The organism is Natrinema sp. H-ect1, assembly GCF_041821105.1.
Taxonomy (GTDB): Archaea; Halobacteriota; Halobacteria; order Halobacteriales; family Natrialbaceae; genus Natrinema; species Natrinema thermotolerans.
Genome location: NZ_JBGUBA010000005.1, coordinates 163,252 through 204,409, shown reverse-complemented (window position 1 = coordinate 204,409; position 41,158 = coordinate 163,252). Strand labels below are relative to the sequence as shown.

The 41,158-nt window shown below is 66.0% G+C and carries 42 protein-coding genes and 1 pseudogene (1 of these 43 cut by a window edge); 20 read left to right on the top strand and 23 right to left on the bottom strand.

Annotated elements, in window-relative coordinates; genetic code table 11:
* A partial coding sequence (locus ACERIM_RS13425; protein WP_373633085.1) for a formyltransferase family protein occupies positions 1 to 1,613 on the bottom strand: 1,613 nt, incomplete at its 3' end.
* Positions 1,614 to 1,790: 177 nt separating this feature from the next.
* On the opposite strand from ACERIM_RS13425, the gene purB reads away from it, so the two are divergent.
* The 4 genes from purB to ACERIM_RS13405 all read left to right on the top strand — a co-directional run bounded on the left by purB (position 1,791) and on the right by ACERIM_RS13405 (position 4,440).
* The gene (gene purB / locus ACERIM_RS13420; RefSeq protein WP_373633084.1) at positions 1,791 to 3,176 is read left to right on the top strand and encodes an adenylosuccinate lyase; all 1,386 of its coding nucleotides are present in this window, start codon (positions 1,791 to 1,793) and stop codon (positions 3,174 to 3,176) included.
* A 79-nt stretch (positions 3,177 to 3,255) separates the two neighbouring features.
* Positions 3,256 to 3,678, top strand: coding sequence for an EamA family transporter (locus tag ACERIM_RS13415; RefSeq protein WP_373633082.1), 423 nt, complete (start codon positions 3,256 to 3,258; stop codon positions 3,676 to 3,678).
* Complete coding sequence (locus ACERIM_RS13410; RefSeq protein WP_006181407.1) at positions 3,678 to 4,094, top strand: EamA family transporter; 417 nt, start codon at positions 3,678 to 3,680, stop codon at positions 4,092 to 4,094. The genes ACERIM_RS13415 and ACERIM_RS13410 overlap by 1 nt, the downstream gene beginning before the upstream one ends.
* Before the next feature lie 82 nt (positions 4,095 to 4,176).
* Positions 4,177 to 4,440, top strand: coding sequence for a hypothetical protein (locus tag ACERIM_RS13405; RefSeq protein ID WP_006650144.1), 264 nt, complete (start codon positions 4,177 to 4,179; stop codon positions 4,438 to 4,440).
* Positions 4,441 to 4,469: 29 nt separating this feature from the next.
* Here the strand turns inward: ACERIM_RS13405 and ACERIM_RS13400 are convergent, their stop codons facing one another.
* The 8 genes from ACERIM_RS13400 to dapA form a co-directional block, all read right to left on the bottom strand.
* Complete coding sequence (locus ACERIM_RS13400) at positions 4,470 to 5,639, bottom strand: M20 family metallopeptidase (protein ID WP_373633079.1); 1,170 nt, start codon at positions 5,637 to 5,639, stop codon at positions 4,470 to 4,472.
* 13 nt (positions 5,640 to 5,652) lie between these two features.
* Complete coding sequence (gene dapF, locus ACERIM_RS13395; RefSeq protein ID WP_006650142.1) at positions 5,653 to 6,483, bottom strand: diaminopimelate epimerase; 831 nt, start codon at positions 6,481 to 6,483, stop codon at positions 5,653 to 5,655.
* 97 nt (positions 6,484 to 6,580) lie between these two features.
* The gene (locus ACERIM_RS13390) at positions 6,581 to 8,077 is read right to left on the bottom strand and encodes an alanine racemase (RefSeq protein ID WP_373633076.1); all 1,497 of its coding nucleotides are present in this window, start codon (positions 8,075 to 8,077) and stop codon (positions 6,581 to 6,583) included.
* Between the two features lie 46 nt (positions 8,078 to 8,123).
* Positions 8,124 to 8,504, bottom strand: coding sequence for a PIN domain-containing protein (locus ACERIM_RS13385; protein ID WP_006650140.1), 381 nt, complete (start codon positions 8,502 to 8,504; stop codon positions 8,124 to 8,126).
* A gap of 6 nt (positions 8,505 to 8,510) precedes the next feature.
* A complete protein-coding gene (locus ACERIM_RS13380; protein ID WP_006650139.1) occupies positions 8,511 to 8,762 on the bottom strand; it encodes an AbrB/MazE/SpoVT family DNA-binding domain-containing protein in 252 nt (83 codons plus the stop codon).
* 110 nt (positions 8,763 to 8,872) lie between these two features.
* Positions 8,873 to 9,709, bottom strand: a complete 837-nt coding sequence (locus tag ACERIM_RS13375) for a 2,3,4,5-tetrahydropyridine-2,6-dicarboxylate N-succinyltransferase (protein ID WP_373633074.1) — start codon at positions 9,707 to 9,709, stop codon at positions 8,873 to 8,875.
* Positions 9,706 to 10,470, bottom strand: coding sequence for a 4-hydroxy-tetrahydrodipicolinate reductase (gene dapB / locus ACERIM_RS13370; RefSeq protein WP_373633072.1), 765 nt, complete (start codon positions 10,468 to 10,470; stop codon positions 9,706 to 9,708). Before dapB ends, ACERIM_RS13375 begins: the two co-directional genes overlap by 4 nt.
* Positions 10,467 to 11,390 carry a 4-hydroxy-tetrahydrodipicolinate synthase gene (dapA, locus tag ACERIM_RS13365; RefSeq protein WP_006650136.1) on the bottom strand — a complete coding sequence of 308 codons (924 nt, stop codon included), beginning with the start codon at positions 11,388 to 11,390 and terminating at the stop codon, positions 10,467 to 10,469. The genes dapB and dapA overlap by 4 nt, the downstream gene beginning before the upstream one ends.
* Before the next feature lie 341 nt (positions 11,391 to 11,731).
* On the opposite strand from dapA, the gene ACERIM_RS13360 reads away from it, so the two are divergent.
* A complete protein-coding gene (locus tag ACERIM_RS13360; protein ID WP_373633069.1) occupies positions 11,732 to 12,556 on the top strand; it encodes a M48 family metallopeptidase in 825 nt (274 codons plus the stop codon).
* Between the two features lie 69 nt (positions 12,557 to 12,625).
* Complete coding sequence (locus ACERIM_RS13355) at positions 12,626 to 13,123, top strand: NYN domain-containing protein (RefSeq protein WP_373633067.1); 498 nt, start codon at positions 12,626 to 12,628, stop codon at positions 13,121 to 13,123.
* A 38-nt stretch (positions 13,124 to 13,161) separates the two neighbouring features.
* On the opposite strand, the gene ACERIM_RS13350 is transcribed toward ACERIM_RS13355, so the two are convergent.
* Positions 13,162 to 13,338: a hypothetical protein gene (locus ACERIM_RS13350; RefSeq protein WP_006181419.1), complete on the bottom strand. Its 177-nt coding sequence runs from the start codon at positions 13,336 to 13,338 to the stop codon at positions 13,162 to 13,164.
* Positions 13,339 to 13,536: 198 nt separating this feature from the next.
* Here ACERIM_RS13350 and ACERIM_RS13345 point away from each other — a divergent pair, with 198 nt between their 5' ends.
* Positions 13,537 to 14,025, top strand: a complete 489-nt coding sequence (locus tag ACERIM_RS13345; protein WP_006650134.1) for a PUA domain-containing protein — start codon at positions 13,537 to 13,539, stop codon at positions 14,023 to 14,025.
* A 36-nt stretch (positions 14,026 to 14,061) separates the two neighbouring features.
* Here ACERIM_RS13345 and ACERIM_RS13340 read toward each other — a convergent pair whose 3' ends face one another.
* On the bottom strand, positions 14,062 to 14,676 hold the full coding sequence (locus tag ACERIM_RS13340) for an HD family hydrolase (RefSeq protein WP_373633064.1): 615 nt from the start codon (positions 14,674 to 14,676) through the stop codon (positions 14,062 to 14,064).
* 97 nt (positions 14,677 to 14,773) lie between these two features.
* Here ACERIM_RS13340 and ACERIM_RS13335 point away from each other — a divergent pair, with 97 nt between their 5' ends.
* The 3 genes from ACERIM_RS13335 to ACERIM_RS13325 all read left to right on the top strand — a co-directional run bounded on the left by ACERIM_RS13335 (position 14,774) and on the right by ACERIM_RS13325 (position 16,923).
* Positions 14,774 to 15,631 carry an SDR family oxidoreductase gene (locus tag ACERIM_RS13335; RefSeq protein ID WP_373633063.1) on the top strand — a complete coding sequence of 286 codons (858 nt, stop codon included), beginning with the start codon at positions 14,774 to 14,776 and terminating at the stop codon, positions 15,629 to 15,631.
* Positions 15,632 to 15,760: 129 nt separating this feature from the next.
* Complete coding sequence (locus tag ACERIM_RS13330; RefSeq protein ID WP_006650131.1) at positions 15,761 to 16,141, top strand: nascent polypeptide-associated complex protein; 381 nt, start codon at positions 15,761 to 15,763, stop codon at positions 16,139 to 16,141.
* Entirely contained in the window at positions 16,138 to 16,923 is a 786-nt protein-coding gene (locus ACERIM_RS13325; RefSeq protein WP_373633061.1) for a methyltransferase domain-containing protein, read from the top strand. Before ACERIM_RS13330 ends, ACERIM_RS13325 begins: the two co-directional genes overlap by 4 nt.
* 288 nt (positions 16,924 to 17,211) lie before the next feature.
* Here ACERIM_RS13325 and ACERIM_RS13320 read toward each other — a convergent pair whose 3' ends face one another.
* Together ACERIM_RS13320 and ACERIM_RS13315 are read right to left on the bottom strand one after the other, a co-directional pair.
* Entirely contained in the window at positions 17,212 to 17,520 is a 309-nt protein-coding gene (locus ACERIM_RS13320) for a transcription factor S (RefSeq protein WP_006650129.1), read from the bottom strand.
* 81 nt (positions 17,521 to 17,601) lie between these two features.
* Entirely contained in the window at positions 17,602 to 17,856 is a 255-nt protein-coding gene (locus ACERIM_RS13315; RefSeq protein WP_373633059.1) for a hypothetical protein, read from the bottom strand.
* Positions 17,857 to 17,969: 113 nt separating this feature from the next.
* On the opposite strand from ACERIM_RS13315, the gene ACERIM_RS13310 reads away from it, so the two are divergent.
* The 3 genes from ACERIM_RS13310 (at position 17,970) to ACERIM_RS13300 (ending at position 21,085) form a co-directional block, all read left to right on the top strand.
* Entirely contained in the window at positions 17,970 to 19,259 is a 1,290-nt protein-coding gene (locus tag ACERIM_RS13310) for an MFS transporter (protein WP_373633056.1), read from the top strand.
* Between the two features lie 87 nt (positions 19,260 to 19,346).
* Positions 19,347 to 20,510: an epoxide hydrolase family protein gene (locus tag ACERIM_RS13305; protein ID WP_373633055.1), complete on the top strand. Its 1,164-nt coding sequence runs from the start codon at positions 19,347 to 19,349 to the stop codon at positions 20,508 to 20,510.
* Positions 20,511 to 20,581: 71 nt separating this feature from the next.
* Entirely contained in the window at positions 20,582 to 21,085 is a 504-nt protein-coding gene (locus ACERIM_RS13300; RefSeq protein WP_006650126.1) for a DUF5797 family protein, read from the top strand.
* A gap of 270 nt (positions 21,086 to 21,355) precedes the next feature.
* Here the strand turns inward: ACERIM_RS13300 and ACERIM_RS13295 are convergent, their stop codons facing one another.
* Together ACERIM_RS13295 and ACERIM_RS13290 are read right to left on the bottom strand one after the other, a co-directional pair.
* A complete protein-coding gene (locus ACERIM_RS13295) occupies positions 21,356 to 22,405 on the bottom strand; it encodes a DUF5787 family protein (RefSeq protein WP_373633053.1) in 1,050 nt (349 codons plus the stop codon).
* Between the two features lie 148 nt (positions 22,406 to 22,553).
* Positions 22,554 to 22,994: a bis(5'-nucleosyl)-tetraphosphatase gene (locus tag ACERIM_RS13290; RefSeq protein WP_006181432.1), complete on the bottom strand. Its 441-nt coding sequence runs from the start codon at positions 22,992 to 22,994 to the stop codon at positions 22,554 to 22,556.
* Positions 22,995 to 23,174: 180 nt separating this feature from the next.
* On the opposite strand from ACERIM_RS13290, the gene ACERIM_RS13285 reads away from it, so the two are divergent.
* From ACERIM_RS13285 to ACERIM_RS13275, 3 genes are all read left to right on the top strand, one after another.
* Positions 23,175 to 23,510, top strand: coding sequence for an uS10/mL48 family ribosomal protein (locus tag ACERIM_RS13285; RefSeq protein WP_006181433.1), 336 nt, complete (start codon positions 23,175 to 23,177; stop codon positions 23,508 to 23,510).
* An 81-nt stretch (positions 23,511 to 23,591) separates the two neighbouring features.
* Positions 23,592 to 24,869 (top strand): amidohydrolase, encoded by a 1,278-nt coding sequence (locus ACERIM_RS13280; RefSeq protein ID WP_373633050.1) that lies wholly within the window; start codon positions 23,592 to 23,594, stop codon positions 24,867 to 24,869.
* Between the two features lie 129 nt (positions 24,870 to 24,998).
* A complete protein-coding gene (locus ACERIM_RS13275) occupies positions 24,999 to 26,225 on the top strand; it encodes a M48 family metallopeptidase (RefSeq protein ID WP_373633048.1) in 1,227 nt (408 codons plus the stop codon).
* A 13-nt stretch (positions 26,226 to 26,238) separates the two neighbouring features.
* Here ACERIM_RS13275 and ACERIM_RS13270 read toward each other — a convergent pair whose 3' ends face one another.
* From ACERIM_RS13270 to ACERIM_RS13260, 3 genes are all read right to left on the bottom strand, one after another.
* On the bottom strand, positions 26,239 to 27,033 hold the full coding sequence (locus ACERIM_RS13270) for a DUF4397 domain-containing protein (protein WP_373633046.1): 795 nt from the start codon (positions 27,031 to 27,033) through the stop codon (positions 26,239 to 26,241).
* Between the two features lie 429 nt (positions 27,034 to 27,462).
* Entirely contained in the window at positions 27,463 to 28,866 is a 1,404-nt protein-coding gene (locus tag ACERIM_RS13265) for a geranylgeranyl reductase family protein (RefSeq protein ID WP_373633044.1), read from the bottom strand.
* Positions 28,867 to 28,956: 90 nt separating this feature from the next.
* Positions 28,957 to 30,708 (bottom strand): alpha/beta fold hydrolase, encoded by a 1,752-nt coding sequence (locus tag ACERIM_RS13260; RefSeq protein ID WP_373633043.1) that lies wholly within the window; start codon positions 30,706 to 30,708, stop codon positions 28,957 to 28,959.
* Positions 30,709 to 30,903: 195 nt separating this feature from the next.
* Here ACERIM_RS13260 and ACERIM_RS13255 point away from each other — a divergent pair, with 195 nt between their 5' ends.
* Positions 30,904 to 31,236, top strand: coding sequence for a 2Fe-2S iron-sulfur cluster-binding protein (locus tag ACERIM_RS13255; protein WP_049964979.1), 333 nt, complete (start codon positions 30,904 to 30,906; stop codon positions 31,234 to 31,236).
* 4 nt (positions 31,237 to 31,240) lie between these two features.
* On the opposite strand, the gene ACERIM_RS13250 is transcribed toward ACERIM_RS13255, so the two are convergent.
* Positions 31,241 to 32,422 carry an MBL fold metallo-hydrolase gene (locus tag ACERIM_RS13250; RefSeq protein WP_373633041.1) on the bottom strand — a complete coding sequence of 394 codons (1,182 nt, stop codon included), beginning with the start codon at positions 32,420 to 32,422 and terminating at the stop codon, positions 31,241 to 31,243.
* Positions 32,423 to 32,508: 86 nt separating this feature from the next.
* Here ACERIM_RS13250 and ACERIM_RS13245 point away from each other — a divergent pair, with 86 nt between their 5' ends.
* Positions 32,509 to 33,144: a rubrerythrin family protein gene (locus ACERIM_RS13245; RefSeq protein WP_373633039.1), complete on the top strand. Its 636-nt coding sequence runs from the start codon at positions 32,509 to 32,511 to the stop codon at positions 33,142 to 33,144.
* 198 nt (positions 33,145 to 33,342) lie between these two features.
* Entirely contained in the window at positions 33,343 to 33,747 is a 405-nt protein-coding gene (locus ACERIM_RS13240) for a hypothetical protein (RefSeq protein ID WP_136396861.1), read from the top strand.
* A gap of 96 nt (positions 33,748 to 33,843) precedes the next feature.
* Here ACERIM_RS13240 and ACERIM_RS13235 read toward each other — a convergent pair.
* From ACERIM_RS13235 to ACERIM_RS13220, 4 genes and pseudogenes are all read right to left on the bottom strand, one after another.
* A pseudogene (locus tag ACERIM_RS13235) lies at positions 33,844 to 34,473 on the bottom strand (DDE-type integrase/transposase/recombinase).
* Positions 34,474 to 34,545: 72 nt separating this feature from the next.
* Positions 34,546 to 35,508 carry a hypothetical protein gene (locus tag ACERIM_RS13230; protein ID WP_373633037.1) on the bottom strand — a complete coding sequence of 321 codons (963 nt, stop codon included), beginning with the start codon at positions 35,506 to 35,508 and terminating at the stop codon, positions 34,546 to 34,548.
* Between the two features lie 450 nt (positions 35,509 to 35,958).
* Positions 35,959 to 37,125 (bottom strand): cell division protein FtsZ, encoded by a 1,167-nt coding sequence (gene ftsZ, locus ACERIM_RS13225; RefSeq protein WP_373633035.1) that lies wholly within the window; start codon positions 37,123 to 37,125, stop codon positions 35,959 to 35,961.
* Positions 37,126 to 37,283: 158 nt separating this feature from the next.
* Entirely contained in the window at positions 37,284 to 38,672 is a 1,389-nt protein-coding gene (locus ACERIM_RS13220) for a D-aminoacyl-tRNA deacylase (RefSeq protein WP_373633033.1), read from the bottom strand.
* A 154-nt stretch (positions 38,673 to 38,826) separates the two neighbouring features.
* Between ACERIM_RS13220 and ACERIM_RS13215 the strand changes: the two genes are divergently transcribed.
* Positions 38,827 to 41,158 carry the 5' portion of a PAS domain S-box protein gene (locus tag ACERIM_RS13215; RefSeq protein ID WP_373633031.1) on the top strand. The gene runs 107 nt beyond the window's last position, so only the first 2,332 of its 2,439 coding nucleotides appear in the window; it begins with the start codon at positions 38,827 to 38,829; its stop codon lies off the right edge, out of view.

Sequence of the window (41,158 nt, the reverse complement as noted above, 5' to 3'; positions counted from 1 at the left end):
CCCGTAAACGCCATCGCCATCCCGTGTTCGTCCGCGGCCTCGATCACGTCCTCGTCGTTGACCGAGCCGCCGGGCTGAATCACCGCCTCGATGCCCGCCTCGGCGGCCTCTTCGATGCCGTCCGGGAACGGGAAGAACGCGTCCGAGGCCATCACCGCGCCCTCGGCGTCCTTGCCCTCGGCGTGTTCGTCGGCCTTCATCGCCGCCAGCCGGACCGCGTCGACGCGGGAGACCTGCCCCATGCCGATCCCGACCGTCTCCGTGCCGTCGGCGAAGAGGATGCCGTTGGACTTGACGTGTTTCAGGGTCTGCCACGCGAAGACCATCGTCTCGAGTTCCTCGTCCGTGGGCTCGCGCTCGGTGACGACCTCGAGGTCGTCGACCGAGATCGACTGGAGGTCGCGTTCCTGGACCAGTCGACCGCCGACCAGCGGCTTCTCGGTGAAGCGCTCGGTCCGCTCGCCCAGTTCGCCCACGTCCAGCACGCGCAGGTTGTCCTTCTCGAAGAGGACCTCGAGGGCGTCGTCGGTGTAACCGGGCGCGACGACGACTTCCTTGAACGAGTCGATGATCTGTTCCGCGGTGGCGGCGTCACACTCCCGATTGAGCGCGACGATGCCACCGAAGGCGCTCATCGGGTCCGTCGAGAGGGCCTTCTCGTACGCGTCAGAGAGCGAGTCGGCGGTCGCACAGCCCGCCGGGTTGGTGTGTTTGATGACCGCTGCTGCGGGCTCGTCGAACTCCTTGATGAGGTTCAGGGCGCCGTCGGCGTCGTTGTAGTTGTTGTACGAGAGCCCCTTCGCACCCTCGTTCAACTGGTCGGCGTGGACGACGCTGGCCTCGTCGGTGGTGTAGTCGGTGTAGACTGCCGCATCCTGATGGGGGTTTTCCCCGTAGCGGAGCGTGTCCGCGCGGTCGTCCGAGACGACGCGCCGACTCGGCAAGCCATCGTGATCGGCGTCGTCGACGCCGGCCACGTCAGCATCGACGGTGACCTCGCCCGCCTCGAGGTCGACGTCTACTGCACCTTCGGCAAACCACTTGACCGCCCGCGGGTAGGCGCGGAACTCGCCCTCGTAGAGGACTCGCTCTTTGAGGTCGGCCTCGTCGTCGCCCTCGTAGACCGGGATCGGCTCCTGCGTGACGATCGGACCGGCGTCGACATCGTCCTCGACGACCGCGCCGTCCTCGTCGGTCGCGTCCGTGACGACGTGGACCGTACAGCCCGTGACGGAGACGCCCGCCTCGAGCGCGTCGCCCCAGGCGTCCATGCCGGGGAACGACGGCAACAGGGCGGGGTGAACGTTCAGCGTGGTGGGTGCTTCCTCGAGGAACGTCTCCGAGAGGATCCGCATGTAGCCGTCCAGACAGACGAGGTCGAACTCGTAGTCCGAGAGAGCCTCGAGGACCGCCTCCTCGTGATCGCGGCGGTCCATGTCGTCCTCGAGCGGGACGACTTCGGTCGGGATCCCGCGCTCGGCCGCGCCCTCCAGCACCGGTGCGTCCGGATCGGTCGCGAGGATCACGGCGAACGCGGCCCCGCCCGGCGCTCGGTCGGCGATGTTCAACAGGTTGCGCCCTCGGTTGCCGGCCATCCCGGCGATTCGCGTCATGGTCGGATGCCCGCCCGCGAGGGGCAAAGCCGTTGCGGTCTCGATCCTCAGAATATGCACGACCGTGTATTATTCCGGTAGTATTTCCGAGTCGGGCGCTCGAGATATGCACGCTCGTGGCCCTGTGTGGGTCGCGGTTTCGATACGCTTTTGCACCGCGCTGGAAAGAGTCGCACAATGACCGATACCGACGCCCTGTACGCCGTCTCGCCGCTGGACGGTCGGTACGACGGACGGACCGCACCACTGTCGCCGTACGCGAGCGAGGCCGCCTTGATGCGGGCCCGCGTTCGCGTCGAGGTCGAGTACCTGATCGCGCTCGCCGACCTCGAGGCGACGCCGCTGGAACTCGGCCTCGAGGAACGCGAGGAGCTACGAGGACTCTACAAGCACTTCGCCGAGGAGGACGCCGAACTGATCAAGAAACTCGAGACCGAGGGCCACGCCGGCTTCGAGGCGACCAACCACGACGTCAAGGCCGTCGAGTACTTCGTGCGCCACCGACTGCCCGAGGGCAGCGACGCTTCAGCGTGGATCCACTTCGGGCTGACCAGCGAGGACGTGAACAACCTCGCCCATCGGCTGCTCGTCCGCGACGCCGTCGACGAGGTCCTGCTACCCGAACTGTACGACGTCCGCGACACGCTCGCGGAGATGGCCCGGGAGTATCGGGGCCTCCCGATGCTGGCCCGGACCCACGGCCAGCCAGCGACGCCGACGACCTTCGGCAAGGAGATGGCCGTCTACGCCTCGCGGCTGGGTCGTGCGACCGGCCGGATCCGGCAAGCGACCGACGACCTGCGCGGCAAACTCGGCGGCGCGTCGGGTACCTACGCGGCCCACGTCGCCGCCTATCCCGACGTCGACTGGCAGGACTTCGCCGAGGCGTTCGTCACGGAACTGGGCCTCGAGTTCGAACCGCTCACGACGCAGGTCAACCCCTGTGACGATCTGGCGGCGCTGTTCGACGCGTTCCGCGGGGCCAACGACGTCCTGCTCGATCTCGATCTGGACATGTGGCTCTACGTCTCCGATCGCTACCTCGGACAGGAGGCCGTCGAGGGCGAGACCGGCTCCTCGACGATGCCCCACAAGGTCAACCCGATCGACTTCGAGAACAGCGAGGGGAACCTCTCGAAAGCGAACTCGGATCTGACCTTCCTCGCGGACTACGTCACCACCTCCCGGCTCCAGCGGGACCTCTCGGACTCGACGGTCAAGCGAAACATCGGCGGGGCCTTCGCCCACTGCCTGATCGCCTACGGGAAGACCGGATCGGGGCTCTCGAAGGTCGTTCCCAACGAGCAGGTCATGCGCGACGACCTCGAGGCCACCCCCGAGATCATCGGCGAGGCCGTCCAGACGGTCCTCCGGCGCGAGGGTCAGGAAGACGCCTACGAGCGCGTCAAGGCCGTCACCCGGGGCAAGGACGTCACCCTCGAGGACTTCCGCGAGATGTTCGACGACCTCGAGGTCGATGAGAGCGTCCGCGAGGAACTGCACGCGCTGACGCCGGCCGGGTACACGGGCATGGCGAGCGAGTTGGTCGACGGCCTCGAGTGAGACGCCCCTCCCGGGCTGGGGCTCCGGTACGCCGTTCCGAGACCGTGACTGTATAGGTCCCCCTCGAGGGACCGTCGGTATGGAGTATCTGCTCTGGGTGATCGTCGCCCTCGTGGCGTACGGGTTGATGGCACCGCTGACGAGTTTCGTGACGAGGGAGGTTCCGCCCGCGGTCGCGCTCTTTCTCTCGACGACGATCTTTCTCTGTTTGACGGCGGTCGTCCTCCTGGTGTCCGGGACGGGCCAGCCGGCCGACGTGACGACGCCCTCGGCGGGGATCGTCTACGTCGCCGGCCTCTTCCTCTCGACGGGGATCCTCGCGTACTATCAGGCCTTAGAGCAGGGGCCGGTCAGCGTCGTCGTGCCGATCTACGGCCTCTTTATCGTCGGGAGTTCGATAGTCGGCATCGCCGTGCTGGGCGAGGAGCTGACCGCGACGCGGGCGGCCGGGATCGCCGTCGCGACGGCGGCGATTTACCTCGCCGCGGGGGGTGAGGAATAATGCGCCGATACCTCGAGCTATCGGTCCTCGCCTGTCTGGCCTACAGTCTGGTCGCGCCGCTGCTCTCGATCGCGATGACCGATCTGCCGAGTTCCCTCGCCGTGTTCCTCTCGAACTCGGTGATGTTCGTCACCGTCGGCCTCGTCGTCCGCTATCGTGGCCACCCCGTGCGGCCGTATCTGCACCACCCCCGCACCCCGTACATCCTCGCGATGGGCGTGTTGCTGACGATCGGATTGCTGACCTACTACCGGGCGCTCGCGCTCGGCCCGGTGAGCATCGTTGTCCCGATCTACGGCCTGTTCATCGTGGTCAGTTCCCTGATCGGGATCGTCGCCTTCGACGAGACCGTCACACCGCGTAAACTCGCCGCCATCGCACTGAGCGTGGTCGCGATCGCGCTGATGTCGGTCTGACGCCGGGGCCGAGACACCGTCCTGACGGACGAACAGTTCACCGAGAAAACAGTTATTGTGCGTGCCGGGCCAATTGACACACATGCGAACCGCACTCCGCTATCACGCGTCCATGGCCATTATCGGCGGCACGCTCGGTTTCATGGGATTGTCGACGCTCGCGTCGGGCACCACCTCCATTCCGGCCGTTTTGCTCTCGATCGGCGGCGTCGGGATGGTACTGGCGACGGCCTACCAGGTCACGATCGCCGACGATCCCTCGATCCCCGACGACCGGGTGGTAACCGTCGTGACGGTCGGTGCGATCCTCACCGTTCTCGGGGGACTCCTCACGTTGCTGTCCTGACGCCGCGCAGAGAATCGAATCGTACCGCCCTATTCGACCAGTTCCGATAGCGTCGCCTCGAGCGCTCGGGCAGCCTTCCGAACGGCCTCGAGCCGCACGTACTCCCGTGGCGCGTGTGCGACGGCCCCCTCGTCGTCGGCGAGGACGCCGGGACCGAAGACGACCGTCGGGGCGTCGGCGGCGAAGTAGGACGCTTCCGTCGCCGCGGTGAACGGTCGGATCTCGCCGCCAGCGGCGTCCGCAAGCGTTCGCGCAACCGGCGCGTCGGGATCGGTGTCCCAGGCCTCGAGGAACGGCGTCGGTCGGTCGGTAAAGCGAAAGTCGAGGCCGACATCGTCGGGGACGGCAGCCCGCAGGTGCGCGGTCAGCGCTTCGTGGAACTCGTCGGCCGTCTCCGGGGGGACGCTCCGGCGGTCGACGGTCAATGCGGCGTCTGCCGGCACCTGATTCGTCGCCTCACCGCCCTCGACGACGGTCGGGGTCAGCGTCGCCGCACCGAGTTGCGGATGGGTCGGCGGCGCGTCGGCGCGCTCGCCGAAGGTCCGGACCGCCTCGAGGACGCCCTCGAGGGCGGCGACGGCATTGGTTCCGGTCTCGGGTTCGGCGGCGTGGGCGTTGGCACCCGAAAGGTGGATCGTTCCCTGGAACCGGCCCTTGGCGGCCGTACAGACGTCGAGGTCGGTCGGTTCGCCGACGATTACGGCGTCGGCGTCGGCAGTCAGTGACGCCTCGCCGGAGACGAGCGCGTACGCGCCCGTCGAGAGGATTTCCTCGTCGGGGGTGACCGCGAGCGTGACGCGGTCATCGGTCGGCTCGACCGCGAAAAAGGCCGACAACAGCGCCGCGAGCGGTCCCTTCGCGTCACAGGAGCCCCGTCCGCGGATCACCTCGCCGCCGTCGGCCTCGGGCGCATCCGGGTCGCGCTCGTAAGGGACGTGGGGCGAGACCGTGTCGATGTGGGTGTTCAACACGACGTGGCTGTCGGCGTCGGCCGCCGGCGGTCCGCGACTCGCCAGCACGTTTCCGGCGTCGTCGACGCGGGGGTCGACCCCGTGGGTCTCGAGCGTCTCACGGAGGAACGCCCGCATCGGGCCGACGTCCTCGTGGGAGGCGTGCTGGACCGCCGTCTCGAGGAACGCGATGGGGTCGAACTCGCTGTCGCCGTCGGGGCCGCTCGCGGTCGGCTCGTCCCCGCTCATCGATGGCTCCCGTTCACAGTTCGGTCGGCGATCGGACGGCTACCTCGCCGTCGAACTCGTGTTCGACGGGGCCGGCGAGCGTCGCGTTCCCCCGGTCGTTGAAGCTTACCTGGAGGTCCCCGCCCGGCGGTCGGACCTCGACCGGATCGGCGTCGGTCAGTCCGAGCCGTCGCGCGACGACCGCGATGGCGACCGCACCGGTGCCACAGGAGTCGGTCTCGTCCTCGACACCGCGTTCGTAGGTCCGCTGGTCGAAGCCGCCCTCGCCGTCGGGGCTGGCGATCGTGACGTTCGTCCCGACGGGGAACGCGTCGGCATAGCGGACCCGCGGCGCGACGGTCTGGAGATCGACGTCGTCGACGTCGTCGACGAAGCTCACGGCGTGGGGAACGCCGGTGTTGACCATCGTCACCTCGAGGCCTTCGATCTCCTCCTCGAAGACCGGTTCGTCGGCCCTGACGGGGACCTCCTCGGGGTCGAACGTCGGGGTCCCCATCTCGATGATGATCCCGTCGTCGGTCCGGTCCGCGCGCAGGGTGCCGGCCTGCGTGTCGATCATGACGCTGTCGGCTCCGGTCCGATCCATGGCCCAGTCGGCCGCACAGCGCGCGCCGTTGCCACACATCGGCGCGGTCGCGCCGTCGGGCTGGACCAGCGTCATCACGACGCGGGGCGGGTTGAACCGCTCCTCGAGGGCGAGATAGAGGATCCCGTCGGCACCGACGCCGTCGTCGCGGTCGCACTCGCGTTCGGCGAGCGCACCCCGATTGGGGACGTACTCGTCAGCCTGGATGATTAGAAAGTCGTTGCCGGTGCCGTGGTACTTCTGGAATGGGACGCTCATCGTACTTGGTCGTTGTCGGTGTCGGTCGCTCGGTCGTGGTCGTTCTTTCGGTCCGCCGGTGCAGTATCGCTCGCCTCGCGCTCTCGCGGTGACTCGCTCACGGGTCGTTCCGCCCCGCTCCTTCATCGAGGCGCTCACTTCGGTCGCGCCTCGCACCGCTCGAGGTATCCGAGACGCCCCGCGCCTCGCGTTCGGGGCGGGTCACGTCGGTGACCGTCTCGCGACGGCGGGCGAGTCGCGCCTGGCCGTCCGCGAGGACGATCGACGCGGGTCGAGGTCTGGTGTTGTACTGGTTCGCCATTTCGTAGCCGTAGGCCCCCGCATTGCCGATCGCGAGGATGTCCGCACGTTCGCTTGCCGGTAGTTCACGCTCGGCACAGAAAACGTCGCCGCTCTCGCAGATGGGGCCGGCGACGGTCTGCGGAACGATCTCGCGCCCGGCGCCGTCGGTCGCATCGCGATCGCTCGAGCCGTCGCCCGCCGTCTCGGCGGTCAGGTTTCGGATCGGGTGGTAGGCGTCGTACATCGCCGGCCGGATCAGGGTCGTCATCCCGGCGTCGACGCCGGTAACGGTCGTCTCGCGGGCTTCCTTGACCGTGTTCACTTCGGTCAACAATACGCCCGCGTCCGCGACGAAGTAGCGGCCGGGCTCGATCGTCAGGTCGGCGTCGACGTCACCCAGCGCCTCGCGGGTCGCGTCGGCAACCGACTCGAGATCCAGCGGGCCCTCGTCCTCGCGGTAGGGCACCCCGAAGCCGCCGCCGACGTCGACGAACTCGAGGCCGCCGACGGCCTCGCGCGCCTCACGGGTCGCGTCGCTCACGGGTCGTCCCTCCCCGTTCGCATCGTCGAGGCGCTCACTTCGATCGCGCCTCGCACCGCTCCCCGTTTGGCTATCCGAGGCGCGTAGCGCCTCGCTCACGTCCCGCGCGAGATCACCCATCCGCGCGACGAACTCCCGGTGGGCCTCGAGTTGGTCGCTCGAGACGCCGGAGCCGACGTGGGCGTGGATCCCGACGACGTCGAAGCCGCGGTCGGCGGCGTCGGTCAGCACGTCGACGGCCCGCTCGGCGGGGATACCGAACTTCGCGGCCGCGCCGGTTTTGACCTTTTCGTGGTGACCCGCACCGATCCCCGGATTCACCCGCAGACAGAGCCGCCCATCGTAGCCGCGCTCCTCGAGGCGATCGATCGTGTCCGCGGAGCCGGCGGTGACGGTCAGCGCCGGCTCGTCGGCCCAGGCGTCGACGATCCAGTCGAGATCCCGCGCCGGCGGGTTGACCGCCGTGTAGTGGATCTCCGACCCGGCCGCGCCCGCCTCGAGCGCGCGCTGGACCTCGCCGGCGGAGGCACACTCGAGGCCCGCCCCCGCCTCGTGGAGCGTCGAGAGAACGTCCCCCAGCGCGTTGGCTTTCACCGCGTAGAGGATCTCGGCGTCGGGAAAGGCGGTCTCGAGGCGGCGGTAGTTCTCCCGGACCCGCTCGAGATCGAGGACGTACAGCGGCGAGCCGTAGTCCTCGACGAGCGTGTGTAGTTCGGCCGCGTCCCAGTCGGAGAGGCGGCGGACGGGCACCGAAGCCGCGGCGTCAGTCATTGGTACCTCAAAGTGAGCGAGAGGATTCAAGCGTTTGGGTTCTCCGCTACTCCGATTCCCGTTCTTCTATCGCGATCCGATCGTCCGTCACGTCGTCGATCGATTTGTCCGACGAAACGATCGGATCTGCCTCCGCGTAGGCGACGTGGTACGCATCGAAGGCTGTGAGACCGTCTTCTTCCATATAGTCCGCCGCCTGAAACAGGACGTCCTCGTCTTCGGGGATAGTCGCGATTTCGAGCGCGGACGTGAGCGCTTCCATCCGATCGAACTCGAACCGGTCCGAGATCACGAGCAGTTCGAGCAGCGTCGCCCGCGAGGTGTAGATTTCTCCGTCGTTCTCGAGCGCGATCTCGGCTGCCCGATCCTGCAGCCAGTCGTCGTCTTTCACCAACGCGATGAAGAAGTCGGTATCGGCGTATATCATCTGACCCTAGTCACTCACGTCGTCTATCGCGTCCGTTCGAGCGTTCTCGCGTGCCTCGCGCTTGATCTCGTCGATCGATCTGCCGTCGAAGGCGTCACCGACGGCATCGCGGAGGCCCTCGATCGGGTCGTCGTTCAACGGGATCAGTTCGATCCGATCCTCGAGTTCGACGACGCGGTATCGGTCGCCGTGTCTCTCACGGATCTCGTGGGGGATGACGATGCGACCCCGATCGTCGGCTTCGGCTCGTTTGCTCATTACGATCCACTACTGGGGGAACGACCAAAAGTCCTCCCACGATCTCCTGTGGTTTCCCCGGACCGAGTGCGGTCACAGTGATTCGCACGGAGCCGGCGGGTACGGCTCGTCTATTCCCGAAGCGCGTCCTCGCGCTCGGTCGCCTCGAGCGTCTCCGTTTCCAGGTCGGTCGCCACGACGGCGGGCTTGTACGCGCCGCCCTCGAAGAGGTCGTGGTCGCTGATCGAGGACTCGACGAACCGGGTAAAGGCGCGCCGATTCGCGGGCAGTTCGCCGTAGATGACCTCCTCCTCGACGAGGTCGTAGACGGGGATACGCGGCGTCAACAGGGTGTTCTCGCCGACGACGCTGTTCTCGCCGACGACGAAGCCGCTGGTGACGCGACAGCCCGCACCGAGCGAGACGTTGTCCTCGACGATGACCGGCGCGTTCTCGACCGGCTCGAGGACGCCGCCGATGAGAGTGTTCGCGCCGAGCTTGACGTTATCGCCGATCTGGGCACAGGAGCCGACCGTGTCACAGGAGTCGACGAGCGTGCCGTCGCCGACGTACGCGCCGATGTTGACGAACGACGGGCTCATCATGATGCAGTCCGAGCCGATGTGGGCGCCCTGCCGGACGACGGTGCCGTCGGGCGTGTTGCGGCTCCCGCGGTCGCCGTACGCGCTCGCGTCCGCAAGCGGCAGCACGTCGTTGTACGTCGTGTCGCCGTGGTCGTACTGCTGGATCTCCCGAAGGCCGAAGTTCAGCAGGATCCCCTGCTTGACCCACTCGTTTGCCTCCCACTCGTCGCCCGACTTCTCGGCGGCCCGGACCTCGCCGGACTCGAGGGCGTCGAGGAAGGCCTCGAGGGTGGCGTATTCGTCCTCGCCGGCGGTGTCAGCGCTGACGTCGCCGTCCTGTTTGCGGTCCCACAGCTCGCCGATTTCGCGTTCGAGTGCGCTCATTCTCCGATCACGTCTGCGAAGTCGTACCACCCTGCCTTCTGTCCAGCGATCCAGACCGCCGCGTCGACCGCGCCCGCGGCGAAGACCCCGCGGTCCTCGGCGCGGTGGGTGAGCCGGACCTCCTCGTGGTTGTCCGCGAGGACGATCTCGTGTTCGCCCGTAACGTTGCCCGCACGAAGCGCGTGGACCCCGATTTCGGACTCCGATCGCGGGGCCTCGCCCTCGCGGCCGTGCGTGCGCTCGCCGAAGTCGCCGTTGGCTTCGATCTCCTCGAGCAGCCGGTTGGCGGTGCCGCTCGGGGCGTCGCGCTTGGCGTTGTGATGGGTCTCGACGAGTTCCACGTCGTAGCCCGGCAGGTTCCGGATTGCCTCGCCGACGACGTTGAGCAGGGCCTGCACGCCGCGGGCGAAGTTCGGCGCGTGCAGGACCGGGATCTCCTCGCTTGCGTCCTCGAGAGCTTCGTACTCGTCGTCGAAGCCGGTCGTCCCAGTGACGAAGGCGACGCCGGCGTCGGCGCAGGCACGGGCGTAGTCGACGGCCGACTCCGGGCCGGTGAAGTCGATCACGGCGGCCGGCTCGCGGTCGGTGACCAGCGAGTGGAATTCGGCCGCGGGCTCGATGTCGACGCCCTCGATCGTCTCGCCGTCCGGATCGCGGTTGACTGCGAAAGCGACCTCGCAGTCCTCGCGTCCCGCCGCCGCCGCGATGACTTCCCGGCCCATTCGCCCGGTCGCGCCGGTGACGCCCAGCCGGACCGTCATCGATCACCCTCCGCCGGATCGGCGACGTCCGTCTCGTCGCGCTCGAGGTCGGCCAGCACTGCCTCGAGGTCCTCGCGATACTCGTCGGCCAGTCGGGACAGCGGCGAGCGCAGGCGGGCCGGCCCGTAGCCCCGGATCCCCATGGCCTCCTTGACCGGGATGGGGTTGGTCTCGACGAACAGTTCGCGAAACAGCGGGCCGAGTTCGTGGTGCAGTTCTCTGGCGCGTTCGTAATCGCCCTCCAGTGCCGCACCGACCATGGCACACGTGCGTTCGGGTTCGATGTTCGCGGCGACGCTGATCGTTCCAGTGCCGCCGACCGAGAGGGTCGGGAGGGTCATGCCGTCGTCGCCCGACAGCACCGCAAAGTCCTCCTCACGCGTGCGTTCGACGACCTCACTGATCTGGCCCAGATCACCGCTTGCGGCCTTGTAGCCCGCGATGTTCTCGTGGCTCGCCAGCTCGACGGCGGTGTCGGGCTCGATGTTCCGGCCCGTCCGTGAGGGGACGTTGTAGACGATCTGGGGCAGGTCGACGGCATCCGCGATCGTCCGGTAATGCTCGATCAGTCCGCGCTGTTCGGGCTTGTTGTAGTACGGCGAGATGAGCAGGAGGCCGTCCGCGCCCGCGTCGGCCGCGCGCTCGGACAGTTCCAGCGCCTCGCGGGTGTTGTTCGAACCGGTACCCGCGATGACGGGTACGTCGTCGACGGCCTCGATGACGGCCTCGACGACTTGGACGTGTTCGTCGTGGGTCAGCGTCGCCGATTCACCGGTCGAGCCGACCGGGACGAGCCCGTCGACGCCCGCGGTCTCGAGTCGCTGGGCGTCGGTCCGAAGCGTTTCGAAGTCGATCCGTTCGTCGCTGTCGAAGGGCGTACACATCGCCGGAAAGACGCCCGAAAGGTCGATAGCAGTCATGTGATGGTGGTGGTGTCGTTGAGTCGTGTGTCGAACTCCGATCGGGAGGTCCTATCGGTTCCGATCGGTCGTTGTAATCGATCACGCGCGGTCGAAGCGTGCCCGGGACGGGGGCGCTACGCCCGCCGCGAGCACTCGCAGGCGCGTTTACGTTTCGAAAAACGGGGGGCGACGCCGCTCACGGTGGGTTCGAGCCTCGAGCGAGCGACGTGACGCATACCCGGGAGACTGAACCGAACCGACTTAGCCGTTGTGTCTTCGACCGACCCGATCGCTGTGGGTGAGTCGGTCTGACACATGAATCCGCGTAACTTATCCCGAGTCGTTGTCTAGAGTCAGCCATGACGAATTTCGGATTGAAAGTGCGAATGGCGATCGTCGGCTCGATCCTGTTCGCGTTCTACATGCTCGTCGGCGCCTTCGGCCTGGCGATGTTCGGGGTCGGCGCGTGGCCGCTCGTCGGGCTCGGCCTGCTCGTCCTCCCGGCCATCCAGTACAAGATCGGGACCTGGAGGGCCACGAGACGCGCCGAGGAGATGCCCGAGGACGGCCAGTATCAGGAGGTCCATCGGATGACGGAGTCGCTCTGTCGCGACATGGGCATCGAAAAGCCCACGCTGATGGTCATGGATATGGGCGTCCCCAACGCCTTCGCGACCGGCCGGAAGGGCAAGAGCTACGTCGTCGTCTCGACCGAACTCATCCGCCTGCTCCAGCGGGACGAACTCGAGGGCGTTATCGCCCACGAACTCGCCCACATCAAGAACCGCGACGTCCTCGCGATGGTCTTCGGGAGTTCCATCGCGATGATGGTCGGCTGGGTCGCCTACATGGTCTACATGTTCGGCGGCGAACGCAACATCGGCAGCATCATCGTCGGCATGATCATCTCGAACATCGCCCAGATGCTCGTGATGGTGTTCGTCCTCGCGATTTCGCGGTACCGCGAGTACGTCGCCGACGACGACGCCCGCCAGTACATCGGCAGCGGCGACCCGCTCGCCCGCGCCCTCGAGAAGATCTCGAACGGTGCGCAGGGTCGCGAATCCCAACTCGACGACAGCATGAGCGCGCTGTGTATCTTCAACTCGGAGAAGGGCCTGCTGCAGACGCTGTTTGCCACCCACCCGCCGACGGAAAAGCGCATTCGAAAGCTTCGGAGGTAACCGCGACAGGCCCACTGGGTCCGTCTCGAACGCCGCGATTTTTTATAGCCGCCCGCGACATGCTAGTATATGACGGAAATTCACCCTGGGCAGCGCGTCGCCGTCCTCGTCGACGCCCAGAACCTCTATCACACTGCCCAGAGCATGCACAGCCGCAATATCGACTACTCCGCCCTGCTCGAGAAGGCGGTCCAGGGCCGCCAGCTCACGCGTGCGATCGCGTACGTCATCCGCGCGGACTCGCCGGAGGAGGAGAGCTTCTTCGAGGCACTGATCGACATCGGCTTCGAGCCGAAGATCAAGGACATCAAGACCTTCGCCGACGGTTCGAAGAAGGCCGACTGGGACGTCGGGATGAGTCTGGACGCGGTGACGCTGGCCAACCACGTCGACACGATCGTCCTCTGTACGGGCGACGGCGACTTCTCGCGGCTGTGTTCGCACTTGCGCCACGAAGGGGTCCGCGTCGAGGTGATGGCGTTCCAGTCCTCGACGGCCGAAGAACTCATCGACGCCGCCGACTCCTTCCTCGATCTGGGCGAACGCCACGAGACGTTCCTGCTGTAAGCGCGCCGACCCGAACCACACCCGGTTCGGGCCGAGAATCAGTTCGGCTGGCGGGTCTGCCAGAGACCGATCACCAGCGCGTAGCCGGTGACAAGCAGCGTCGCACCGGTAACGAGATAGACGAGCGGACCGGTGGCGATCGCGGCCGGCCCGATCAGTGTCAGGGTCCCGATGACCAGCAGGGCGACCCCGAGACCGATTTGCGTGACGTCCATGTAGGGCCGATACTACTGAAGCGACGATAATAACGTTCTCCATCTCGTTTCGGTCGCGTCGGTGACTGATCGAGGGGGTCGCCACGGCCTGAAGCCGCTCCGGTGGCCGGATTCGGTGCCCACACGGGCTCGATCCGAGCGAATACGCCGGAACCGCAGGTCGAAGGGCTTTCGACCCGCCGGCGCAAATTCGGCCCAATGAGCGAGTCAGCAGACGGGAGCGCGGGCCTGCCCCAACTTCGGACCATCGCGGACTACCAGTTCGGCGCGGACGCCGGCACGGCGCTGTTCCCGCCGTCGGAATCGCTGACGGTCAAACGGACCTCCTCGGGCCGCCCCCAGCAGGTCCACGCCGACGCCGGCCGGATCGTCTCCTTCGGCACCGACGGCCGGTTCACGCTCGGCCTCGAGGGTGGTCGCCGGCTCGCGGCCGCGCTCGAGCCGCCGGCCTATCGAGTTGTCGTCGACGACGAGAGCGAGCCCTTCGTCCGCGAGGAGAAGAACGTCTTCGCGAAGTTCGTCCTCGAGGTCGGCGACGAGATCCGGCCGGGCGACGAGGTACTGGTGGTCCACGAACGTGGCGAGTTGCTGGCGGTCGGGACGGCCGAACTCGACGCCGACGCTATCCGTGACTTCGAGACGGGGATGGCAGTCAACGTGCGCGAGGGTGCGCCCGCAGAGACGTAGCGGGGTGATGGAACGGCAGCCGGTCCGCGAGGACCGCTAGAGCTGACACTCCCGATCGATCTCGCGCTCGTACCGCGTCTTGATCGCCTCGAAGAGCCGCTCGCCGACGGGCGTCCGGAGCCGCGGCGCGGCCGTCGCGAAGAACTCGTCGAGGTTTTCGTACTCGTCGAAGGCCTCGTTGCGCTCGGTCTCGTCGTAGCGGCCCCCGCGCTCGTATTTGAGCGCCTGCAGACAGTTGTCGATCAGATCCATGTCCTTGACGAACCGCGCCGTCTGAGTCTCGCGGGCCTCGTACGCCTCCCAGAGGGAGCAAAACTCGTCGTCGCCGTCGAACGGCTCGAGTAGGTCCGCGATCGCGTCCCGCTCGCGGGCGACTTTCTCGTCGTCGTCGATCCGCTGGGTGCCGTCCTCGGCGCGCGTCGCGATATCGCCGATGCGGGCCTCGCCCAGATCGTGGAGCAGCGCCATCGACACCGCGCGGTCGCGGTCGACGTCGTCGACTCGGTCGGCGTAGCACAGACACAGCGTCGCCACGCCCCACGTGTGGGCCGCGACCGACTCCGGGGCATCGATCCCGCGGAGGACCCAGCCGGTCCGGCGCTCGTCTTTCAGTTCGAGAGCCTCGAGCAAGGCGTCGAGTTCGTCGGCCATTACGATTGCCCACGCGCCGATCGGGATTGAAAACGTCGATCGGCGACCCGGGAGTTTGAATGGACTATTAGGGGTGGAGTGTGTGTATAGATCACGAATGCCGCAAAAACCAGATCTGAGCGGACAGACCGCGTTTATAACGGGTACCACGCGTGGAATCGGGAAGCAACTCGCACTCGCACTCGCCGAGCAGGGCTGTGACATCGTCTCGACGGGCAAGACCGTCGACGACTCGGACTCGGACCTCGAAGGGACGATCCACAAGACCGCCGAGGCCTGCGCCGAGAAAGGCGTCGAGACGCACGCGATCCAGTTGGACGTCCGCGACGAGGACGCCATCGAGGCGGCCGTCGAGGAGGCGATCGACGAGATGGGCGAGATCAACATCGTGATCAACAACGCCTCGGCCATCCAGATGGGCGCGGTCGAGGACCTGCCGGCAAACCGGTACGACCTCCTGAACGAGGTCAACGTGCGCGGCACCTACCTCGTCTCGCGGGCGTTCATCGACCACCTCAAAGGCGTCGAGGAAGACGCCTGGATCCTGACGAACGCGCCGCCGGTCGAACTCGACCGCGCCCCGGGGTCGGCCGCCTACTCCTGGTCGAAGATGGGGATGTCGTTCGTGACGCTATCGATGGCCCAGGAACTGGCCGACGACGGGATCGGCTGCAACACCTTCTGGCCGGTCACCGCGATCGACACGCGCGCGACCCGGTACTTCGAGATGGGGACCGAAGACGACTGGCGGACGCCCGATATCGTCTCGGATACGGTCCTCGAGATCCTGGCCCGCGATCCCGCCGAGTTCACCGGGAACCGCGTCTACGACGAGGACTTCCTCCGGGAGACCGGCGTCGAGGACTTCTCCGAGTACAACCTCACCGAGGGCGATCCCGAACCGACGTCGGCACAGCTGTTCGATCCGGGCTACTCGCGGCCGGACGACGCCTGAGACGGACTGTTGTACGATCGGCGGCGCGACCGCGGGTCCTGCGGTCGCGCCGACACTGACGGCCGGGACTGTCCGCCCACCCTCGAGCGAACGACAAACTAAAAGGTCGCCCGTGGCCACGTGTCGAGTATGTTCGGAGGAGGCGGCGGCGGACTCAACCCGCGCAAGATGGAACAGATGATGGAACAGATGGGCATCGACGTCGAGGACATCGACGCCGAAGAGGTCATCATCCGCACCGACGAGTACGACCTCGTCTTCGACGACGCCGAGGTCACCAAGATGGACGCCCGCGGCCAGGAGACCTACCAGGTCATCGGCTCGCCCGAGGAGGTCGAGGCCGGCTCGGCCGGCGGCAGTGCCGACACCGGGGGCGACGCCGGCTCGTCGATCCCCGACGAGGACGTCGAACTCGTCGCGACCCGCGCCGGCGTCAGCGAAGACGAGGCCCGGGAGGCCCTCGAGGACGCCGACGGCGACCTCGCCGCAGCAGTCGAATCCCTCGAGTGACTCGCGTGAGCGAGGACGAGAGCGCGGACGACGCCGAAAGTGGCACGGATCGTGTCCCGGTCTTGCTCGTCCGCGGCGACCGCGAGTACCTCGTCGAACCCGGCGGCGAACAGGGGACCGACCTCGGCGTTCTCGAGGTCCCCGAGGACGTGCAGTCGGGCGACACCATCGAGACGCATCTGGGCGACGAGTTCCAGGTGCGGCGGCTGCGCGGCCCCGATCTCTTCCATCACTTCGAGCGGACGGGCGCGCCGATGGTACCCCGCGACATCGGGCTCGTCATCGGCGAGACCGGCATTGCCGGCGGCGACCGGGTCCTCGACGCCGGCACCGGAACCGGCGTCCTCGCGGCCCTGCTGGCCCGGGCCGGGGCCGAGGTCGTGACCTACGAGCAGGACGCCGAGTTCGCCGACGTGGCCCGCGAGAACATGGCACTCGGTGGCGTGGCCGACGCCGTCGACGTCCGGACCGGCGACGTGACCGAGGAGATCGACGGCCTCGAGCCGTCGTCGTTCGACGTCATGACCCTCGATACGGCCGACGCGCCCGCGATGGTCGAACACGCGCCCGACCTCCTGGTCGACGGCGGGTTCGTCGCGGTCTACAGCCCCTTCATCGAGTCGACCCGCGAAGTCGCACGGACGGCCGGCGAAGTCGGCCTCGCGAACGTCACCACTCGAGAGACGATCCAACGCGAGATGCAGTTCGACGAGCGGGGCTCGCGGCCGACGACTGCGCCAGTCGGTCACACCGGCTATCTGACGATCGCGCGCAACGAGTAGTGCGGTTCCTCCTTACTCAAATTCCGTATTCAACTCGAGAGAGCAATGGCCGAGAGCGGGCTCCGAGCAACGCGAGGAGCCCGCGATTCGGGGGAGGGCAGGCAGTCACCCGACACCGACCGCGAGCGAGCCCGTAGGGCGAGCGAGCGGGCCGACGACTGACCCAGAAGCCGCGTTCCGCGCGGCTGACGGGGAAGGAGGAGTGCTTTTAATCGAAATTTTGCCGAGGGACATCGCGAGCGAAGCGCCGACCGCTTCGCTCGCGATAGACCGCAGAGCAAAATTTCGTTAGTTGTCGTCCTCGCGCCACTTGTGTTCGCACTCGGTACAGATGAAAAAGCGCGTCTCGGACTCGTCGGCCGAGCGGATCTGTTGCATGTACCAGTGGGCACGGTCGTTGCCACATTCGGGACAGATGGCGTCGGTCTCGGGCAGCGAAGTCTCGCCGGAGGACTCGATGATTTCGCCGACCTCCTGATCGTCGGTGACGATGTACTGGTCGGCGTCGCCTTTCGGCTCCGTGTACCCACAGCTGCCACACTCCCAGAGGCCGTCGTCGGCCTTCATCATCGAACCGCATTCGTCGCAGAATTCCATCGTTGTCCGGGCTACGGAGGTCGAGCGCCTTAAGACACCCGTTTGGCAGCGCGTCCTCGGACGGTCGCGGCCGCTCGAGCGCTAGCCCTCGCCTTCGGACTGGTAGGGCTCGCCGACGGCTTCCCGCGGGAGGACGTTGTTGAGTTCCGACTGGAGGTCCTCGGTCGACACGAAGCGGTCGCTGCCGCTTTTCGCGACGAGGTCGCCCAGGTTCCGCTGGCCGTCGGCGAGCAACAGGGTGACGTCCGCGAGTTCGGACGCGGCGCGGCCGTTGGTGATCGGGTACTCGAGGTCGGCGAGGACGGAGTCGATCCGGCTGAGTTTGACGTCGGGCATGTTCGAACGGACGCGGGCCAGCAGCTTGTAGTTCCGCAACCCTCCCGCGGACTGTCCAGCCGACCGACAGGTCCGTCGAAACTATAATTGGTCGGGATCACGCAGGTGTGCCAATGCGGAGCGTGGTGGAACGTCTCGTCGCGCCCTTCGCCGTCGATCGACGGGTCCTCGCACTGGCGGGCGCTCGCATGGCCGACGGGATCGGCAACTCGTTTCTGATCATCGTCATCCCGCTGTACGTGACCAGCGGAACCGTCGGTGGGACGGCCTTCGGTCTCGGCGAGTCGCTGCTCATCGGGGTGATCCTCTCGCTCTTTGGTTTTCTCAACAGCTCGTTCCAGCCGTTTACCGGCCGGCTGTCGGATCGGCTCGGCCGGCGCAAGCCGTTCATTCTGGTCGGGCTCGCGGGCCTCGCGATGACCAACGTCGCGTACGTCTTCGCGGAGACGTACCTCTCCTTGCTGGTCATCCGTGGGTTACAGGGCGTCAGCGTCGCCTTCATCATCCCGTCGTCGGTCGCGCTCGTCAACGAACTCGCGACGGCAGGCGACCGCGGCGGGAACATGGGCGTCTACAACACGTTCCGGCTGGTCGGGTTCGGTGCCGGGCCGGCGGTTGCCGGCGCGGTCGTCAGTCGCGGTCCGTACGCGCTCCCCGGCGGTCTGGCGGTCTCCGGGTTCGACGCCGCCTTCTACGTCGCGACGATCACCGCGACGATCAGCTACGTCATGGTGACGGTGCTGGTCTCGGACCCCGAGTCGACGGCTGCCAACGCCGGCGCGGACCTCTCGATCCCGATCCTTGATCGGACCGGCTCGAACCTGCTCGATCCGATCTTCACCCTCGGGGTCGCGTCGTTTTTCATGGCGACTGCCATCGCGCTGTTCGCGACCATCCAGCCGCAGGTCAACGCCCGCCTCGAGCAGGGGGCGACCTGGTTCGGCCTGCAGTTCGCGGCGTTTATCATCGCACAGGTCGCGCTCCAGACGCCGATCGGGCGGGCCTGCGATCGGTACGGCCGGCGGCCGTTCATCGTGACCGGAATGGTACTGCTGATTCCGACGACGCTCGTGCAGGGCTTCCTCCTCTCCTCGTCGCTGATGTTCCTGGCTCGCCTGTTTCAGGGAATCGCCGCCGCGATGGTCTTTGCCCCGTCGCTGGCGCTGGCCGGCGACCTCGCCGGCGAGGGTGAGTCGGGCTCGAAGCTGTCGGTGCTGACGATGGCTTTCGGCTACGGGATCGCGGTCGGGCCGCTCTCCTCGGGCGCGCTGGTGCGGTTCGGCTTCGAGACCCCGTTCGTCTTCGGCACCGCGCTCGCCGCCCTCGGGACGATCCTCGTCTACACGCAGGTCGAGGAGACCCTCGAGACGACGGTTCCGGTTCCGGTCATCGGTGACGATTGACGATACCCCTTTGTGACGCGGTCGCGTCGAATCCGGTATGCGGGTCGGTATCACGAACGATGGCGGAACTCGAACCGGGGTAGCGACATGACGACGGACACCGACGATTCGATTCGCTCGTTCGAGGTGTCTGTCGATCCGGACGAGATCGACGACCTCCGGACGCGTCTCGAGCGGACGCGCTGGCCGGACCAGCTTCCCGAGACGGGCTGGGCGGACGGGACCGACCGCGAGTTTCTCCGGGACCTCTGTGCGTACTGGCGCGCGGAGTTCGACTGGGCGGCGTTCGAAGACCGGTGCAACGAGTTCGACCAGTACGTGACGACGATCGACGGCCAGCGGCTGCATTTCTATCACGTCCGCTCGCCCGAACCGGACGCGACGCCGCTCGTTTTGAGCCACGGCTGGCCCGGCTCCGTCACCGAGTTCCTCGACGTTCTCGGGCCGCTGACGGATCCGGCCGCCCACGGCGGCGATCCGGCCGACGCCTTTCACGTCGTCGCGCCCTCGCTGCCGGGCTTTGGCTTCTCCGGCCCGACAGCGGAGCAGGGATACGACGTGCCCCGCATCGCCGACGCCGTCGCGGACCTGATGGCCCGGCTCGGCTACGACCGCTACGTCGCACAGGGCGGGGACTGGGGCGCGCTGATCGCCGCGCTACTGGGTGCGAACTACCCCGACCGCGTGGATGCGATCCATACGAACATGCTCTTTCTACACCCCTCGTCGCTCGAGGCCGACGATCCCACCGCCCTGCTCGACGAACAGGGGCTGGCTGACTACCGGGAGACCGCGGCGTTCCGCGAGACCGAAACCGCCTACCACGAGATCCAAGCGACCAAGCCCCAGAGCCTCGCATACGGGCTCACCGACTCGCCGGCCGGGCTGGCGGGCTGGATCGTCGAGAAGTTCCGCGCCTGGAGCGACTGCGACGGCGACCTCGAGTCGTGGATCGACCGCGACCGGCTGCTCGACAACCTCAGCGTCTACTGGCTGACCGGGACCATCGGCTCTTCGATGCGGCTCTACGCCGAGACAGACGTGGGCGCGGCGACGCCGGAGTCGGTCGACGTGCCGACGGGCCACGCGCGCTATCCGGCCGAAGTGTACAAGACGCCCCGCGGCTGGGCCGAGGCGGTCTACGACGTCGAGTACTGGTCCGAACAGCCCGAGGGCGGCCACTTCGCCGCGATGGAGGTGCCGGAACTGTTCGTCGAGGACCTGCGAGCGTTCGCCGGCGAGTTCGGCTGAGGACGGGGCGGAGTCGCTCGAGTCGCGGCGGGACGCAACGCAAAAGTACCGGATCCCCATACGGTTCGACGATGACGCTCTCGGAGGAGGCCCAGGACCGGTTGGCGGACGTGGTGGAGCTACAGCCGACGAAGAACGGCGAACTGCAGGAGCGATGGGGGATGGAGAGCGGCAGCGAGGTCCACCAGTACCTCGAGAACGAACTCGGCGATTACTACTTCCGGGACGACAACAGTCTGATCCGAGCGACCGCCGAAGCCGCCGAGCTGGTCGACGTCGAGCCGGGGATCGAGAGCGACCCGGACGACGAGGGGGTCCCCTCGAAGGTCCGCGTCCCGGAACTACAGGCGCGGATCGTGGCGGTGCTTTCCGGCCCGGACGAGGAGTCCGAGAGCGTCGTCTCGGTACTGCACAAACTCCGGGACGAGTACGACGTCGACGCCGAGGCCGAGGACGTCCGGTCGGGCCTCCAGAGTCTCCGGCGCAAGGGCGTCGTCGAAGTCGAGTACCGCACCGTCCCCACGTTCCGGCTGGCCGTCGAGCGTGCGGACCTCGAGGTCGCCGTCTCCGACTAAACACCGAACTTTTTCCGCCTCGGGTTCGCTCGCGCTGCTCGCTCACCACTCTCTGCTCACGGGCACGAAGTGCCCGTTCGCACGGCTCGCGGGACCGGAGGTCCCGCGCTGGGCGCAAAAACGTCCTCAGAAATCGAAGATTTCTGATGGGCCCGCGAGAGCTTTGCTCTCGCGGACTTCGATGAAAAAGGCCGACGGCTCGGCCTTCGGCCTCACCGTCGGTGAACCGCTCGCTTCGCTCGCGGATGCTTGTCAGAAGCTACTGACGGTCTACAGTCCCGGCCGCCGTCGGCGTCGGCGCTCCTCGAGCAACCGCCGAAGCCGTTTTCCGGGTCCGCCCTCGATCGGCCAGCCGCGGGTGCGCCAAGCGGGCGGCTCGGGCTCGAACTCGGGGCAGGAGCCGGCGCATTCGGCGGCCGTCTGGCACCGCCCTTTGGCGGCGCAGTACGGCAGCGCCTGTGAGCCGTCGGGGTCCCGTAGCTCGAAGTGGCGGCAGTCGGGCCGCATCGTGTCGACGAACGAGCGCCAGCCGCGCTCGTAGGCGCGCTCGGCGATGGCGAGGCGCTTGTCGACCTTCCAGTCGGTGTCGGCGTACTCGAATCGGGCCGCCGAGCCGTCCCGCTCACCGCCGTCCGGCCGCTCGAGGATGCGGGTCCCCGGTTCCGTCACTGGGAGCGAGCGGGGATACCACGCGACCTCGGCGGTCAGATCGTCGGGCTCGAGCGCGAGGACCCCGGCTTCGACCGGCAGGTCCTCGAAGAGGACGGGTTCGACGGGTTCGTCCGTTCGACGGGTCGCGACCCAGGCCTCGTCGGCCAGCCCGACGGCCACGTCGTACTCGAGTTGTGATCCGAGCGCGCGGGCAGCGCTGGCGTCCAAGTCCGGTTTGTTCTCGATCGCGACGAGCCGCTCGAGCCAGTCGGGGTAGGCCCACTGTCGACGGATCTCGATCCGGTTGCCCGACTTGCGGGTCTCGAGGATCCCGCGGTCGGCGGCCTCATGGATCGACTCGCGGACGTATCGCCACGGATAGCCCGGGTCGGGAAGCGCGTCGCGGTAGTAACACCACTCGTCGGGGGCGTTTCGGACGACGTGCAGGAGGTCGCTATCGAGCCGATCAGGGCCGAACCGGGCGCGGCGGCGCAGCCCCTCGGGGTCGCACTCGAGGACGATCGTATCCCAGCGGCGGCGGGTCGTCCCGAGTTGGCGAGCGACGAGGACGGCGGTGTCAGCACCGTCGGTTTCGCCGGGCGGCCACTCGCGTTCGGCCCACCGGCAGGTCCGGAGTTCGAACCCGAACTCGGCGGTGTATGCGTCCACGCTCCCCGTTGAATTCGGAGGTGCAAAAACGCTGCCCGATCGGGTCGAGCGAACGATATGGGCGGTGCTATCGACCGTATTTCGAGGTCGGTCGCGATGCCCGCGTCGCACGACACGAGAGAAGTGATTTCTCACCGGCCGCGACCGGCTACTCCTCGTCGTCTTCTGCCTCGCGTTCGTCGAGGAACTCGTGGGCGTCCTCGAGGATCTCTCTGGGGCCGTCCTGCGTGACGGTGTTTACCGCCTGTTCGTAGTCGCGCCACTGGAGGTCGCGATGTTCGTTCGATAGTTCCGCGCTGGCTTCGAACGACTTCGCGATGAAGAGATGAACGGTCTTGTGGATCGTCTTGCCGTTCGCCTCGAAGACGTAGTCGTAGTCCTTGCGAAAGCCGTCGAGTAGTCGGAACTGTTCGATACCTGCCTCTTCCGTTACTTCGCGGATAGCCGTCTGCTGAAGTTCTTCGTCTCCTTCGACACCGCCCTTGGGAAACTCCCAATCGCCCGGGCGGCTCTTGAGTAGAAGATACTCGCGCCGGCCCCGCGTGTCGCGGAAGAGGATCGCGCCTGCGCTCGTAGCTTCGACTGCCATTAGGTGGGCTAACAGGTGCGACGTTAAGAGAATATCGGACTGTTCGTCCTACGGACACGGATCCGACCGGATTGTCACGCACGAGACGGGCGATCGTCTGCAGTCGTTCACTGTCGTGCCGGCGACGCGTCTCAGCAGGTTTTTACGCGCCCGTCGCAGACGTATGCGACAGCACCAGCCATGACCTTCGTCACCCGTCTCACCCTCCAGAGCGGCGATCGCGCCGCGCTCGATGGCATCGTCGAGGACATCAAAACCACCGCCGAACGGAAGGGGGCGGCACTGAAAGGTCCCCACTCCCACCCGCCGGAAAAGCTGTCGGTCCCCCAGCGCTGCCGGCTCCACGCCGACGACGACCGTCACTTCGACTCCTGGGAGTACACCGTCTTCACCCGCGAACTCGAGATCCACGGCCACGACGACCTCGCGCGCAATATCGCCTCACAGAACTTCCCCGACTCGGTCCACATCGAGGCCGAGGTCGAGCAGATCCACGGGGCCGGCCGCAGCAACTGACTGGCCTCGGTCGCACTTCTGCGATCGTCGGACACCGAAACCGTCGGGAGGGTTTTTGATCGTTCACGACGAGACGACGGTATGACCGCAGACGACCTCGTTACGCTGCGTCGAGACCTGCACCGAAAACCCGAACCAGCCTGGCGGGAGTTTTACACGACTGCACGGATCGTCGACGAACTCGAGTCCCGACTGGGCGACGACCTCGCCGAACTCCACGTCGGCCCCGAGGCGATCGCCGGCGACCACCGGCTGGCGGTCCCCGAGGAAACCGAATTCACCCACTGGTACGAACAGGCGCGGGACGCCGGCGTCGACGACGCTACTCTCGAGCGACTGGACGGCGGGTATACGGGTGCAGTGGCCGTCCTCGAGCGCGGCGAAGGACCGACCGTCGGCCTTCGGGTCGACATCGACGGCCTCCCCCAAACCGAGTCCGACGACCCAGGCCACCGGCCCGTCGCCGAGGGCTTTCGCTCCGACCACGAGGGCGCGATGCACGCCTGCGGCCACGACGCCCACGCGACGATCGGGATCGGCGTACTCGAGCGGATCGCGGAGAGCGATTTCGCGGGAACCTTCAAGGTCTTCTTCCAGCCCGCCGAGGAGGTCGTCGGCGGTGGGAAGGCGATGGCCGAGAGCGACCACCTACAGGACGTCGACGACCTGCTCGCGGTTCACATCGGCCTCGACCACCCGACCGGCGAGATCGTCGCCGGTATCGACGGCTTCCTGGCGGTCTCGCACCTCGAGGCCGAGTTCACCGGCGCGTCGTCCCACGCGGGGGGACACCCCGAGCAGGGCCGCAACGCCGTCCAGGCGATGGCGACGGCCGTCCAGAACCTCTACGGGATTCCACGGCACAACGACGGCGCGACGCGGGTCAACGCGGGCGTCGTCGAGGGCGGCAGCGCGGCCAACGTCATCCCGGCCGAGGCCCGGATCGTCGCCGAGGTACGAGGTGAGACGACCGACCTGATGGAGTACATGAAAGGGCGGACCCGGCAGGTCCTCCGGAGCGCCGCCGCGATGCACGACTGCGAGGTCGAAATCGAGATCGGTGCGGAGGCCCCCAGCGCGACCAGCGACGAGGAACTGGTCTCGATCGTCGCCGACGTCGCCGGCGAGACGCCCGGCGTCGAGCGCGTCCTCGAGCGCGACGAACTGGGCGGCAGCGAGGACGCGACCTATCTGATGCGAGCAGTGCAAGAAAACGGGGGCAGTGCCTGCTACGTCGGCGTCGGCACCGACCATCCCGGCGGCCACCACACCGCAACGTTCGACGTCGACGAGGCAAGTATCCAACACGGCATCGACACGCTCGCGGGCACGATCGAGCGACTCGGCCACGACCAGTAACCGACTGAGAACGGACCCCGAATGTTCTTGGGTATCCTACCAGTACGGATCAGTGACGGTGCAGTCCACTGATCCAGTCCCCGATTCGCGATCGACGACCCGAACGGCCGCGCTCGAGGTGGCCGGTCGGTGATCCGTCCGACGCCCCTCCACCTCGGACTCTGGGTGCGGATGGCGGTCGCCGGACTTCTCGTCGGAGCCGCACAGCTCGTGGTCCTCGCACTCGAGTTCGTCGTCGGCGGGTTCGTCGCGCTGTTTCTCCTCGTGGCGCTCGAGGATTTTCTCGCTTTTTTCTTCCTCGTCTCGCTACTGTTCGCTGGTGCGTTCATTTGTTGGCTCGGCATCGCGATCGTGATCCGACGCTACTATCCCGAACAGACCCTCTCGGATCGCATCGCTCACGACGGGACCGCCAACGCAGTCGAAGCCGTCGGTGAGACGCTGCTGTCCGCGGAGGCGATCGCGAACTGGCCGAAAATCCTCGGCCTGCTCGGCGGTGTGGCTCTCGGGACGTTCGTCGGGTTCGCAGTCACGGAGGCGGTCGCGTGGCGCTCGATCGTCGATCCGTTGTCCGCCGCCGCTGCGGTCGGCGTCCTCGTCGTCCTCGCACACGTGGCGTGGATCGCCTACTCCGAACGAACCGATGACGCCGCTGCGCTCCGCGATATCGAAGGCGTCGTCCGCGTCATCGATCGGCCCGACGAGGACCTCGAGGAACGCCGAACTGCCGTCCAACGCCGTGTCGACCGGCTCGCCAAGCAGGTCGATCTCCCCGCACCGACGGTCCGTCTTGGCGTTTCGTCGACGCCGACGGCAGCGACCGTCGGCTATCGGGCCGGATCGTCCACGATCGTCGTCTCCAAGGGCCTGCTCGAGGCCGTCGATGACCGCGAACTCGACGCCGTCCTCGCACACGAACTCGCCCACGCGAAAAACAGGGACGCGGCGGTGCTGACCGCGTTATCGGTGCCCGCAGCTTCCGCGGCCGCGCTCATCGAGCGCTACGATTTCCACCCGTTTGTGGCCGTCCCGTGTGGTATGGTCATCCTCCTCGTCCGGTGGTCCGTCGCCGTCGTCACCCGCTATCGGGAGTACGTCGCCGACCGCGGTGCCGTCGCGATCACCGGCGACCCCGCGGCGCTGGCAAGCGCCCTCGAGAAACTCGATTCCGCCCTCGAGGAACGGCCCTCGAACGATCTCCGCAAACACCGTTCGACGGCTGCGTTCTCGATCGTCCCGCCGCCGTGGGAGGAACACCGCTTTTTCGACCGTACGCGGCGGTTCCTCCACCGGCGGCTGTTCGGCACGCACCCGCCGACGGCGCGCCGGATCGAACGGCTTCGGTCCCAGCGCTGATCCGTATCGTCGATCAGGCGTCCATGACGACCTCGAGGTCGAACGCCTCGTCGGCGGGAGCCGAGCCGGGCTCGAGGTAGCCGACGGCGAAGGCGCTGTAAACGTTGCCGCCCTCCGGAGCGACGTCGAAGGTCGCGACCACGTCGCCGTCGTTGGTCTCCGTCGCCGGGCGGACCTCGAGGGTGTAGTCGCCGCCCGGCACTTCGGTCGCGGCCGCGTCGCCGAAGGCAGCGTCCTCGAACAGCACGGTCTCGCCGTCGCCGACGGTGACGTCGACTGCAGGGGCGTCCGGCGACGCGTGGACCAGCCGCACCCGCGCGTCGTCGCCGGGATCGCTGACGTCGTCTTCCAGAACTGCCGGCTCGAAGGGCTGGTTCTCGTCGGCGAGTTCGCCGAGCGCCGCGATCGTGAACGACCCCTCGGCGATCTCGAGTTCCTGATCGAAGACGACGGTGTCGGCGTCGCCGGCGGCCGTGATCATCACCTCGTAGGTGTCGGGTTCGAGGTCGAGGTAGTCGCTGACGGCCCGGTAGGGCACGTCCTCGAGGACGGCGTCGCCGTCGACGGAGACGTCGACGTTGGGGGCGTCGGGCGAGAGGTGCGCGACCCGGACGTTCGAGCCGGACGACTCCATGTCGTCCGACCCGGAGTCGTCGTCCATCCCGTCGTCTCCCATGCCGTTGCCCGAATCGTCGTCGCTCATCTCCTCGTCGTCCCCGTCGTCGCCGCCCATACAACCGGCCAGCGCGATGCCGCTCGCGGTTCCGATCAGTGTCAGTGCGCGTCGCCGTGTGTGGTTCCGTGCCATCATAACCCGTTATTTGACGGATAGGAAAGCCAAGATATCCTAACAGCGTAGGGGAATATTCACGGGAAACGATACTACGGGAAGCGAACCGGTATCCGACGGCCGAACGTTCCAGTTACTCGAGAGTCAATCGAACGAAACAGATCGAACGATCACTGGCCGGGAGCGGGCTCCGAGCCCCGCGAGGAGTCCGCGACTCGGGGGAGGGCAGGCCGCCGCCCGACACCGACCGCGAGCGAACCCGAAGGGTGAGCGAGCGGGCCGACGACTGATGTGAGTGACTGAAAGGAACGAACGGAAGGAGGAGTGCTTTTCATCGAAGCTAAGCGGGAGCGAAGCCCCCGCGAGGTCCGAGAGAGCGCTTCGCGCTCTCTCGAGATTTTGCCGAGGGCGCGGCTTCGCCGCGCCCGCAGAGCAAAAGTTCGGTGGCTAGTATTTCGGGTCGGCCCCGGTCGTCTCGTAGACCTTCTCCATGAGGTCGTCACGGCGGTCCTGCCAGCCCGCCAGCCCCTCGGGACTGGTCGGGTAGTTCTCGTAGTGCGAGAGGAGTTCGTCGGCCCGGCGCTTGGTCTTATAGAGGTTCCAGATCGTGCCCCAGTGGCCGCGGCTCTTGACCAGCGCCTCGAGTTTGAGTTTGAGCCCGATGTCGGTACTGCCCGAGTACAGCGCCTCGGCGAGTTTGTCGCCGGGCATGGCGGCGAGTAGACTCATCAGGTCGTCGACGTCGACGGCCGTCGAGAGGATGTTGTAGACGTCCAGCGCGGCGTAGCGCGCGCCGAAGTGGTCCATCACTTTTTGATTGTACTCCCAGAGGACGTCCTCGCCGAACTCGTCCGTCTCGAGGGCCTCGATGGCCCGCTCGGCGGCGTACTTGCCGCCGTAGGCGGCCCCGGCGATGCCGCCGCCGGTGGTGGGGTTGACGTGGCCGGCGGCGTCGCCGATGGCCATGTAGCCAGGATGCACGGCCGAATCGTAGGGTCGTCGGGTGGGCAGCGCCGCGCCGAGTTTGTCCTCGACCTCGGCACCCTCGAACTCGGGGCGGTTCTCGAGGTCGCGTTTGAGGTCGTCGACCAACTGCATCGGCTCCTCGGTCATCTGGAAGCCCAAGCCGGCGTTGATCTCGGTGTCGGTCCGCGGGAAATACCAGAGATAGCCCGCCGCGCGCTCGGTCGGCTTGAAGACCAGCGCGTCGTCCCACTCGACGGGCTCCTCGACTTCGACGATCTCGCGGTAGGCCGAACAGAAGTGGCTGTAGTCGACGTTGGTGTCGAACGTGGAGTCGGAGAAGTCGACGTGGTCTTGCAGCACCGACAGCGAGCCGGCGGCGTCGATGACGATGTCGGCCTCGTAGGTGACCGGGTCGCCCTTGCGGATCGCCTCGACGCCCGTGACGCGGCCGTCGTCGTTCTGGCGGACGTTCTGGACGACCGTATCGTAGCGAAACTCGACCCCCCTGTCCTCGGCCCCGTCGATGATCCGGCGGCCGTACTCCCAGCGGTCGATGACGGCCAGTTCGCCCGGTACCGGGATCTCGAGGACGGTATCCTCCTGTGGAATCTCGAACCGGCCGTGGTCGACGTCGGTGTTGGTAAAGGCCGGCTCGAGTTTGGACTTCGGGATGGCTTCGGGGAAGGCATCGGCACCCTTCAGGGCGTCGCCACAGGCGATGTGGCCCGCCTCTTCCTCGTCCTTTCGCTCGAGGATGACCACGTCGTAGCCCTCCCGTGCGATGGTCGCTGCCGCGTAACACCCTGACGTCCCGGCACCGACGACGACGGCGTCCGGCGACCGGGTCGTCGCCGCACCCGCGGCCGACTGCTCCTGCGTACTCATACCAACACTCTGGACACCGCGGTAAGAAAACGTTTTATGGTCGATCCGGCCCCGAGACGGGGCACCTCCCGCCCCGGGACCCGGCAGTCCCTAGAACGGGTAGTGGATCGCCTGCGAGGCGACAATCAGCCACGTGATCAAAAGGGCATTGACGAACGCACCGGTCCAGATCCGGCCGGTCCGGTGGAAGAAGTAGGTCGAGACCACCGCGATGACCGGTAGCAAGGCGAGGAACTGGAAGGCGATGATCGTCTGCAGTGCCGTGATCGGGACCGCGAGCGCACCTGTTGCAAACAGCGTGCCGTACTGGATCACGAGCAAGAGTGCGAACCCGCCAGTCAGGATGACCGCGTTCGTCGCCATCGCCCGCGGGAGCGACCGCGTCGTCTCCGGCGTCCGGAGTCGGCCGTGCAACAGGACCCCGAGCGCGACGAAGAAGGCGAGGAAGGCCGGGAGATAGGTCACGAAGATCCGGGCGTGGAGAGTCGACATGAGCTTCAGTCCGAGGACCCAGGCGCGGAAGTCGGTCATGAAGACCGTGTCGACGATCCACAGCAGCACGTAGAGGCCCCCGACCACGCCGACTGCGACCGCGAGCGATTTCGCGATGGTCGCCGCGCCGTCACCGATATCGAGCCCGTATCGCTCGTCGCCGAGCGACCGACCGCTATTGCGGTGCCACAGCCCGAACAGGCCGGCGATGACGACGACGTTCGCGAGCGCCCAGAGGACGATGCCGTTCGTCTCTCCCTGTGGCGTAATAGCCGTCACCGGCATTGCCTGACTGCCAACGAGCATCGTCGGGTAGTAGAGAACGACCGGAACCACGGCCGCGAGCAGGGCCGCGACGTACCAGCCGCGGTCGCGCTCGGTGACCGCGTCGGGCACCGTCCGCGTCGCGTCGGCCAACGGCTCCCGACTGGTCAGCACGGCGCCGGCGGGCACCAAGAAGAGGAACCCGCCAAGCAGTGCGATCGCCGTGCCGATCTCCTTCCAGTACCAGACGTGATCGCCCGGCTCCTCATCGGCTCCCTCGAGGGTTCGTTGTGTCCAGCCGACGGTGTCGGAGACGGCACTCGGCGTGTGGTGTGCGCCGGGGTGTGTCGTCCGCGGCGTGTACAGCGCCCGCGCCGTGCCGTCGTCGACCGAGCCGTAGACCTCCCCCTCGTTGATCCCGTCGTCGGTGCCGAAGACGGACTGCAGTTTCTCGCTTTGCGGCGTCGCCGGCCCGGTCGCGGACCCCCACATCAGCCAGTGGAACTCGTCGTAGTCCGCGAAGACGACCCCAAGGTTCCGCGGGAACGTCTCGTTGCCCTCGGGCGCGCCCGCCGAGCCCGTCGACGAGCCGACAAGGACGACCGATTCGTAGCTGTCCGGATGCTCCGCGGCTGCCGAGACCGCCGCCCAGCCGCCCATCGAATGGCCCTCGAGGCCGATGTTGTCCTCGTCGACCAGTTCGTGATCGGCGAGGTACTCGAGCGCCGGCGGGCCGCCCCAACCGTTCGAAAAGGCCGGCGGATCGGAGTAGCCGTGGCCCGGCTGGTCGATCGCGAGGACGACGTGGCCGCGCCGGGCGTACTCGATCGCGAAGCTCGATTGGGTTTCCTTGGAGTTGATATAGCCATGAATCGCGAGAACGCCGGGCGCGGGGTCGTCCGCACTAACCCCGTCGGGGACGTAGAGATAACCGTCGATCGTCCCCCCGTCGTCGGTCTCGATCTCGACGCGTTCGACGTCGATATCGCCGCCTGCCGTTTGCCCCCACTGTGCCAGCGCGCTCCCGCTGAAGACGAGCAGTAGCGAGAGTGCGAGCAGTCCCACCTGTTTGCGTGTCAGTGACATCGCAGACGACCATCGTTAATTGTTATAAATAAAAACTACGATTATAAATAACGATAGAATCGGTGTGTTGAGCCGGCTGTGCGGGGCTGAAAGCTCCGAAACGGTTCCGGGAGGATCGGCTCCCCACCGGATCGCACAGAGTGTCACGATAGCTGGGAATAAAGAGTTTTAGTGAGGTCCGCCGTATCGAGCCGTATGACCGAGTATACCATCGAGTTCGTCGGAACGGGTGAGACGATCACCTGTACCGACAAAGAGACCATCCTGAGCCGGTGTCTCGAGGAGGGCATCGCCCAGGAATACTCCTGCCGGGTGGGGATGTGTCTGGCGTGTTCGGCCGAGATCGTCGCGGGCGAGGTCACCCAGCCCGCTGCCCGCGGACTCACCGAGGAAGAAGCCGAGAACTACGCGCTGACCTGTATGGCCCGGCCGCAGTCGGACCTGAAACTCGACCGCGGGAAGTATCCGCCGAGCATCGAGGGCGACCTCGAGGCCGTCTCGAGCGACGGCGCGGTTGCCGACGACTGACCGGTTAGTCCGCGACGGCGCAGTTGTTCGGTCCCAACTCGAGTTCGAACGCCGTTTCGTCGTCGATCGCCTCGTGCCCGAGGTTCGCCGCCACGATGCGCTCGTGGTTGGACGGCCGCGGCGGGAGGTCGCTCGTCGCGTGGGCCAGGAACTCCCGATCGTTCATCGAGAGCGCCTCGAGGCGATCGCGGAGGTCGCCGAGCCGGGCGGCGTAGGTCCCATCCGCGCTCGACTCGGCGGCGTCGCCGTAGTGGCCCGGCGCGATCGTCGTGTCGTCGGGGAACGCGAGGACGCGGTTTTGAAGCGTCTCGTACAACGCCTCGGCAGCGGCGGCTGCGCCCTCGTCGCCGCGTTCGAGGTCCGGTCGGCCAACCCCTTCGAGGAAGAGCGTATCGCCGGTAAACAGGGGCCCGCCGCCGTCACCCTCGAGCCGGACGGAGACGGACTCGCTCGTGTGTCCGGGCGTGGCCGCGACGGTCAGTGTCGCGTCGCCGACCCGCAGTTCCTCCCCATCAGTGACGGTCACGGCCTCGAACGCCAGCCCGCGGTCGGTCGCGCCCGCGGGAACGACGGCCGTCGCATCGGTTCGGTCCGCGAGCGTCCGGACGCCGCTGACGTGGTCGGCGTGGACGTGCGTGTCGATGGCGTACTCGAGGGTCGCGCCCCGGTCGTCGGCGTCGGCGGTGTACCGGTCGGCAAAGGCCCGAAGCGGGTCGATCACCGCGGCTTCGCCGTCGCTGTAGATCGCGTAGGCGAGACAGCCGCTCGAGGGGCGGTCGTACTGGACGACCGTCGCGGGCGCGTCGACCGGCAGTTCGCGAGCGACGTACAGGTCGGCCCAAGCGTCCATCCCGCCGGCGAGGTTGGCGGCGTCGATCCCCGCGTCCCGGAGGAGGGAAACGGCGTGGGCGCTCGCTTCGCCGTGTCCACAGACCGCCAGGATCGGCTCCTTGAGGTCGGCCGCGAGGTCGGTCACCCCGCCGGTCGCCTGTGCCTGGATGAACTTCATGTGCGGGATCTGGACGGCCTCGACCCCCTCGCCCGCGAGGTGCCAGCGCTCGAACTCGTCGCGGTCACGGACGTCGAGGACGGTCAGTTCCGACCCGGTTCGTAGCCGCTCGGCCAGCGCCACTGGCGTGATCGAGGGGACGTCGGCCGGTCCGTCGGCGTCGCTCCGGTCGGTCATGGGTTCGGATACGTCCCCGTCGCTGGTAAACCCGCCGGCGGACACCGCTGGCTAACGTTCAACACCCTGGCCGGTGTCGGGCCGGTATGGACGCCGACGAATTCGAGGCCGCGGTCGCGGAGTCGATGGCAACCGAACTCGAGCGGCTCGGCTCGTCGAAACGCCTCGTCGCGCTGACCGACGCGGACCTGACCGAAGAACGGGTCCTCCGGACCGCTGCGGACAGCGAGCGCGTCGCCGCGGCGACCCTCGCCGAGTGGACTGACGACGAGGACCACGCCGAGGCGACCGATATCTTCGCCGAGTTCCGAACGCAGGAGCGAGACCACTGCGACCGCATTACGGACTTGCTCGAGGACGAGTACGAAGGCGACGCCGAGAGCGTCGACCCGATGCACGCCGAACTTCGCTCGCTCGAGTCGACGGCGGCCCGGCTGGGCGGGCTCGTCGGGCGAGCGCTGGTCGGGGATCGGACCCACCTGCAGGTAGTGAGTTTCTTCGTCAACGAGGGCGACGAGTCGCGAGCCGATCTGTTCCGGGAACTGCGCAGCGAGACGGTCGCGCAGGGCGAGCGGGTAGCCGCGTTGCTCACCGAGGCCTGTACGGACGACGCCGACTGGAACGAGGCTCGAGACGCGGCCGAGGCGGTGATCGGGGCCGCGTACGATGCATACGCGGGTTCGCTGGACGAGTTGGGGATCGACCCGAAACCAATTTGCTGAGGCAGGGGCAGTGATTAAGTCTGACGGCGTACTTTCCTCAGGCCAAGCATCGTATCTGTGAGCGATCATCGAGAGCGAGTGATTTTAGAGGTCTCATCCTCACATGTCGAGGTCTTTGGTTATAATTTATAAATTATTAAACCACACACAACTATTCCACTCCAAAAAATTTATTTCTGACTAACCCTTATGGGATATATGGCCAGTTCAACAGGGATTATACTCCTGTCTATATATTTGATTCAATTTCTAATCGCTATATTCGTATACGTGGACATGTGTCGCTTTGACCTTGATGAATTTCAGCGATATGACCTAGCCATTCTCATTCCTCTTGGTGGTCTTTTGTTATTCCCCTATTATATATTTAAAAGAAATGGTTTTGAGAAAAGTAAATCTACCCAAGTCTCATATGCTAGGATCAAATCAATACTAGTGTCTACGAGAGCAAAATTGTTTGCTCTCACCCTTATAACTGGAGTTCCTTTTAAAGCAGCTGGATCTCAAGCACCAGGGTCGAAATCTCAACTTGTCCTTCTTGTGATCAGTGGAATCGGTGCGTTCCTTCTTTTTAGAATATTACGCCAGTATCATACTGCATAAATACCTTAATTTCCTACCTGATGCGCACTCACACGTCCAGCACTCAGGAACGGTCTAGTTCTGCACATTCTCGATTGATACCTTCCCAACGAGAGTTTAGTGCGGTCTCTGGCGGTTATAGTAGCGCATAAATTGTCTAAGTAACCCGCGGACACTCGATCAACTTCCCACCCACAAGTTATGAAAGCGGTCAATCCGCATGAAGGTGTGAAACCACTTTTCGATCAAGCAACACTCGATATAGCTGACCTGACTGCTCAGTCCTACTCAAGAGAGGCAGTCCAATAGTCGAATTGGTCAACGAGAAACATAGTCTCAGAAAGATCATGTTTCTCCTTGAGTTGATGCAGAAACGCAGCTGCTGGATCGGTACCATGCCGACCAAACAGTCGAAGGTGAGAATCAACCTTGTCTCGATGTCTATTGCAGCATACAACCGAAGCCATTCGCCATTAATTTTGACAGGGGTTTCGTCAACTGCGACCTTGACGACTTCGCCGTCGGCGGGTCGCAACCGCTGTCAGCCAGACGATGGACTCCATTCCAAATCGCTCCATGCGAGCCTTCAACACCGAATTCGGATAAAATCGTTGTTATTTCATTAAGGGAACAACTAGTTTCGTGGAAGTGAATGGGAACGTCCATTGAGGCGTTCACCGTCCGCTCGGTTTCCCACGATTCTTCTAAATCCGCCGAATAACTCCCGCTGATCAGGTTTAAGAGCATCCTTGGACAAGAAATTCAGCGGCCTGCTCACTTCTCAACCTGAACCAACTAGACAGTGCCGTGTTATAGAATCTACCACAATTCCTTCCACTCCTCTATGAAGCAATCGGCGGCGCATCCGGCAAGATTCGTGCAACCGGGAATATTAACGTCATCGAGTACCGCTGAAACACCGTCAGCGGAGGAAACGCCGAAGCACACAATCAGCCAACAGGCCACGGCGACTGGCGGGGCGGGGCTTCCGATCGTACACAATCCACAGTTCTTTACCTGGTTTAGACAGTAAAGTACGTCAAGGGCAATGTCATCGCCACAGCCGCCACATCCACCCACAGATGCAACCTGTACTCCACCAGACCCGTCAGCACTGCGTCCAGTCCCATAACGTTCTCTTTCTATAATCTCGGCGGTGGGGGCGGACCCCGAGGCTTTGGACAGTGTGCCACGTGCTTTCTCCACATTACTGTCCGAAATTTGAGCACGGATAACAGTCATCACGCGCTCGTCGCTGTTTATGTGTGTGACGTCGATCTCGTCTGTTTCCGGAGTCACACTCACATGAACGTCGTCGGTACGGAGGTCCGATGCACCGATAGAAACGAGATAGCGGTGCATTTCTTCGTCCGTCGTGGTTCGTTGGAACAGGGGCTCGGGATCGTCAACCGTCGCCTGCAACCGAGCGTGGGTTCCCTTGGGCCAATCGGCGTCGAGCGCAGGAACCCGCTCTTCGAAGTAGAACGCCGCCGTTCGTCCGTTCTCCGAGTCAGTGACGACCAGCGATCCGTAGTTCGCCGGAATCAAAACGATTACCGACCCGTTCTCCAGCACTATGGTGTCGTCCGACTGTAGCTCCAGTCCTGGAATTTCCTTCATGATCGACTCAACTTCCGTTCTCGCCAGCAACGAGTCGATATCGACTGTCGCGTTATTCGCTGATGCGGTGCTTACGCCAACGAGTCCGGTAGCCGATGCTGTACCGAACGCCGCGGTGCTTTTTAGTATTCTTCTTCTATTTATTCTATTATCCTTAGACATCAATTTTTATTTTACTCTTAACTATAATAAATCTTTTCATGTATCAGATAGAGGGACCGGCGGGAGCAGTCGATCCGTGTTGAAAACCGTTTAAAACCACTTTTAGACGTGGCTTCGAACCTGTTGTTGAAACGTGGAGAACAAGAAAAGTCAGATATCTACCAGCGGCAGCGAGAAACTGAGTAGTTTGTGTAATATTTAGTCTATATAAAATCCATATTTCTCGATGAAGGGCAACCAGTCAGGATTTTTAATGGACATGTGATGGAAGCAGAACTCGACCATGTGATCGAAAAGATGTAGAAGGTGAACGGGATCGTTCGGACATCTTTGTCGCAATTCTTACTTACAGTTCACGGTCCTGAAATATGAGTATAGACAGCTAGAAGTGGTGAAGATGGACCTTCCTCCCTTTGATCCGCTCTGCGGTCTAACGGCTCGCGGTCCCCATCACTCGACGAAGTCAATGTCCTCGCCGTCCGCGGGCTCGGGCTGGACCGGCTCCTCGCCGTCCGGTCGGCCGTAGATCTGGGGCGACTGGACGCCCGTGACGACGATCATGGTGCGCATGCTGCCCTCGAGGCTCTCGTCGATCGAGGTCCCCCAGATGATGCGTGCGTCGGGGTCGATACGGTCGTAAATCTCCTCGACGACGCCTTCTGCCTCCTCGATGGCCATGTCGTTGCCGCCGGTGACGTTGACCAGCGCGGAACTCGCGCCGGAGATGTCGACGTCGAGCAGTGGCGAGCGCAAGGCGGTCTTGACCGAGTCCTCGGCCTTGGCCTCGGAGTCGGCCTCGCCGAGGCCGATCATGGCGACGCCGCCCCGTTCCATGACGGTGCGAACGTCGGCGAAGTCGAGGTTGACGAGGCCGGGTTTCGTGATCAGTTCCGTGATCCCCTTTACCGAGCGCATCAGCACCTCGTCGGAAACTTTGAACGCCTGTCGGACGGGGAGTTTACCGACGGAGTCGAGCAGGCGGTCGTTGGGGACGACGATCACGGTGTCGGAGACGTCTCGCAGGCGCTCGAGGCCGGCCTCGGCGTTGGTTCGCCGGACCTCCCCCTCCGCGGTAAAGGGCGTCGTGACGATCGAGATCGTCAGCGCGCCGGCCTCGCGGGCGGCCTTGGCGACGACGGGTGCGGAACCGGTCCCGGTACCGCCGCCCAGTCCAGCCGTAACGAAGACCATGTCCGAGCCGTCGATGGCCTCGTAGATGTCCTCTTGACTCTCGAGGGCGGCCTCCTCGCCGACCTGGGGCAGGGAACCGGCCCCGCGGCCGCCGGTCTTGTCCTCGCCCATGAGGATCTTGGTGTCGGCCTCGATTTCGACCAGGTGTTGGACGTCGGTGTTGGCCGCGACGAGTTTCGCGCCGTGGATCCCCTCCTCGTGCATGCGGTTGATGGTGTTCCCGCCGGCACCGCCACAGCCGACGACGGTGATGTCGGTCTGGAGATCCTGGAGAACGTCCTCGAGTTCGTCGTCGGTCATCGTCCCGGTCTGTCGGCCGTCCGACCCAGTGTTGTCGGCCGACTGTCCGCCCTGTGGCGTCTCGTCGGGGACCGCGGCCTCCCCGTCTTCGGCCTCGTCGATTGCGTCGTCGATGAGAGAGTCCATTCTTGGCCCTGTCTAAAAGATGGAGCATAATTACCTTTCCCCTACACGTCAGCCGCCTGTCTGACGCGGTAATCGATTCATACGTGTCGAACGCAGGACACCACGAAAGCCGCGACAGGAGGGGTATAGGTATCTATTACTGTCGAGTTCCCGTTCAGTCAGATCGGAAACCGTCGCGTACGCTCTGTCAGAACCCTCTCGGGACTGACCGTTTCGCCGTCGACGGTCACCGGCTCGCCGTCGGCGAGCGCGCCGAACTTCGGCCCTTCGGGAACGCCAGCCTCGCGTGCTAACTTCGGATCGAAGGCCGTCTCCTCGGCGACGACGGCCCCGGCCTCGAGCCGGACGGCGTCGAACTTCGTCTCGAGGACCGCGGCCAGGTCGTCGACGATCGCCCGCCGCGGATCGCTCGTGTCGGCGTCGCGTTCGTCCCCGACAGCGCCGTCACGGTCGTCCGCGGCATCGCCCGCGCTCGCGGGAATCGCTGCCCGCGAGCCGACGCGCGTTCCGCCGTTGTCCGTCGTGAAGGCGACGGTGTGGTTCTCGACGATCGTCCGGACCCGGTCGGGGTCGATCCCCTGTGCGGTTTCGACGAGATCGGCCGGGAGGTCGACGACGCGAATCTCGTCCGCGCGACAGTCGCCGAAGCGAACGCCGTCGGCGATCGGGCCGAGGTCGGCTTCGATCCGATCGACCAGTTCGAGCGGCCGGCCGTCGACCTCCTGCAGCCACGTCTCGCCGACGAGCCGGCAGTCGAGGTCGGCGAGGGTCTCCTCGAGGACCGGCCACTCGCCGTCCAGCAGCGCGATCTCGGCGTCGCTGGCGTCGAACGCGCGCTCGAGGACGTCGCGGTGGGCCGTCGGATGACCCATCGCCTCGAGGGCCCAGTCGGGGGCGACGTGGCCGACAGCCCAGTCGGTCTCGCGGACGATCCGTTCGAACCGCGGGGCGTAGTGGTTGCCGCCGAAGCCGACGACCTGTCTGGAGCGATGCGGGTCGACGTCCCGAAGCGCGAGGATGGCGCGGGCGACGGCCTCGGCACCGGCGGGGTCGTCCCACTGCTCGTCGCCGCTGCCGAGTTCGGCAAAGAGCGACGGACAGCCAACGTCGGTGGGGCCGTGGTGGGTCCCTTCCATGCCGACCTCGTACTCCTCGGGCGCGTACTCGTCGAAGGCCTCGAGCAGGCGGGCCAGCGCGTTCGGGGCGGCGTCGGCCAGCGCGTCGGGCTCGCCGCCGAACTCGGCGGGACCGAAGTTGCCCGTGAAGTGGCCGGTCAGTAGCGGACCCGTGTCGCCGGAGTGTCTCGAGGCGAACACGAGCAGGTCGGGGTCGCAGTCGAAGGCCTCGGCGGGGGCCTCGAGTTCGATGTGGAGGTCGTCGAACGAGCGGAGTTCGGCCCCCTCGGTCCGGTAGTACGTACCGCCGCCGTCTTCGGCCGGCCGGGCGTCGTCCTCGCGTCGCTCCCAGTCGGCGTTCTCGCGGAGGAACTCGCAGACGTGTTCCGAAGCGCGGTCGGCGCGGCTCTCGACGATCGCGAGCGTCGTCATACCCTCCCGTCGGTGGGTGACCCCGTTAACCTCGCCGGTTCGGACCTATCGGTGAGGGTGCGTCCCGCTTGACTCTTAAAAGCTCGCAGCAAACGCCGCCAGTAGCTTTTCATCAATGGGTATGAATGGCACGAAACACTGTGAGCAGGGAGCAATGAGTGACGATTCGCCCGACGAAGTGGCGTCGGGGGACGAGACCGATTGCGCCGCGACACGGAGGGACCGACGGATCGCCGACCGACTCGGGATCCACGACCTGAGCGCGGTCGTCAGCGACGCTTCCATGGCGGTCCTCGACAGCGAGGGGCGGTTCACGACGTGGAACGACGGCGCGCGAACGCTCCTCGGATACGACGCGGACGCGGCCGTCGGCTCGCGGTACCGCCGCCTCTTTCCGGCGGCCGAACGCGAGGCGGGCGACCCGGAGCGACTGCTCGAGGCCGCGCGCTCGAGCGGAACGGTCGAGTCCGAAGGGTGGCGCGTCACGAGCGATGGGGGCCGGGTGTGGGTCCGCGAGGTGCTGGCGACGGTCGAGGGCGACGACGTCGGCGTCGCGGTAGGGGCGGCGACCGAGCCGGCCGGCTACGTCTGGGTCGTCCACGACCGCACCGACGACCACGAGCGCGAACGGCGGCCTCGAGAGGAGAAACACGTCGTTGAACGAGTTGTCGAGGCCCAGCCGGACATCGTCTACGCGTTCGACACCGAGAGGGAGTTCATCGAGTGGAGCGATCGCGTGCCGGACGTGACCGGCTACACCGAGTCGGAACTGCTCGAAATGGACCCCCTCGAGTTCGTCGCGCCGGCGGATCGGGACCGGATCGCGGCGTCGATCGATCGCGTCCTCGAACACGAGACGTCCGTCACCGTCGAAGCCGCTCTCCTCACCGCGGACGGCGAGCGGATCCCCTACGAGTTCAACAGCGCCCGTGTCACCGACGACGAGGGTACCGCCTTAGGCTTTACCGGCATCGGTCGCGACATCAGCGACCGCAAGGCCCGCGAGCGCGAACTCCGCGAGGAGAAGGCCTTCACCGAGAGCGTCCTCGAGGCCCAGCCGGACATCCTCTATGCCTTCGACACCGAGGGGAACCTGATCGAGTGGAACGACCAGTTCCAGCACGTGACCGGCTACGTGTCGGCCGATCTCGTCGGCATGCATCCGCTCCGATTCATCGCGCCGAAAGACCGGGACCACATCGGGGCGGCGATCGATCGCATCCTCGAGGCCGGCGAGCGCGTGACCGCCGAGGGGCGGCTCCTCACCGCGGACGGCGAGCAGATCCCCTACGAGTTCAACAGCGCCCGCATCACCGATGACGACGGCACCGTGTTGGGCTTTACCGGCGTCGGCCGCGACATCAGCGACCGCAAGGCCCGCGAGCGCGAACTCGAGCGTCTCGAGCGGCTCAATGCGATCGTCCGGACGATCGACGAGACGATGGTCGCCGCCGAGACACGCGACGAGATCGAGCGGGCGATCGTCGAGGCGTTCGCGGCCGCCGACGCCTACCGGTTCGCCGTCATCGGTCGGGCGGACCCCGGTGGGACGGACGGCTACGCCTGGACGCCCGAAACGGGGGCGGGGATCGACCCGACGGCCGACGCGGACCTCCTCTCGTCGTTCGTCGATCCCCCGGCCGAGGCCGACGGCTCGCCGGCGCTCGAGAGTCGGAGCGTCCAGCGCTACCGGGCCCTCCCCGAAAGCGATATCGTGGCGTGGCGAACCCACGCGGCGGCCCGCGAGTACGCGTCGGTCGCGGTCGTCCCCATCGTCGCGAGCGATCGCCCCCTCGGCGCGCTCGTGATCGCCGCCCGCGAACCGTCGGCGTTCGCCGACCGCGAGCGGGAGGTGTTACAGGAGTTCGGCGGCACCATCGGGCACGCGATCAACGCGATGGCGGTCCGCCGACTCCTCTATCTCGACACCGTCGTCGAACTCGAACTCGAGTCGACCGACCGCGGGGACGTCTGTATCGATCTCTCGTGGGTGGCGGGCTGCGATCTCTCGATCGACCACGTGTTGCCGCTGACCGACGAGGTGTTCGTCTACTATCTCACCGTGTCAGGCATCGAACCCGACACGCTCCGATCGGCGGCGACCGAGGCGGCCGCGATCACGGAGCTGCGTCTCATCGACGCCGACGCCGACGAGAGCTACTGGGAGATCGTCGTCCGAGGCTCGACGATCACCGAGCTACTCGGGGAGTACGGGGCCCGCCTCGAGTCGAAGGTCGTCCGGGACGGCACGGCCGAGTTAACCGTCCAGACCAGCCCCGACTCGGATCTCCGGGAACTCGTCGGGGCGATCACCTCGGCCTACCCCGACACCCGGCTCGTCTCGAAGCGGACCGTCGATCGGCCGGTCCGGACCCGCGGGGACTTCCGGCGGACCGTCGAGTCGGCACTGACCGAGAAACAGCGCCTCGCCCTCGAGGCGGCCTATCACGGCGGCTACTTCGAGTGGCCGACGCGAAACAGCGACG

Bases quoted from the DNA above. Each gene is read 5' to 3' on its own strand.
- ACERIM_RS13375 (WP_373633074.1), bottom strand. From the start codon at position 9,709: ATGAGCGCACTCGAACGCGAAATCGGCGAGCTGTGGGACCGCAAACAG.
- ACERIM_RS13290 (WP_006181432.1), bottom strand. From the start codon at position 22,994: ATGGCAGTCGAAGCTACGAGCGCAGGCGCGATCCTCTTCCGCGACACG.
- ACERIM_RS13385 (WP_006650140.1), bottom strand. From the start codon at position 8,504: ATGATATACGCCGATACCGACTTCTTCATCGCGTTGGTGAAAGACGAC.
- ACERIM_RS13270 (WP_373633046.1), bottom strand. From the start codon at position 27,033: ATGGCACGGAACCACACACGGCGACGCGCACTGACACTGATCGGAACC.
- ACERIM_RS13335 (WP_373633063.1), top strand. From the start codon at position 14,774: ATGCCGCAAAAACCAGATCTGAGCGGACAGACCGCGTTTATAACGGGT.
- ACERIM_RS13315 (WP_373633059.1), bottom strand. From the start codon at position 17,856: ATGCCCGACGTCAAACTCAGCCGGATCGACTCCGTCCTCGCCGACCTC.
- ACERIM_RS13405 (WP_006650144.1), top strand. From the start codon at position 4,177: ATGCGAACCGCACTCCGCTATCACGCGTCCATGGCCATTATCGGCGGC.
- ACERIM_RS13220 (WP_373633033.1), bottom strand. From the start codon at position 38,672: ATGACGACGCTCGCGATCGTCGAGAGCCGCGCCGACCGCGCTTCGGAA.
- dapA (WP_006650136.1), bottom strand. From the start codon at position 11,390: ATGACTGCTATCGACCTTTCGGGCGTCTTTCCGGCGATGTGTACGCCC.
- ACERIM_RS13300 (WP_006650126.1), top strand. From the start codon at position 20,582: ATGACGCTCTCGGAGGAGGCCCAGGACCGGTTGGCGGACGTGGTGGAG.
- ACERIM_RS13410 (WP_006181407.1), top strand. From the start codon at position 3,678: ATGCGCCGATACCTCGAGCTATCGGTCCTCGCCTGTCTGGCCTACAGT.
- ACERIM_RS13400 (WP_373633079.1), bottom strand. From the start codon at position 5,639: ATGAGCGGGGACGAGCCGACCGCGAGCGGCCCCGACGGCGACAGCGAG.
- ACERIM_RS13310 (WP_373633056.1), top strand. From the start codon at position 17,970: ATGCGGAGCGTGGTGGAACGTCTCGTCGCGCCCTTCGCCGTCGATCGA.
- ACERIM_RS13305 (WP_373633055.1), top strand. From the start codon at position 19,347: ATGACGACGGACACCGACGATTCGATTCGCTCGTTCGAGGTGTCTGTC.
- ACERIM_RS13340 (WP_373633064.1), bottom strand. From the start codon at position 14,676: ATGGCCGACGAACTCGACGCCTTGCTCGAGGCTCTCGAACTGAAAGAC.
- dapF (WP_006650142.1), bottom strand. From the start codon at position 6,483: ATGAGCGTCCCATTCCAGAAGTACCACGGCACCGGCAACGACTTTCTA.
- ACERIM_RS13240 (WP_136396861.1), top strand. From the start codon at position 33,343: ATGGCCAGTTCAACAGGGATTATACTCCTGTCTATATATTTGATTCAA.
- ACERIM_RS13250 (WP_373633041.1), bottom strand. From the start codon at position 32,422: ATGACCGACCGGAGCGACGCCGACGGACCGGCCGACGTCCCCTCGATC.
- ACERIM_RS13350 (WP_006181419.1), bottom strand. From the start codon at position 13,338: ATGGACGTCACGCAAATCGGTCTCGGGGTCGCCCTGCTGGTCATCGGG.
- ACERIM_RS13245 (WP_373633039.1), top strand. From the start codon at position 32,509: ATGGACGCCGACGAATTCGAGGCCGCGGTCGCGGAGTCGATGGCAACC.
- ACERIM_RS13320 (WP_006650129.1), bottom strand. From the start codon at position 17,520: ATGGAATTCTGCGACGAATGCGGTTCGATGATGAAGGCCGACGACGGC.
- dapB (WP_373633072.1), bottom strand. From the start codon at position 10,470: ATGACGGTCCGGCTGGGCGTCACCGGCGCGACCGGGCGAATGGGCCGG.
- ACERIM_RS13330 (WP_006650131.1), top strand. From the start codon at position 15,761: ATGTTCGGAGGAGGCGGCGGCGGACTCAACCCGCGCAAGATGGAACAG.
- ftsZ (WP_373633035.1), bottom strand. From the start codon at position 37,125: ATGGACTCTCTCATCGACGACGCAATCGACGAGGCCGAAGACGGGGAG.
- ACERIM_RS13355 (WP_373633067.1), top strand. From the start codon at position 12,626: ATGACGGAAATTCACCCTGGGCAGCGCGTCGCCGTCCTCGTCGACGCC.
- ACERIM_RS13260 (WP_373633043.1), bottom strand. From the start codon at position 30,708: ATGTCACTGACACGCAAACAGGTGGGACTGCTCGCACTCTCGCTACTG.
- ACERIM_RS13230 (WP_373633037.1), bottom strand. From the start codon at position 35,508: ATGTCTAAGGATAATAGAATAAATAGAAGAAGAATACTAAAAAGCACC.
- ACERIM_RS13265 (WP_373633044.1), bottom strand. From the start codon at position 28,866: ATGAGTACGCAGGAGCAGTCGGCCGCGGGTGCGGCGACGACCCGGTCG.
- ACERIM_RS13345 (WP_006650134.1), top strand. From the start codon at position 13,537: ATGAGCGAGTCAGCAGACGGGAGCGCGGGCCTGCCCCAACTTCGGACC.
- ACERIM_RS13380 (WP_006650139.1), bottom strand. From the start codon at position 8,762: ATGAGCAAACGAGCCGAAGCCGACGATCGGGGTCGCATCGTCATCCCC.
- ACERIM_RS13415 (WP_373633082.1), top strand. From the start codon at position 3,256: ATGGAGTATCTGCTCTGGGTGATCGTCGCCCTCGTGGCGTACGGGTTG.
- ACERIM_RS13280 (WP_373633050.1), top strand. From the start codon at position 23,592: ATGACCGCAGACGACCTCGTTACGCTGCGTCGAGACCTGCACCGAAAA.
- ACERIM_RS13360 (WP_373633069.1), top strand. From the start codon at position 11,732: ATGACGAATTTCGGATTGAAAGTGCGAATGGCGATCGTCGGCTCGATC.
- ACERIM_RS13255 (WP_049964979.1), top strand. From the start codon at position 30,904: ATGACCGAGTATACCATCGAGTTCGTCGGAACGGGTGAGACGATCACC.
- purB (WP_373633084.1), top strand. From the start codon at position 1,791: ATGACCGATACCGACGCCCTGTACGCCGTCTCGCCGCTGGACGGTCGG.
- ACERIM_RS13390 (WP_373633076.1), bottom strand. From the start codon at position 8,077: ATGACTGACGCCGCGGCTTCGGTGCCCGTCCGCCGCCTCTCCGACTGG.
- ACERIM_RS13285 (WP_006181433.1), top strand. From the start codon at position 23,175: ATGACCTTCGTCACCCGTCTCACCCTCCAGAGCGGCGATCGCGCCGCG.